The sequence below is a fragment of the Desulfopila inferna genome (assembly GCF_016919005.1).
Classification (GTDB): Bacteria; Desulfobacterota; Desulfobulbia; order Desulfobulbales; family Desulfocapsaceae; genus Desulfopila_A; species Desulfopila_A inferna.
This window is the reverse complement of record NZ_JAFFQE010000004.1, coordinates 402,984-460,654: the sequence shown is the minus strand read 5'-3', so window position 1 is coordinate 460,654 and position 57,671 is coordinate 402,984. Positions and strand designations below refer to the sequence as shown.

The window sequence follows — 57,671 nt, the reverse complement described above, 5'->3', positions numbered from 1 at the left end:
AAGCGGAGATAAGCTTTTTTCAGTCAACCGGCCCTGAACCTTTCAGTGATACCTGTACGGCTGCGTATCTGCATCATAAAGCCTGCGGCAGTTCCCAGGCCGTCAAGACATTCCTCATGAATGGCAGGATCATCGCCGGGATTGGAAATATCTACGCCAATGAAAGCTTATTTGCAGCCGGAATTCACCCCGCAACCCCTGCCGGAAAGCTGAGTAAAAAACAGTGGCAGCTGCTCCTTAATAAGGTACGCGAAATTCTCAATTGGGCCATCGAATGCGGCGGATCGACCATCAGCGATTTTCTCAATGCCGGCGGCGGCAGCGGTTATTTTCAAGCGAACTTCAGGGTATATGGCCGCGACGGAAAATCCTGCGTGGCCTGCTCGACAACATTGGTCAGACAGGTGATAAGCGGCAGAGCCAGTGTCTTCTGCCCCAGGTGCCAGATGATACGATAACATCATTGCAGCTCAGCTGGAGAGAAAAGACGGCGGAGTCAAGGGCAGGACGGTCGCCAGCTCATCTTTTTTGAGGCGCTTTCTGGCAGCCGGGCAGAAGAGGTAGCAGTTGCCCGTCTCCTTTCCGCCGGCAGGCCTGACCATGACGACTCCTCTCTCTTCGGACAGCACGGCTTCCTGAAGCTTTAATACCCCGGGCTTGCGTACCATCATCTCTTCCTTGAGATAGGCACGTGCCGCAGTCTTCCATTGCACCAGACCCTGCATCGCTAACAGAGCAGGACGTATGAGGACATGGAATAAGGCCTGAACGGCCTGAGGAGGGCCCGGCAGCCCGAAATACAGGCTGTTGCCGATAATGCCGAAAAGCACGGACTTCCCAGGCCGCAGTTTCAGTGAGCTGAAAATTATTTTGCCGCCGCACCGGGTAAAGGTCTCCTCCATCAGATCGTATCGGCCTGGTCCCATTCCCCCCGTACTGATGATGATATCACTGTTGCCATCTTCAACTCTGGTAAGGTGTTTCTCCAGCGCCTCGCGTTGATCCCGCACTGCCCCACAGTCATCACCTCGGCCGCCAAATCCGTGGATAAGAGCGGCCAGCAGATACCTGTTCGATGATATCTTCTGCCCTCTGCTCTGCCTGGCCGGGTTGTCGACAAGCTCGCTGCCGGTGCAAAAAAAAGCTACTTTGGGCCGCTGATAGACCTGCAGTTGGACATACCCTGAATCAGCCAGTCGAGCCAGATGGGCTGGACCAAGACACGCACCGTCACGAAGCAAAAGGGCTCCCCGGCGCAGTGAAGAACCTCTCTTCTGTATGTGAGAGGCAGCCGCCAGTAATGTCTGTTCAGCTATAAAAACACCCCCTTTTCTTTCCCTGCACATCTCTTGAGGGATAACCTTCCAGACACCACGAGGAACCGGGGCACCCGTCATTATCCGGTGGGCGAACCCCGGCCTGTTCCTTCTTATTTGTATATCGCCTGCTGCTATTTCAGCATCGAGACGATACTCCAGGCCGTCCTTTGTTTTCCCAAAAGGAGTTTTGCCAACGGCATAGCCGTCTCGATTGGATTGGCTGAAGGAGGGATAAGATTCGGAAGCGTAAAGAGATGCCGAACAAACACGGCCCAGCGCCTGATTGAGCAATATGTTTTCTGAACGGAGAACGGGGAGATGGTCCCGTATTACTTTCAGGGCCATTTCAAGGCTGGGATTGTTTTTCATGATAATCAAGCACGATGGTGTCACGATAAACACTCTTGCGGACCAAAACTCCGACTTTTAAAAAGCCCGATCTTCCGCGTCGCAGGTTCATCAAGCTCAGCAATATCAGACGATATAGCCCTGCTGCTGCAGGTACAAAAGAATCTCCTGAACCGCCTCCATAGGCGTTATCTCAGAGGTGTCGATTTCAATATCCGGGTTTTTGGGCGGATCGTAGGGATCCGTTATTCCGGTCACACCCTTGACGATACCGGCGCGTGCCCTGGCGTAAAGTCCTTTGCGGTCACGGGCCTCACATACTTCCAGAGGTGTGGAAACATAGACCTCGATATAACCGCCACGGCGCGAGATCAAGTCCCTGTTCGCCTGGCGGGATCCTTCATAGGGCGCAATAGGAGCACAAAGGGCGATGCCTCCGTTTTTCGTGATTTCGCTGGCAACGAATCCGATGCGGGTAATATTCAGATTACGATGCTCCTTGGTAAAGGTAAGCTCTGACGAGAGATTTTTCCTGACAATATCACCGTCAAGGAGGGTAACAGGCCGATCCCGCATTTCCAGAAATTTGACAAGAAGCACCCTGGCAATGGTCGATTTTCCCGAGCCCGACAGTCCGGTCATAAATACCGTGAATCCCTGCTTCGATCTGGGCGGAAAGGTGCGCTGCAGTTCTTGCACGACCTCCGGATACGAGAACCACTCAGGAATATATATCCCCGATGTTAAGCGCCGCTGCAGTTCTTTTGAGGAAATCGTTTCGACCTGCTCCTTTTGATCCGCGGAGATCTCCACATAAATCTTTTTTTCGGGAAGATAGCCGAGATCAATCTGCGGTACCATCTCTATACCTGTCTTTGGGGCCATTTCCGCCACCAGTTCCTGGGCAGCCCCTCTGGGATAAAATCTGTCGTTGCCGTTGATGAAGGGATCGGCATGATCTTCAGCGACCATAAAGTGGCTGCATCCGAAATTTTTCCTGATCACCGCCTGCGACAGTGCCGCCCTGGGACCGGATTTTCTGCCGGCCAGGGGCATCAGCCCCAGCAGAATCATGTTTGGCGGAAATTTGTCGACGAAATGCTGATAACAGCGCACCTGTGTGTAGTAGTCGAGATCGCCTGGGTGAGATAGATCGGCCACCGGGTGCAGGAGGATAGCGGCACCGGCCCGGCGGGCAGCAGTCAATACCATCTCCCGGTGAGCACAATGAAGATAATCATCGGTATGGAAACCGAGAACCTTGCGCCAACCATTCATGGTAAAGCGGCGAACCGTCTCCGACGGGGTGAAACGCAGATCCTGAAAATCATAATGTACAGGCAGACTTACCCCCTCCATGGTACCGCCGACATACCAGTCGGTCTCTCTTTCAAGAAGAGACTGGACCTCCGGATGGAGTGAAGCATCCCTGGTACCATAGACTGCCTCCGCCTCACGGTCTTTGTCCATCGGCCAGATGTCACTGATCGTTAAGACGGCCAGCAACACGCCTTCCTGGTCATTCAAAGCCACCCGCTGGCCAATCTCCAGTGTGTGGGCAGTTTTTTCAGTGACATCGAGGCTGATCGGCATCGGGAAAACGGTGCCGTCCACCAGGCGCATGGTATCAAGAACTGCTTCGTAATTTTCCCTGTTCATATAGCCGTCAAGAGGATACATCCCCCGATTGAGCAGCAGTTCTATATCGGCCAGCTGACGCCCGTAAAGATCGATATTCTGCAGCGTCAGGGCTTCTTGCCGCAGTATCTCGGCCCTGCGGAAGTGGACAATCAAGCTTTCCGAATATTCGATAGTCGACATTTTTTGTACCGTATAATTGATGAGTGTAACAGCTTAGAAATGGTTGATATATCAGTATACAATTACTATAGCCGTTTCTCCGTTCCCCGGCCAGGCAGAAAATCTATCACCCCACTTGTCCACAAGCGTTTGGGGAACACAATATGTGTGAAAATACGAGATTATTTCCCGAGACAGAACTGCTCAAAAATGACATCAAGAATATCTTCGGTAGTGGTTTCACCGACAATATCACCGAGTTGATCGAGACACTCCTGCAGGTCGACGGCGAGAAGATCATTGGTTATTCCCATCTCCAAACCGTCAACTATTCCATCGGCGGCGGCTTTGGCCTTGGTCAGGTTCTGCTTATGACGAAGATTGGGGGCGCAGGCGTCCTCCTGCCATTGATCTTTCGCTCCGGTGACGGTCTCAAAGAGCAGTCGCCTCAGAGCATCCATGCCATGCTGCTCTTTAGCAGATATAAATACCCGCGGCAGATCCTTTTGAAAGGGAATAAAAGTCGCCCGGTCAGTGTCTTGCAACAAGTCGGTTTTATTAATAACCAGGATATTCTGTTTATGAGAGACGCTGGCAAAGAGCACCGTATCTTCGGCGAGAATTCCGTCGGCGCCGTCGATCATGAAGAAGACGATATCGGCCTCGTTGAGAAGCCTCCGCGCCCGTTGGATGCCGAGGGCTTCCACCTCGTCGCCCCCCTCACGGATACCTGCGGTATCGGTGATTCGGACGGGCATTCCCATGACATCGATATGCTCTTCGATACTGTCCCTGGTGGTGCCGGGAATAGCGGTCACCAGGGCACGCTCCTCCTGCAGCAGGGCATTGAGCAGGCTGGACTTGCCGACATTGGGCCGACCGACTATAACCACGGAAATGCCCTCTCGATAAATTCTTCCCTGATCGGCACAGAGCAACAGGTGATCGATAGGCGCAATGACCTCCGCTTTCAACCTGCGCACCATACTCTCACGATCGACAATTTCTACATCCTCATCGGGAAAATCGATGGAAACCTCAATCAGAGCGCGCATGCCTTTTAAGGCCTCACGTATCTTTTCGACGCGCTGATAAAGGGCGCCAGCCAGCTGCTCCTGGGCTATATCAATGCCTTTACGGGTTTTTGCAGCAAGAATATCGATCACGGCTTCGGCTTTGGTCAGATCAATCCGGCCGTTGAGAAATGCGCGTTTGGTAAACTCGCCCGGATCGGCCAGTTCCACGCCACGCTGCAGTATCAATTCAAGTATGGACTGGAGAACAAGGAAGCTGCCGTGACAATGGATCTCAACGACATCCTCGCGGGTATATGTCTTTGGAGATGCCATGTAGACGACGAGGACTTCATCGAGTATACGCTGCTGATCAGGGTCGACAATATTTCCGTGGAAAAGATGATGACTGCGGAAATCGCAGGAAGGATTACCGGGCTGAAAAAGTGACTGCAGCACTGGCAGGGCCGAGGACCCACTAATACGGATAATCCCGATACCACCGGAACCCGGCGGTGTCGAAATGGCGGCAATAGTCGTATCGGTTGTATACTCAGTCATGATGGAGTCGCTATAGAGGCCGATTCGCGGATTTAAAAACGTCAGCTTTTCCGGAGTAAGTCGCTAACTGAGTAATCGGAGAAGATTATTTTTAATCTTCGGAACTACTCGATTTTTTGCGGCTGCTCTGACCTCTCCGGCCTCGCGAATTATTGCGCTTGCGGCCGCTGCTCTTACCGCCCTTGCCCGGTTTATAAATAAGTATTTTTTTGAATAAACCATCACCTACGCTCCTGCTGCGAATTTCTTTATCTTCCTGCAGGCTCATGTGGATGACGCGTCGTTCAGACGGACTCAGCGCTGCTATCACCTGCGTTTTACCATCGACCTTGACCATCTCGGCAAGTTCGAGGGCGCGTTCCTTCAGCTCAGAGAGACGCTTTTCCCGGTAGTTGCCGATATCAACGGTCAGACGCAGTCTGTTGGGTACCTTTCTGGCGATAATTTTGCGTAGCAGATACTGGATCGAATCGAGAGTCTTTCCATCCTGCCCGGTAAGTATGTCTTCGTACTCCTCACCGACGTGACATAAAACGGAGGTTCCGGCACTACTTACCTCAACCTGCGAAGGATATCCCATGAGAGCGAGCAGCCTGCTCAACTCCTCTTTGATAAGCAGCAAAGATTCCTCCGGCAGCTCCTCTTCTTCCGGTATCTCCTGATCATCTGGCATATCGACGTCATCTTCAGACTCATCTTCGGTATCGTCTGCAATTTCAGGTTCAGAGATTATGGCGGGTTGAGGAGGGACAGGCTCTTCTGCGGTATTTTTCTCTTCAGCTACAGGTGGCGATTCCTGGGGTTCCGGGGAGGAAATCTCATTCTCCTCTTTTTCAGCTGCAACGGATGAAACAGCTTTTTCCTCGACCGTTTTGGAATTTTCCCTCTTAGGCCTCCGAGAAGGTGAACCGGACTTTTTTATCCGGGCTCTGATGTGTGCCTTTTTGCGGATCAGCCCGAAAATTCCGGATGAACCTGTTTCAACCACCTCGATTTCCAACTGTTCCTGAGGCACCTGCAGCTCTTTACATGCCTTTTGAATCGCATCGGTAACTTCTTTTCCATAAAAATCTTTATTTTGTGAAGTCATAGACATTCCCTAAGTAGTTATTTCACCGGTCGCCAATTTATGTAAGCCGGCACGAGGCAGCGACTATGCCGCCGCCTTTTCCTTTTTGGCGACTCCCCGATTTATCAGCTGCTGCTGCAGTATTGACAGAAGGTTATTGACAAACCAGTACAGTACCAGACCGGAGGCAAAATTAACGAACATAAAGGTAAAGACCACCGGCAACATCATCATGATCCGGGCCTGTGTCGGGTCGGCGGTTGTCGGAGTAAGCTTCTGTTGAATAAACATGGATGCGCCCATCAACAGGGTAAGTACAGGCAGGCCGCCTAAATAAGGGATATCAAAACCTAACCATAATCTGTCCGGTGCGGATAGATCGTTTATCCAGAGCATGAACGGAGCATGCCGCAGTTCAATACAAAGGAGAAGAACCTTGTAGAGTGCAAAAAAGACGGGAATCTGCAGAACCATCGGCAGACAGCCGCCCAGTGGGTTGACCTTGTAGGTTTTATACAGACTCATGACCTCGCGGTTCATGGCCTGAGGATCGTTTTTAAACTTTTCTTTGATCTTCACCATCTTAGGCTGAAGTTTCTGCATATTCTTCATCGACTTCAGACCCTTTTGAGTAATGGGCCAGAAAATTACCTTGAAGATGATGGTGACCAGGATGATGGCGATACCGTAGTTATGAAAATACTTATTGAAAAAGTTCAACAGTGCCAGCGTTGGCTTGGCAATAATATCAAACCATCCGAAATCTATAGACTTATCCAAGCCATAACCGGTTTCCTTAAGAAGAGAGAGCTTTTTAGGACCATAAAAAAGGCGATAGTCATACACTTTTCCCTCTCCCGGACTCAGGGTGTCCAACTCTCCGGTGAGTCTGGTATAAGCAATATCTTCAGTACCCTGCATCTGATAGGTGGATGGCTCTCTGTTCCCGGGAATGATTGCCCGCATAAAATAGGTCCCCTCATACGCTATCCATTCAAATACTCCTTGAACGGTGTTGGGACCCTCTTCAAATTGCTTGGCTTTATATTCCTGCAGCTCGCCGTTTACATAGGCCGCCGGTCCGTTGAAAAGAAACCGATTAAAGGTACTGCTCTCCTGAAATGGCACGCCAACCTGATAAAGCTGGGGACTGCCCTGCAGAGATAGTTCGGTAGGATTCGATACCTTGATTTGAAGGTCTATCAAATAACTGTCTTGATCAAAGATAAACACCTTTTCGACAGCAAGTCCGCTCGGGGCAATTGCAGACAGGTGCAGTTCACCTTTGCCATTGGAAAAGGTAATAGATTTGTCGGCAGCCTCAAATACAGTTGTAGCAGGAAAAACACTTCCCCAGGCAAATTTGAGGGGGTAGCCCATCTTTGCAGTGTTGTTTATCAGTTGTTTGCCCGGTGAATCCTCCGCATTGGTTTCCTTATGCTCCTTAAGCACAAAACTGGTTACGGTACCGCCCGCTTCCGATATAACGGCGGTGTAAAGCGAGGTTTCTACGGTGATCTTTTCCGCATCGCCATCAGCAGCGGGGGCCGGCACATCAGCGGGGGTTTCATATTCCGGCTCGACCTCGGTCCATTCAGGAGGTTTTGCTTGTTCAGTAGTGGACGGGGCTTGCGTCAGCTCACCCTCCACTACCGTCTGCTTGGTACCAAACCCTACGAAAAAGTATTGATAACCGATCAAGATGACGAACGAAATGAGTATTGCCAGAAAGGCTCTATAGGTATCCATTAATTATCCTGCTCTAGAGGAGTCCTTGGTAAAGTATTGTTAATCCGTCAAAGAAAAGTTTTTGACGCTATGGGAGAGGATCATATCCGCCACTGCAAAAGGGATGACATCGAGCTATGCGCCTGACGCTGAAAAACAGACCCCGCAGGAGTCCGTAACGTTCAATGGCTTCAAGTGCATAGCATGAACAGGTTGGGGTAAATCGACAACTCGGAGGCAAAAGAGGGGAGATAATATATCGATAAAACTTAATGAGGCCTAACGCCGTCTTTCCTGGCCACTGCAAGGGATTTATCTTAATTGTCATCTGATACGCCACCCTTATAAGCGAGAAGTGATACGGCCCGAACGACTGCCCCTGGTGAATCAGACGGAAAAGAAGGCTTTACCGCCATAACGATATCCGAATCGTCAGGGTAAACTTCCCTATGCAGGCGAAACGATTCCCGTATAATCCGCTTAATCCGGTTTCTTTTAACAGCACCCTTAACCTGACGATGTATACTTATACCCAAGCGGTTAAAACCGAGATCGTTTCTGCGATAAATCAAAGTAAAGCCATCGCCGTATAAACGTCTTCCCTGTTTATAAACCTGTTCAAACTCTTTGGTTTTACGCAACAGGCATGTTTTGGAAAGCCCGTATTTTTTCAAGCGAATCAGGCTGACAATCTCTTTCTGCCTCGTGCCCGACGGTTACTCAAAATGGCGCGCCCCGCACGGGTGCTCATACGGGCTCTAAAACCGTGGGCGCGCTTGCGCTTGATGTTGCTGGGCTGAAAAGTACGTTTACTCATTTGCTTACACCTTGGTCTGAATCCACTCGAAGGCGGAAATGTTTCATTTTTTCGATCACAACGAGGAGCTATGAAAGTTGTGTTCTCGCCACAATCCTCTCCCGTCCCGGAATTCCTGCCGGAACCTATAAACTACAAACCAGTAATATTAACCACACATGTACCCTGGTGTCAAACTTTTTCAGAGGCAAACCCATGTACCCGGCTTGTCAATAGGTCTTTCCCATGCTAGACTGGGATGATCTTACCCGTTTTTACTGGATGAGAACCTTTAGACAGATCTTTTCTCGCATTCAACAAGAAGCCCAATCTGCAAGATATTTTCCTATCATCTATGACCCCTCCCATGAAAAATAGACAAATGACAACGTATGAGGATATCGACTGGAACGAACTCTGGCGCAATGGCAGAAAACAGAAGTCATGGCACAGCAAAGGCGCAGAAGACTGGGACAGAAAGGCCGCTTCCTTCAGCGAAAGGAACAACCACTCCCCCTATATTGCACTCTTCCTTTCACGACTGCCGCTGGATCCTTCTTTCTCGATTCTCGATGTCGGTTGTGGCCCGGGAACTCTTGCCCTGCCTTTGGCGGTGCAGGTTGATAGGGTTACCGCCATCGATTATTCCGAAAAAATGCTCGATGCTTTGCGCCAACGTGCCGAGGAAAAAGGTCTTACCAATATCAGCTGCGTACACTGCTCGTGGGAGAGCGACTGGCAAAGCCATGGCATCGAACCGGCGGACATTGCCATCGCCTCTCGATCCATGAATGTTGCCGATCTCTCTGCCGCCATAGACAAGCTTAATGCTTACGGCAGCAGATACGTGTTCATATCCGATCGTATCGCGCCGAGCCCCTTTGATCCTGAGGCCTTCGCCGCCATCGGCCGTGACTTTAATTCAGGACCGGATTATATCTTCACCCTTAATCTTCTCTACAGCAAAGGCATTCATGCCAATGTCGAGATCCTCCAGCTTGACCCGGATATAGAGTTCAAAAGCATGGAGGAAGCACTGCAAACCTACCGCTGGATGTTCAAGGAAATCACCGATACCGAACTGGGAAAGCTGAAGAAATATCTTGAGAGCAGGATTATCGCCACTGCCGACTGTCTGGTACTTCGTCGCCGTTATCCTCCCCGGTGGGCGATGATCTGGTGGAAACAGGAGTCTTGAAAGAAGAGCCTAGGCGTAATATCTGAAACGGCTTGGCAGTACATGTCGTGCGGCAAATCGCCGTTTCAGATCTACAACGCCGCAGATCGGGCTTTTTACGACGCCGTCTTATTTAAAAAACTGCAGCAATGCATGCAGCGTCGTCAAGGGATGAGGTGGGCACCCTGGTATATAAAGATCCACCGGGATCAGACTATTGAGATCGCCGACAACTTCCGTACTGCCGTAAAACGGCCCCCCCGAAATGGCGCAAGCGCCACTGGCAATAACGACCTTGGGTGATGGAACCGCCTCAAAAGTATCAAAAAGGGCCTGTTTCATATTATGCGAGATCGGACCTGTAACATGGATACCATCGGCATGGCGCGGAGATGCCACGAAGTCTATGCCAAAACGGGAAAGATCAAAGAAAGGCGTATTGAGGACATTTGTATCCGCCTCGCAGGCATTACAGCCGGCAGCAGAGACCTGGCGGAGCTGGAGAGAACGGCCGAACAGCTTTTTGAAGTGCTGCTTGGCATGGTCGGCAAGGGCGGGAAGTGATCCGGCCACTATCAAATCCCGGCGGTTTGCCGCACCAAGCTCAAAATTTCGGCTGAAATGGACAAAACCCCCTTCCACGGTTTCGCAGGAACCGCAGAAAGTACAGCGTCCCAGATCAATGGTTTTGTCCTGGGCATCGATTGCCTCCTGCGGACAGATTTCGGCACAGCGTTCAACGATATCCTGGCTGCACCCGGCATCGATCTCAGGCATCCCTCGGTACCGTTTATACAGAGAAATGGTCTCTTTCGGATATTTCGAGGTTTTGCAGCCTTGTTCCTTTTTATTTTTTAATATTTTTAACATATATAGAAACCCTTATGTGTTCGGTATGAGCAACATTCATTGTAACTATTCAGGTTGATCCGTATTATTTGGCCAACCACCTGTCTGTAACTGTTTAGCACCTTACTGCTGAAAAACTGTCATAAAAAACCAGAAAACGAATAATGTATTTAATAACTGTTAATTGCCCTCTATATCTAAGGTACTTATCCCCCTCAAGGGGGTACTGTACAGAGTCCCGGCCGCTTGCGGCTTACCGGGGTTAGAGGCACCCTGACGGGCATAAACTGCGACTCCGGATGCTGCTGAATAGTTACCATTCCTCTACAGGTCAAACCCGCAATAGGAGAGGTTAAAGCTTTTGTTGCACAGCGGAAAATCTGAAATTTGCTGATTTCTCAAAGACACGGCAAGCCCCGTCCAATTGTGAAACGAGGGGTCCTTGATCTTGTAACGCTGCACCCTGCCGGCGCCATCGGTTATTAGGCAGTGAGACACTTCACCGCGCCACCCTTCATTAACAGTGACTACAAATGAATCAGGACTGAGCGTATATTCGGTCATACCCACCTCGGCCCCAGCCGTCTGATCCATATCCAGCAGAAGGTTGATGAGTTTGAGGGAATGCATGATTTCCTCCCGCCGCACCCAGGCCCTGCTGTTCACATCGCCATTGGTAACATGGTTGGAGTTGGCGGGAAGCTCTGCATAACATTCTCCGGGGAAGAAATTTCTGGCATCATAACTCAGGCCGCAAGCCCTGCCGGCATATCCTACCAGGCCAAGGTTCCCAGCCATCTCCGGCGAAACTGTTCCAGTGTGCTCAAATCTGGCCTGCACGGTGTGGGCTGTAAAAAGCAGATCGCAGACATTTTCTATTTCTGAGGTAACCTCCGCGAGTTTTTCCCTGATAAGCAGACGTTGTTCTTTTCCCATTATAAAAGCGATTCCACCGGGTCGGATCAGACCTTTGCCGAAACGGTTGCCGCTCAACACCTGAAGGAGATTGAGAAATTCTCCTCTGATCCTGCCGAAATAGGCGGCAGGTGGATTAAAGGCCACATCACCGCTCAATGCTCCCAAATCTCCTAAATGATTACTTATTCGCTCAAGCTCCAGGGCTATTGTACGCACAATGCGTGCCCCCTTGTCAACATCAAATCCGGCTAGAGCCTCAAAGGCCTGACACATGCAGAGGTTATGAGCAATGGCCGTGTCTCCGGCAATGGATTCACAGATGATCGGGTAGCGTTTATGAGGCAGCGTGGGCAGCATCTTTTCCACCCCCCGATGTTGATAGCCCAGTTGAATTTCAAGATGGAGCACTTCTTCTCCCGCGCATTGAAACCTGAAATGCCCAGGTTCGATAATACCCGCGTGCACCGGACCTACCGCCACCTCATGGATGGACTCGCCTTCCACTTTGAAGTACGGATAGTTTCCGGGGATATCTTCTTCATAATTATTGCCGAAGATATCCTCGAGGCCGCTGTAGTTCTGATGATAGCGCACCATTTTCAGCCAGGGATGGCCATCGGGCCGTATTCCGAACTGCTCGGCGATCTCCCGTTCAAACATATGAAATTTCTCACTGACAGCCCCGGTGAACGACCTATAGGAGCTATCCACATCCGTTTCCACCACATAGAGTGCACTGTTGCGAAGGACCGCCACAATTTTCCTGTCTTCCCCGTCAACGTAGGCAAAGAACTGGACTATGTAGCCATCGTCCTTGATAAATTCAGCAAGCGTCGTGAAAAAGAGTTCGAAGGGTATTTGAGGAATGGCCCGACGTGTAATCGCTTTGCCGCTTTCTATTCTGAGGAGGTTATCCATGATGGCCTCCAATTACCTTGATAGTATTGACGATAGTTGCATGCACGACATCCGGCATCCAGATACAGAGTGTAATCGAGGCAAGAAGCAGCGCATAGGAAGGCAACAGACGCAGGGGGTTCTCTCTGGCTACCACTCTTTCCGATGTTTCACCAAACGACATTGACATGAAGATACGGCCCGTCCCGGCAACCACCGGCACAAGGGCAAAGAAAAAAATTGCGATACTGACATACCGCTCTTGCTGAAAAGCCCCGATGATAATCATAATTTTGCTGATAAAGGTACCGAAGGGAGGCAGACCGGAAATGCCGATAAAACCGGCAAAAAAGGAGACAAAGGTTCTAGGGAGATAGCGGACGATACTGCCGATTCTCTGGACCCTTTTGGTGCCGAAGCTCTGCAGTATATTCCCTGCTGAGAGAAAAAGTGAGGATTTAAGCAGCGAATGATGGATGAGATGGACGAAGGCGCCATACAGAGCAAAGCCGCCGATCCCTACACCAAAGGCAATGATTCCCATATTCTTGATGCTCGAGTAGGCGAGCATACGTTTATAGTCAGGCTGAGAAATAATAAAGACAGCGCCAACCAGCATGGAGAGTAGACCGAAACCAATCAGAACATTACCGGAAAATATGCCGAGCCCGGCAATACTCATAAGCACATGCACTTTATAAATACCAAGAAAAGCGCAGTTGAGCAGCGCACCGGAGAGGAGTGCCGAAGCCGGACTGGGCGCCTGGCTATGGGCATCCGGCAGCCAGGTGTGCATCGGGGCAAGCCCCATTTTGGTGCCGAAGCCGATCACGATGAAGACAAATCCCACTTTCAGCCAGAGCGGATCCAGCTGTGAGGCCACAGTGTTGAGCGAAGAAAAGGTCAGAGGCCCCTCGATATTGCCGATATCCATGGACAGAGTAATAAAGAAACAGCCCAGCAGCGCCAGGGCAATGCCGACGGAACAGATCAATATATATTTCCAGGTTGCCTCCAGCGCTTCCTTGGAGCGATGGATAAATATCAGCGGCGCACTGACCAGGGTGGTCGCCTCGATGGCAATCCAGAGGACAATGGGATGATCGGATAAGGTGACCATGGACATGGTTCCCAGAAAAAGTAGCATACAGCAGGAAAAAACCGGCTTTTGCTCCATCTCAGTATCCCCCATATAGGAAAAGGCATAGAAGGAGATACAGACAAATACAAACGAGGTGACCAGCAGTACCAGCAACCCCTCGGGAGATGCACTGAAATAGTTGGTAAACAGCGGAGTAAGCCTGCCGGCCCAGCTCATCAGGGTAAACTGCAGATGCAGAAGGGCCGTGATCAACAGCAGTACCCTGCCCAGATTAGCCGGCAGAACCAGTGCCGCGATTCCGGTGAAGAATGGCAGCAAGAAGACATATTCAATCATAATCAATCCTTGATATTTTCCGTAAAAAGTCATTGAAGGCCGGGATCGACTTTGGGAAATGCTTGATATACTAGGCGTAGATCGAGCTTTTCACAAGTCCATCAATCCTTTAAGCGTCCAAGTAATGAGGTATCTACATCATCGAAGGCGCTGTTGATGTTGTGCAGGATGATTCCCATAATCATTACGCCGACCAGCAGGTCGAGGAGCACTCCAAACTCGACTATATACATGGTATGGCTGTGCCTGGTGAGAGCAGCACCAATCAGATAGACTCCATTTTCCAGCATCAGATAACCGATCACCTGGGTTATGGCCTTCCTCCTTGCCATCATCAGAAAAAAACCGGTGGCCAGAGTGGTGATAGCAGTTATCAAAACCATGTCCCTGCCCTCAGGCAGCGAAAGACGCAGATGATAGGTGATAAAAAGAGAGCCGAGAATAATGCCCAACCCTGCCAGCAGTGAAGCGTGGTAACCGATAAAAGGCTCTATCTCGCGCTTTATCGCCACCTTTTTCACGGCCATATACAATAAGCCGGGGATCAGCAGTCCCTTGATCAGGATCATGATCTGAAAGAAGATCAGCCCCCCGCTTCCCAGCGAACCATGGCCGGAAAGAAAGAGCGGCGCCAGTGAGACCATAACTCCCTGCAGGGCCATGATCCTGACTAGCGCCATCAGTCTGGTGGAACCCAGCGACAGCAGCACCGAAAGAAGGATGATAACCAGAATTGATTCACTCACATTTATCATTGAAATATCCCCATGGTTAAGATGGCGGCAAAAAATACCAGGGTAAACGAAGTCAGGATGAACTTGGGCACCAGATCCATCTTAAACCGCGCCATTATTGATTCCGTAACGCCCACGGCAACGTAGACCAGAGCGACGACGCCATAGAAGGTCAAAGCCCCGACAATCCCTGGAGTGAAGGGGTAAAAGAGGTGGGAGATAAAAGCTGAGTAGAAGAGCAGCTTGTAAAAAGAAGCCAGTTCGATAAGCGCAAGATCGGGACCGCTGTGATCAAGGATCATGACTTCATGAATCATGGTCAATTCCAGATGAGTGGCGGGATCATCGACCGGCACTCTCGAATTTTCGGTGAGCAGAACCATGAACATCGAGACGATGACGAAAAGCAGTAGTGCTCCCGATTCCCCCATCAGCGAGATGGGAGCAGCTCCGCTAAAATACTCGGCAAAGCTGAGGGATCCGTTGAGTCGGTAGAACAGAATGAGGACGGTGAAAATGGTGATTTCGGCAAGAGTGGAAAAAAAGACCTCCCTGGCCGCCCCCATTCCCTCGAAGGGCGAAGCGGTGTCCAGTGCTGCGATCACCGTAAAAAACCTGCCGATTCCCATGATGTAGAAAAGAACAATGACATCGCCGTGAAATGAAAACAGCGGTGCGGCGCCGCCAAAGGGGAAAAACAGGAGGACAATAATGGCCGAAGAGAAAGAAACCGTGGGCCCAAGCCTGAACACGTTACTGGTGCTGGTGGAATATACCGATCCCTTTCGCAGCAGTTTAACCAGCGTATAATATTTAATCAGCAACGGTGGACCTTTTTTTCCCGCAAAAAAGGCCTTCACCTTCAAGATGATACCTGGAAAAAGCGGTGCCGCAAGCATGGCGACGGCCAGTGATACGAAGGTTTCCATATATACCTCTATCTGAGAAATGAATCTGTAAGGTTCTAACCCAGCTGAGCTGGATAAGAACCTTTAGACAGATTGTTTCTCGCCAAAAACAAGAAAACAATCTGTAAGGTTCTAAATAAAGAAAAGAAGCACAATGATAGTGACGATTATATAGCCGATATACAGCTGAATATGACCATGCTGAATCCAGCGCAGCTTGCCGAGCAGGTAAAGAACAGGTGTGGTCAGGCGATCAACAAGGACTATCTCGGCAATATCATCCACTCGTGTCTCATAGAGGGTTCTGCCGGGAAAAATCCTGGTAATTCCCGAATACCTGGTCCGTATCCGCACAAACGGCTTGAAAAACTCCAGCACACTCATTGCATAGGAAGTACCGGTGTATTGCATACGCACCGTCGGCTGGGTAAATCCACAGCCCCAGGTTGGGCCCCGAACCACAGTTTTGCGCACATAGAGCACATTGCGCAGAAGAGTGCTGCCCAGAAAAACTACCAGAAATAATCGGGCTACGAAGGCTAGATTTCCAGTCACCATCGCAAGATATTGCGGATCCACCGGGGCGAGTGGTTCGATATTTTTCAGCCCCAGAAAGGCCGCGCCCACAAATGGTTCCGGAAAAACACCGATAACAAGGCAGGAAACTGCCAGAATTATCATGGGCACCGTCATCGCAGGACCGCTTTCCCGTGCATTTTCTGCCGCTTTGCTGCGGGGTTCACCCAAAAATACCACGCCGATTACCTTGGTGAAACAGGCTGCAGCCAGCCCGCCTATAATGGCAAGTGAGATTATGGCAAGCATGCTGAAGATAAAGGAGGAACCATGCAGGACAAGGCCATGAAAAGCTGCAAAATAGATTAAAAATTCACTGACAAAACCATTGAATGGCGGCAGGCCGGAAATGGATATGGAGCCGATCAGAAAAGTCCTGCCGGTGGTTGGCATCGTTTTTATCAATCCGCCCAGCTGATCCAGATGGCGTGTGCCGGTTTTCTGCAACACAGCGCCTGCTCCAAGAAACAGCAGGGATTTGAAAATGGAATGATTAAGGACATGGAGCAGAGAGCCGGCAAACCCGAATGCGGCCATCAGGGTGTTGTCGGAAGCGATACCAATCATGCCGATTCCGGCGCCGATCAGGATAATGCCGATATTCTCCACGCTGTGGTAGGCCAACAGTTTTTTAAGATCATGTTTACCGAGGGCATAAACGACCCCAAGCACCCCCGAAATCATACCGAAGCAAAGAACAACCTGCCCAAGGACGATATCAGTCACATTCAGCAAAGAGTAGAGCCGGATTATCCCATATATTCCCATTTTGATCATTACCCCGGACATGACCGCCGAGATATGGCTGGGTGCCGCCGGATGGGCATGGGGCAACCACATATGCAGGGGAAAGATACCCGCCTTTGATCCGAAACCGATGAGAGCGAAAAAAAAGACAATCAACTTGATATTGCCGGGTATCACCGCAAAAGCCGCGAAAGCAAAGGTATCTGTGTGGCTATAGGCCAAAGCGAAAGCAGCGAAAATAAAAATCGCCCCTGCCTGGGTGAAAATAAGATAGATGAAACCGGCCCGGCGGGTCTCCTCTTTTTGATATTCGTGCAAGACCAGAAAGAAGGAGGAGAGCGACATCAACTCCCAGACCAGGGCGAAGCTGATAATATTATCGGCCGTAGCCACCAGGGCCATGGAAATAATAAGCAGATTGAAGAATATAAAGCTGAGTGCGACCCGGCCGCTTTGCTGCGCTTTGTCCATATAATGGAAGCTGTAGAGAACAGCGAGCGGGCATATGGCAAAAATCGGGATTAGAAAAAATGCGGAAAGTGAATCAATGGAAAAAGACAGGGTAAAGATATGCAGCCACTGTATTGAAATAACAGCAACCGCTGTTCCCTGCAAGGGATCGATGGTTGAATATACTCCAATAAGACAGCCGGCGATGGTGATTGCGGTATACCCGGCTTTCATCAGGCTGAATTGTCGGCAGCTCAACAGGGAGAAGAGACCGCCGGCGAATATAACAGTAAGTGAAAGTAAAAAGGTGTCCATCATTCCTCGTTATAATATGTGGTCGTTAGTTAACTATGGCGAATGTTGCGCTGCTTGCGCCGGCCACTGGGTCAGCATTCCGTGGTCATAGTACCTCCATGTTGAGAGCGATGTGATTTTCATTGTTTCGTGGTAGAATGTAGTTGTTTATCTGGGGGTATAAATATCGTAACGGGGAGCCCGCAGCATCCGATCGATCTCATCCTTGAGACTGATCTGGTCGGCATTGATGGTGCTTTGCTGCATCAGTTTAGTGTAGAGCTGTTCCTGCTCAAGCGGGTGTATATATTCGGTCGGGCAAGCGTCCTTGAGCTGCACATGAGCAGCCCAGGGGACAAAGTAAGTGGTCTCGGGATAATTCTGATACGCCGAGATATCTATGTTGAGGCCAGCCACATACAAAAGATTCTTGCCTTCGTAATCGGTACCCCGGCGGATGGATTCGACTGTCCGGGCAAACTCCATCTGGATGTTGATTTTCGCTGCCTTCAAGGCCGGACTCTTATGAGTGACAATGACCGGCATGAATTCGATAAGATTTCTTTCAAGGAGAACCGAATCATCGGTTTCGTGGAGGTTCTCCCTGAAAAAAAACAAATCTGCACAAAGATGGCCGTTGATCGCCTCACCAACACCTCCTTTCCAGGTATATCCTGTAGAATCGATGCGCTTGCGAAAGTCTTCGGATACCTCATAGGTATGCGAGGTACAGTGTGTTGCTACCGGCACGATCCGGTTGTCCGCGGTAGTCTTGACAACTTTGTGCAACCGAAGAACGAGCCCGTCAGTGACTGGTTTTGTGTCAAAGTCGATGAACGAGTCTTTTACTGTAATCAGATGATCGCCGGTATCGGTACGATGTAGAAAAATCCGCTGTCTGGCGAATATATATTGATCAAGATAGGGTTGAATCACATGAGAGATTTTGCCGCAGCTGCTGGAGATGCAGTCGCCATGCATTTTCGGACGCCTGCAGTAGCCGAAGACGGAGGTTGCCGGGTCGTAGCCGACATGACTGGCCTGCACGATAACCGAATCCTCGCCATGACCGGCATGAGGCCCATGACGGTCTGTGGCGATGATGCCCCCTACTCTTCCGTGGTCAAAAGGAAAGGTGCCGAAATGCTTACTGATCAGAATAATAGGAAAGCCTTGGTTCTCGTCGGAGCAAAAAGCGCGGGAAGGCATTATATATCCACTTTCAAAGCCGAGGGACTTACAGAGATTATAAAGCTTCGGAACAAATTCGGCATAGGGAATCGCAAGCCCGCGCACATTGAAAGGGGCGATATCCCGTATAATACCCGGCTTTCTTTCATTCATCATCTACACCGAATCCATAAAAGAATTAGACCAACTGATGCCACACGGCTTATCAATGATCATTGCTGATCCCATTCCAGGGTGATACCATACCAGGGACTGTCTTCGGGGGACTGTTGAGGCAGGCTTAGCAGCTCACAGCCCTCGGCCCGTTCTATCATAAACTGCTCCCACCGAGAGGCTTCTTCCCGGGATAAAAAAGGACCTGTCTCCGTAGTCGATCCGGTTTCTCTGAATTCCCTGGTGATAAAATCCCGTGTTTGTTCAAGACCCTGTGTTATTCCAATGAGAACCTTCATAGCAATGTCCTTTACGACCTGAGGTATGTGCTTCTTCTGTTGTTAATGAATACAATCCTTCATGGTGATGGTAAAAAGAGCTAATACTCAACCAACGCGCTCAAAGGTAAATCCGTAATAAACAGTTTCAGAAAATGTCTGCGGTTCAACAGATACTTCCTCAATATTTTCAATTTTGCTTTTCAGGCTGTTCTGCCAGCCAAGTGCCTCTTCCCGGGAAAGGAAAGGACCGACTTCCGTTAGCGAATCTTTTTCTCCTTGATACAATTCAATGAAATCAACTATTTTTTCAGGATGTCCGGTAATTCCAATAACAATTTTCATGAGTGGTTCCTGCTGGTACCATTGATCGATTGAGAAAAATAGCTATATTTGATGACGAAACAGCACTAGCAAATTATGTGCCACAAAAAATATACACCAAATTACCGATACTTAAGGAACAAAACAGGCCTATTTACTAAAAAATCATGTACCGCATGAGGCACTATGCCCCGTATCGACCACCACTCCCCTTCTCCTTTCTCTGATACCAAATGCCGAAGTTAAGAGACAAGGAACCACTTTCACACACTAAAAAAGATAGATCATTCAGGGATGGTGCAATTTGGGGCAAATTTCCCCATGATGGCAAAATGCCTCAAGGCATGGCGAGGAATTCGGGAGGGGGAAGAGAAATGAAGAACTACAAGGTTTGCGGCTCCTCATAGCGCTGCAGTTTACGATAGAGGGTTTTCCGATCAACCTGAAGGATGCGTGCCGTCAGGGTCCTGTTGCCTCCGGTGGTTTTAAGAACATGCATGATATAGCGCCGCTCCATTTCCTCCATGGAAATGAGTTCCATGGGATCCTGCGCCCCTACGAGAATATAGTCTTTCCTGAAAAGTCGTATCTTTTCAGGAAGATCCTCCGGAACGATCTTGTCGAAATGAGTGAGCACCACAGCATGCTCAATGGCATTGCGAAGTTCGCGCACATTACCGGGCCACTCATAATCCAGCAGTTTTTCGGCGGCGCTGTTGGCAATGCCGGTCACCTCCTTATGCTGTCTGTCGGCAATGTCCTTAAGAAATTTTCCCGCCAGAAGAAGAATATCGGCTCCGCGGGAACGCAGGGGCGGCAGCTCGATATTGATGACATTGAGCCTGTAAAACAGATCTTCCCGGAACAGGCCGTCTTCGACAGCGGATTCAAGATCCCGGTTGGTGGCGGCAATAATTCTGACGTCAAAAGTGCTCTCTGTCGTCCCGCCCACCGGCCTGACGCAGCGCTCCTCAAGCGCCCTCAGCAGCTTGGGCTGCAGGTCCAGCGGTATCTCTCCTATTTCATCAAGGAACAGTGTCCCCCGGTCGGCCTCCAGGATCAGCCCCTTATTGTGCCTGCCGGCATCGGTAAAGGCCCCTTTCTTATGACCGAAAAGCTCGCTCTCCAAAAGCTGTCCCGGCATGGCTGCGCAGTTGATGGTCACCAGTGGATGATTTTTCCTGCTGCTGTTCATATGGACCGCACGGGCGGTCAATTCCTTACCGGAACCGCTTTCTCCGGTGATCAGCAGGGTGGCATCGGAATTGGCAATCCGGCTGAGTTTGGAAAAAAGTTCCTCCATTACTGGACTTTCTCCGATGAGATTGTCATAATTACGCGGTTGCTTCACGGCATGGCGAAGCTCCTTCACCGTTTCCTGAAGGTTCCTGAAGCGCTCTGCTCTTTGCAGAGACAACGCCAGAATATCCATATCAAGGGGCTTGGTTATAAAATCATAGGCCCCTGCCCTGATGGCGGCAATAGCGGTGTCCATGCTGCCGAAGGCCGTCATGATTATAACCGGAATATCCGGCTGGTTGGCGGCAATCGTCCGACAAATTTCAAGCCCGTTCATGTCGGGCAGATTAATATCGGCAAGAACGACATCCACCTGCTGCAAATGTACAGCTGCCAATCCTTTCCGACCCGACTGGTATGCAGACACCTTGAAGCCGCGGCGGCCAAGCCCCACGGAAAGCATGTCGCACATATCTCCGTCGTCTTCGATAACTATAACGTTACTCATTACTTCGCAGTCTCCTGTAGAGGAAGGTAGACGGTGAAACAGGCACCATGTTTAACTTTGCTCTCCACATCTATCCAGCCGCCATGCTCTTCCACAATCCCGTGAGCAATCGAGAGCCCTAATCCGGTCCCGGTTCCAATTGATTTTGTTGTAAAAAAAGGTGTGAAAATATTCTCCAGATTTTCCTGACAGATGCCCTCGCCTTCGTCCTGTATGCGGATTTTCAGATATTTTTCCAATGATTCGGTTCCGCCCGGTTCAAGAGAGAGTAATTCATTGGAAAGACTGACGTCGACCTTGCCACCCTGCGGCATTGCCTGAATACTGTTCATCAACAGATTGACCAGGACCTGCTGGATCTGAGAGGGATCGACATGCAGAGTGACATCGGCATCATCGGATTTATTCAGGAAGAAAATGACATGCTGTTTGCCGGCCATGGGATAGAGCAGTTGGAATACCTGTTTGACAAGAACGGCAATGTTCTGGGGAGATGCATGCTGCCTTGGGCGCCGGGTGAAGTCCAGCAGCTGCCTGATTATGCCGGTCATGCGTTCCGCCTGATTCCTGATAATAGCAGCACATTCCTTGACCTCCGACTCGCTCAAATCCTCATCGGCGATCATTTTTGCTCTTCCGTCCACGACATTGAGAGGTGTTCCTAATTCGTGGGCAATTCCTGCCGAAAGGAGCCCAAAGGAAGAAAGCCGCTCCGTATGGCGGAGTTGCTCAAGGGTTTTCAGGCGGGCATCATATTCAAATTTAATCTTTTCCTTGGCGATGACCAAACGTGAACACATATCATTCATGGTTCTCGCGGTGATCGCCAGTTCGTCATTACCGGTGATGCTTCGGTCAGCACTGAAATCACCCCGACCTATTCGTCCCGCATGGGTCATAAGTCTACGCAGCGGCCTGCCGATTTTACGCTCCATAAATACATAGAGGACGAGCCCGGAAAGCAGAGCGAGAAGAGCCGTAATAGTGAAGGCCCGGAACAGCATGCTCCGCATAAGCTCCCGCATGGAAATGAGGGTCTGCCGTAGTTCCAGAGCCCCCTTCCGGGTCTGTCCGATATCCACAGGAACATAGGTATAACGAACCAGATCGCCTTTGCGGTTATCCATCTTCAACGAAAAGGGTTTTCCTCTATTCAGGCTGTGCAGTTGTCTTTCCTGTTCATCCGACATCTCCAGTTTTTCCGCCACAGAATCCAGCCACATCCAGCGAATGCGGATATCACCATTAATACTCGCATCATCAAGAAGCTCGAGGGCTGTTTCCTCTCCGTTTTCCCGCCAGGCATGGGCAAACAGACCCGAAATACTTCTGCCGTCCTGAATGGCGGCAGCTATCATATCAGCTTCATATTGCTCAATCTCCTTCTGAAAAGAGAGATATTCATCTACTGCTATCAGGGCAATAATGCCAATAAGTAAGTAACTGAACAGATGATAAAATAATTTCATAATTCCCTGCTGACAAAGCGATATTTACCTTTTTGCAGGCTATTCAGGAAAACGCCACCCTTTACAATAAAAAATTGGCAGTATGAACTGCAACATTGCACCTAATGACTACGGCATCCTGATTTGGCACCGGGGGCGGTAAAATGATGGAATAGAGAATTAGCAGTTTTTGAATAATTTAGCAAACAGGAAGGTCCCGTACGACCACGGATGTGAGGTGGGTAGTGAATCCGAAGCCGTTATTCCGGGATTTTCTGGAATAACGGCAGCAGAAAATATCACAGCACCGTCAAATATTGTGGTATGGATTTATGTAGGTTGATTTCGAGGTTAACGGCTCCGCAATTTTAATTGAAGTGATTCCCTCAACTTCTAAGATCTGTTTTTCAATAGACTCCCGCAGAGACGAGTCGCTTTTGAGATCCTCACCCACGTTGTTGATATAGGCTGTGCCATTGGCCACCTCGACCTTATTGCGGGGAGACAGATCAACCAGCATAGCATGAATTTTTGCAGCTTTCTCCATATTACCAAGTGTTTCTTGTGATTCAGGTGTCAGCTGGAAAATCGGTTTCTGCACCGTTTCATAGAGTATCTGTACGGCGTCATCGACAGTGAGGGTATTGATGCGCAGCACCATATCGTATAGTCTGCTGTCCCAGGTATCGGTGCCGTAAACCTGGAGCCCCCATTTGCGACGCTCCTCATCATCTTTTTTTAATATGTAGAGCGCTTTTTCCGCAGAGATGTTCTCCCGTTTCATTTCTTCACGGACACGATCATCAATATCGGCGATAATGCGCACTTTAAGGACGTGAGGAATATCCTTGAGGATGTATTGTCCGGCAAGTCCATGATAGATGACATTATCTTTTTTGACATGTTTTAGCAGAGCGTAACGATGATAACTTAAATAGCGCTCTTTGCCGTTTTTGAATCTTTCAAGTACGGAAGGAGCATCGTGTAGAGCACGGATAAGCTTAATCTCCGGAATATTGAATTCCGCGCATGCCTCGAGAAGGATATCCCGCGAAACACATTCATAGTTAAGTTTTGCCGCCAGTTTTTCGGCCACTTCCTTGCCTCGACTATACGACCCTCTTGAAATAGTAATAATAGACATATGAAACTCCTTCATGTACGTTTAAAGTTTTAACCAGTGAAGAAATAAACAGACAGTGGGGAGGGTTTAGCAACTATTTCCTGACCAGAGCTGATTCAAAAATACTAACATTAATACATGCTTTTTGATTATAATACCGATTTCCTTCACCATCACCAATTTTATATATAATTCGTTATCTGCTGATACGACATCTGCCGGTAATGTTTTAAATTAGAATAACAGAAGACACATGAATGAATATGATATAGTAGTAATCGGCGCCGGTCATGCCGGCTGTGAAGCCGCTCTTGCCGCCGCCAGAATGGGATGCAAAACCCTAATCGCCGTCATCAACGCCGACACTATCGGCGCCATGTCATGCAACCCGGCAATCGGCGGACTTGCCAAAGGTCACCTGGTCCGCGAAATTGACGCGCTGGGCGGAGAGATGGCCAAAAACATCGACGCCACCTCCATCCAGTTTCGCAGGCTCAATACCAGTAAAGGTCCGGCGGTACGCTCCTCGCGGGCACAGGCAGATCGCCTGTACTACCGGATCCGCATGAAGAAGGTTCTGGAAAATCAGAAAAATCTCACCATAATCCAGACAGCGGTGGATTCAATTCTCATCGAAGACGGTAAGGTTGCCGGTATCATCACCGCCCTGGATCAGAAAATCAGATCACGGGCGGTCATAGTGGCAACCGGGACCTTTCTCAACGGCCTCATTCATATCGGCCTTAAAAATTTTCCAGCCGGCCGCCTGGGTGACTCACCCTCCCTGAAACTGGCGGAATGGTTCCACCAGGCAGGTTTTGCCATGGGCCGGATGAAAACCGGCACCGTCCCCAGAATCGACGCCAACAGCATCGATTATTCTGAACTCGAACCCCAATACAGCGATGAACCACCGGCCCATTTCTCCTTTGCCGCCCGGGGCTTGCCCTATACGCTGGAGCAGAGACCCTGCCATATTACCTACACCAACAGTACAACCCACGAGATTATTCGCCGGGGGATCGACCAGTCTCCTATGTATTCGGGAATCATAGAGGGAATCGGAGCCAGATACTGCCCTTCCATCGAAGACAAGGTGATGCGCTTTCCCGAAAAGGATCGGCACCAGATATTTCTCGAACCGGAGGGACTCGATACCGTCGAGGTCTATCCCAACGGGCTGCCCACTTCGCTGCCGCTGCATACTCAGATAGCTATGCTGCAAAGCATTAAAGGTCTGGAAAATGCTCGCATTATCCGGCCCGGTTATGCCATTGAATACGACTATGTCGATCCACTCGAGCTGCATCCATCGCTGGCCACCAAGCGCTATCAAGGGCTCTTTCTTGCCGGACAGATCAATGGCACCTCCGGATATGAAGAAGCCGCCGCTCAGGGAATCATGGCGGGAATCAACAGCGTGCATTATGTTCGAGACATAGCCCCCCTCATTCTTGACCGATCGCAAGCCTACATCGGGGTACTGATCGACGACCTGGTCACCAGGGGAACCAAGGAACCTTACCGGTTGTTTACCTCCAGAGCGGAGTACCGTCTCCTCCTCCGCGAGGACAACGCCGATACCCGGTTGTGTCGGATCGGTCACAATGTAGGCCTGCTCAGCGATGAGGCCTACCGCCTCTTTATTGAAAAGAAAAGCGGTATAGACGCCGGCGTAGAGTTTCTCTATAACACCCATGTCCGACCATCCGGCATTATCAGCGACGCCCTGGAATCTCTGGGAAGCGCCAGGATGAAGCAGAAGAGCTCACTGGCTGATATCCTCAGGAGACCGGAATTAACCATTGCACACCTGCAGAAACTTCCGCTTGACGAGGAGATCAGGAGCACCCTCAAGAGCCTTGATGATTCGGAAGTGGGAGCGGAGATTCAGCTGCAGATCAAATTCAAGGGATATATCGACCGCCAGCAGGAGCAGGTAGACAGATTCAAAAAAATGGAGGAGTTGACGCTGCCGGACGAGCTTGACTATTCCAAGATGTCAGGACTCTCCGCCGAGGTGGTGGAAAAACTCTCCAGTGTCCGTCCGCTTTCGCTGGGGCAGGCTTCGAGGATCTCGGGAATTACTCCCGCGGCGATTTCAATTCTCCAGGTTCATCTTCGAAAGAGGTAGCAGGACATGAATTTTCCAGAAATCGATCCGGTCTTATTCAGCCTGGGACCTCTGCAGGTTCGCTGGTATGGACTAATGTACGTGCTGGGCTTTGCAGCATGTTATTTTCTCGTTAAAAAGCAGATAAAGGAAACCAACAACACTGCACTGGCCCGGCACTTCGAAAACCTCAATTTTGTCCTGATACTCAGCGTTGTCCTGGGAGGGAGATTAGGTTATGTCCTTTTCTACAATCTCCCCTATTATCTCAGGAATCCCCTGGAAATAGTGGCAACCTGGCATGGTGGCATGTCATTTCACGGCGCCGTCATCGCCTTGATACTGGCCGGCTGGATTTTCTGCCGGGTCACACATCTCAATTTCTGGAAAACGGCCGACATCTACGTGGTGACCATCCCCATTGGTCTCGGGCTGGGCAGGATCGGCAATTTCATAAACGGAGAACTCTACGGCAGGGTGACCGATCTACCTTGGGGTATGGTATTCCCCGGCGGCGGACCTTTGCCGCGACATCCCTCCCAGCTCTATGAAGCATTTCTTGAGGGAATTGTTCTCTTCGTGCTGCTCTGGACACTGCGCAATAAACCCCTCAGCGCCAACAGCCACAGGTGGGCCCACGGCTTCCTACTGGCGCTGTTCCTTGGCGGTTACGGCTTCTTCCGCTTCTGCATTGAATTTTTCCGGGAACCGGATCCGCAGGTTGGCTATCTGCTCGGTTCTTTGACCATGGGACAAATCCTCTCCAGCGCCATGATTGCAGGTGGTTTTCTCATTTGGTGGTACAGAAAAGGCAGATGAGTGGCATTAATCCAGCTGAGCCGGACTCTTTACAAGTACCCACTTGGGGGTATAAGAATCTTTAGACAGATTATTTTCTTGCCAAAAAACAAGAAAATAATCTGTGAGGTACTAATCGCTACCTTCTCTTTTTGGGAGTTGATCAAGATACCAGGACATCGGATCGATCAGCTCAAAGCCTTGAGCCACAAGTTTTTCTTTAATTTTTACAACGTTGACCGTCATTAAATAAGGAAAAACCGCTCGTTTTTCCTTATCCCAGTATCGGGCCACCAGAACACTGCCCAGGGAAACATTCTCTTCGGTAACGATATCTACTATCTTTTTCATCTGACCCGGTTCCTCTTTCACCAAGATACACAACAGCGTCCCCGGCTCCCCGATGCCCATTATATTAACAAAAGCCCTGAGCAGATCTCGTGTTGACATGATGCCCTTCAGGTACCCATCTTCATCGATGACCGGCAGGGCGCCAACTTTTTTCTTCCCCATTACCAGAAGAGTGTCCTGCAGGGTATAAAACGGAGAGATGGTCAGAGGGTTTTTAATCATGATATCTGCAACCCGATGCTGCATTACCTTCTGGTAGGTTCGACTATAATCCTCTTTGGCCAGCAGTGTTGAGGGCTGAGCATCCCGCATGTCCCTGTCGGTGACGATTCCCAGGAGCTTGCCCTGGTCGTCCACTACCGGAAGATGACGTATATTTTTCTTTTCCATCAATGCTTTAGCTGCCGCCAGGGTAATTTCAGGTGTAACGGTTATCAGATCCTTGGCCATGCTTTCACTTACAAACATATGTCCCCCTTTCCCAAGTAGGTGATGATGACAGATTACAGTTCTGCCAGAATTTTTATATGATCGGCTACCAGCAGAGGCAGTACTTCCAGGTTATAGCCGCCTTCAAGGATCGAAATAAGCCGGCCGTCGGCATATCGTTTGGCCAGGTTGACAATTGTCTTACTTATAAATTTATATCCTTCCGCAGTAAGATTGATACCGGACATCAGATCCGATGAGTGTGCATCAAAACCGGCCGATACGAGAATTACCTCAGGCTTGAATTTTTTAAAGGCCGGCACCATCTCCGTTGTCAGTTTCTTGCGATAATCCATGTCACCTTTACCGGGAAGAATAGGCGTGTTCAGAGTAAAGCCGGTTCCGGCTGCCACACCTTCCTCAAATTCTCTGCCCGTTCCCGGAAAAGCAAATGATGGATGTTCATGAATGGAGTAATAAAATACAGAATCATCTTCTTCAAAAATCTGCTGTGTACCGTTTCCATGATGAACATCGAAATCAATAACGCCTACCCGTTTAATACCCCATTTCTGCTGCAGGTATCTGGCGGCAATTGCAATATTGTTGAAGTAGCAGAACCCCATAGCCCTGTCGTACCCGGCATGATGCCCAGGCGGCCGGACGGCACAAAATGCGTTATCGATGAGACCTTCCATCATTTTATCTACGGCTCGCAGCACTCCGCCTACGGCAAGCAAGGCAATCTCGTAGGTTTCACGGCATATTGAGTTGTCCTGGTGATCAAAGTCCGGCAATCCCATCAAGCAGGCCTCCTCGAAGCGTACTATATAGCGGATATTATGAACCGCTTCTATCCACCGCTGATGCACCGGCTCCGCCTCTATAGGCAGAAGCTTTTCCAGCAAACCGCTTTCCCGAAGACCGTTGACTATGGCAACCAGCCGATAATGCGACTCCGGGTGCCCTTCAAACGTGGTATGCATCAGGTACCTCTCATCATACACAAAACCGGTTCTTTTCATCATGCATTCTCCACTATTCATCGTTCTTTTCAAATCCTGACAGACTCGCAAAGAGTTCGATCTACGCCGCTGCAGATCTCAACCATCAAATCCTGAAGGCGTCTGATAATGATGCTGCCGTTAAGCTCCATTAAGAAGCTTTAGGAAATTCTTGCACAAAAAACAAGGAAACAATTATTACAGCCCACAGTATTAACTCAACTACTTGCAAAAACAGCTACATTCTCAGGTCCGAAAAAACGTACACTCGCCGCAGGCACTCTACCAGAATTCTACCTTACCATTCACTGGTTATGTTAGTTAGTGCAATAGAACCTAAATTATTCAAAACAGCATAAATGGAAACTATTATCATGCCAATAACTATACTTACCACCAACCAGTGACAGAATGTCAAGCATTTTCCCGTAACCCTACATCAATATTACTGAATTTGAATTTAAAATTAATTGCATTATAACTGCTTTTATGGTAGGTCATAAGAAATCAGGTATATCAGGAGCAGTTCGATCTTTCCACAAACCAAACATGATGATCTCGTAAAGAGTTGTCACTAAATTCTCAGGCCAGATAAATTCGATATAATTTCTTGACAGGCCTTCGGTGATATGTGGAGCAGGTACAGCGATGGGCCATCAGAAAACTGCAACACGGAATAACTGGCTAGGCATAACCGGCTATTTACGACGCCATAAAACATGTACATCAAGTTCTGCGGTATAGTCAAAAACCGATAATTACCTTGGAGGAGCAGCGGCGCCCAATGGGAATTGGATTGGAGTTTCATTCGTCAACCAGATACTTCAAAGGAGCGAAAGCATGAGTGATGAAAGAAAGGTAATGGAAACATCAGAGGCCGAAATTGCGGTGCATTGGCAGGAAGAGGGTTATTTCGTTCCCTCTCCCACCTTCATAGGTCAGGCTAATCTCACGGACGAATCTATTTTCGCTAGATTCAGTCTCGATAATTTCCCGGATTGTTATACTGAATTCGCCGAGATGTTGACCTGGTACAAATACTGGGACGAGGTTCTGGACACCAGCGACGCACCATGCTGGAAGTGGTTTAAAGGCGGCAAAATCAATGCGAGTTACAACTGTATTGACCGCCATCTGAAGAAGAACAAAAACAAGACAGCTATCCATTTTGTTCCTGAGCTGGAAGAGGAAGCCATTCAGCATATAACCTATCAGGAGTTATATGTCCGCGTTAATGAATTTGCTGCTCTGCTGCGTGATTATGCAGGGCTGAAACGTGGCGACAGGGTCACTGTTCATATGCCGATGTCAGCGGAACTGCCCATCACCATGCTGGCCTGTGCCCGTCTGGGAGTCATACATTCCGTTGTTTTCGGCGGCTTTTCCGCAAGCGCCTGCGCAGACAGAGTGGTCGATTCTAATTCCAGGGTTCTGATCACCATGGACGCCTACTATCGTGCTGGAAAACTCCTCGACCACAAATCCGTCGATGACGAAGCCTGCAAACTTGCCGAAAATTCAGGACAGAAAGTGGACAAGCTTCTTATCTGGCAGCGTTATCCCGGAAAGATGTCATCCGATGCCGCACTGCAAAAAGGACGTGACTGTATCGTCAACGAAGAACTGAAAAATTTCTATGGGGCCAGGGTCGAGCCGGAAAAGATGCTCTCCGAGGACCCGCTGTTTCTGATGTACACCAGCGGCACCACCGGCAAACCAAAAGGATGTCAGCACGGCACCGGCGGGTATCTCGCCTATGTCACCGCCATGTCAAAATACATACAGGACATCCATCCCGAGGATGTCTACTGGTGCATGGCCGACATCGGCTGGATCACCGGTCATTCCTTTATTGTCTACGGACCGCTGGCGTTGTGCGCCTCATCCGTCATCTATGAAGGGGTACCCACCTATCCGGATGCCGGCAGGTCGTGGCGAATCGCTCAGGAGCTGGATGTCAATATCTTCCATACCGCCCCAACGGCAATCAGAGCCCTGCGCAAGGTCGGACCCGACGAGCCAGCTAAATACACCTATCATTTCAAGCATATGACCACAGTTGGCGAACCGATTGAGCCGGAAGTATGGAAATGGTATCAGAAGGAAGTTGGCAAAGGCGAAGCCGTCATTGTCGACACCTACTGGCAGACCGAAACAGGAGGATTCCTGTGCAGCACTGTCCCCGGTATCACCCCGATGAAGCCGGGCAGCGCCGGTCCCGGCGTACCGGGTATTCATCCTATCATCTATGACGAGGAAGGCCAGGTCATTCCGCCAGGTTCGGGAAAGGCCGGCAATATCTGTATCCAGAACCCCTGGCCCGGTTGTTTCCAAACCATCTGGGGCGACAGGCAACGTTTTGTCGACACCTATTTCGCCAGGTACAATAAAGACCCGAATAGCAAGGATTGGCGCGACTGGCCGTATCTGACCGGCGATGCCGCCGTCGAATCACCCGATGGCTACTTCCGTATCCTTGGCCGAATTGATGATGTTATCAATGTTTCCGGTCACCGTCTTGGCACCAAGGAAATAGAATCGGCAGCACTCACTGTCCCTGAAGTAGCAGAGGCGGCCGTTGTCCCGGTCAATCACGAAATCAAAGGCAAGGAACCGGAGTTGTATGTTTCCCTCAAGCCCGGCTATGAAGCCACGGAAGAAGTTGCCCAGAAGATAGCAGACGCCATCACCACACAGATAGGCAAGATCGCTAAATGTAAAAATGTCTGGATTGTCCCCGATATGCCGAAAACCCGCTCAGGTAAAATTATGCGAAGGGTGCTCGGCGCCATTTCCAATAAGGGCGATGTCGGCAATGTCATGACTCTCGCCAATCCCGAGATAGTAGAAGAGATCCAGCGGATGGTTTCCTGATATTTCACTCAAGCAATAATTTCTAACCTGCGAAGTCCTCTTACCATCTGTTTTCTTGAAAAAGAAAACAGATGGTAAGGTATTCAATGACGCCAAAGTCCGATTTACAAAGTTGATTCATGGCAGAGTAGACATCCTGTCTACAGAACTCCTAATCCGGCCTGACAAAACCGTTGCGCACGGCAAAACTGACCAGATCGGCACTGTTTCTCAGATTGAATTTTTTCAGCAGCTTGGAGCGGTGGTGATCAATAGTGCGGGGACTGAGACAGAGCTTCTCCGCCACATCCTTGCTGGTATATCCTTCAACTACCAGTTGCAGAACTTCATACTCTCTGGCGGTCAACCCCTGGAAGGGCGTAGCCCGGTGATTACGATGGGCGCTGATCACATCTGCGGCAAAATCATCGGAAAGGATCGGGGAAATGTAGGTTTTACCGTTCTGCACCTTATTGATGGCAAGCAGCAACTCTTCGTCCGAATCGTCCTTCATCAGATAACCATCGGCACCGCTGGACATTGCATGATAAAAAAATTGCTTGTTTTTATGCATGGTCAACATCAACACCTTGACCTGCGGATATTTTTTCTTTACTTGCGAAACAGCTTCGGTCCCCGAGATTTTAGGCATGGAAATATCAAGTATGATAAGATCAGGAATGCCGGTTTTCAGGAATTCCATAAGCTCTTCGCCATTACTGACCTCGCCGATCACTTCAAGATTTTCGTTCTTCTTAATGATATTTTTAATACCATGGCGTATCAGCACATGGTCATCCGCCAATAGAACAGTGTATCTTCTTTCACTCGATTCCATATCTATGCCTTAACCATTCCTCCTGAATTATTAGCTACCCCCTCTCAGGCATCCCCATGTTGAATTATACATAACTTCATTAAAACGATTTTTTCCACCTTTTCTTTAAAGCAATAAACCCATCTTCGGCTGCAATGAAAAAATGCCACAAGTCCAAAAAAACACAGCCAGAACGACTTCGACATATCTTTATTCTTGACTTTATCGCCAAGAAAGCTTTGACTATGCTACTTAGAAAATGAATGATGATTCATTTACTGTTGATCTATACAGTCGAGAATACGTGAGTCTTTCAGTTTCTCAGGAAATTTGTTTACTTGTGTTTTTTGAAGAAAAGAACCTGAAAACCTTCCGAAAAAAAGCAAAGGACTTATCCAGCTCAACTGGGTTTGATTATTTAATTATAGGAGAAATACGATGGGACGAACACCCAAAAACCGCCCCACCGCAGATGAAGCATTACAGCTCCTGCTGGAAGGCAATAGACGTTTTGTCGCTGGAAACCTGGAACATCCAAATCATTGCAAGGAGAGCAGACGACTGTCAAGCAGCGGCCAGGAACCATTTGCTACGATCCTTACCTGTGCCGACTCCCGAGTCCCCCCTGTCGATATTTTCGACCAGGGAATCGGCGATCTTTTTGTCGTTCGGGTTGCAGGCAATATAATAGGTTTCCATACACTCGGCAGTATCGAATATGCTGTCCAGCACCTCAATACCCCCCTTGTCATGGTTATGGGTCACTCCTGCTGCGGCGCGGTAGGCGCCGTTGCCAGCGGAGTTCGACTGGACGGTCACATGTCTTCCTTTACCGCTCCGATCCAGACCGCCATAAAAAAGGTCAAAGATCTGGAAGGAGACCTTGTAGACAATGCCGCCAAGGAAGTGGCAAAAATGATAGCCTCACAGATCTCCGTATCAGAACCGATTTTGGCTGACTTTGTCAATGACAACAAAGTTAAAGTTGTCGCTGCATATTACGATATATCAACAGGAACCGTGATTTTACTCTAAAATAACCAGCTGATTCAACAACAGGTGTACACATGATTTTGAAGATTTTTCCCTTCCTTGCCTGGTTTCAAGATTATGATACCGGCAAATTCAAGATAGACTTGCTTGCGGGTATAACCGTAGCGCTTGTTCTTATACCGCAATCCATGGCCTATGCCCAGCTTGCAGGTCTGCCTGCCTATTATGGATTGTATGCCGCCTTTTTGCCGCCGATGGTTGCCGCACTGTTCGGGTCCAGCCGCCAGCTTGCCACCGGACCGGTGGCCGTAGTCTCACTGATGTCCGCTGCATCCCTGGAGCCGCTTGCCACCGCAGGCTCCCCCGAATTTATAGCCTATTCCATCGTACTCGCTTTAACGGTCGGTATATTTCAGTTTTCCCTCGGGGTCCTTCGTCTTGGCCTGGTGGTAAATTTTCTTTCACATCCGGTTGTTAACGGTTTTACCAATGCCGCCGCCATAATCATAGCCTCTTCCCAATTCTCCAAGTTTTTCGGCGTTTATGTCGACAAAGCTCCGCATCATTATGAAACCATGGTCAGAGTGGCCCAGGCGGCTATTGACTATACTCATTTCCCCACGCTGCTTTTTGGTGCGTCCGCTGTTGCCATCATGGTGATTCTCAGAAAGATCAATCCGCGGATACCAAACGTTCTTATTGCAGTTGCCATAACCACTATACTTTCCTACCTCATCAACTTTAACAAAGATGCCTACGTCCCTGTTTCAGCTATTCAGTCCTCCGGCTTTACTGAAAAAGTTGAAGAATTCAACAATGCCGTCGAAGAAATTGAAACGATCGGTACCCGGCGCGCTCAGATTGGTGCGAAGATAGATCAGGAACGGGAAAGCAGTCATGGAATGACAGCTGAACTCATCGATCTCCAAAGTCAGGTGGCCCTGCTCACCTTGAAAATGGATGAAGCCAAACACAAAGCCCATCTTCTCCGCTCTGATATCCGCAACATGAAATTTGAGGCGGTCCAGAAAGAAGATTCCTACTCTTTTTATCCGCAGAACAATGCACCTGAGGACGTCGAAACCGAAAGCGGCACCTGGAGGATATCGGTGGGCAATAAGGCATTGGATCCAAACAATCTTAAAGTAACCGGCGGTGGGGCGATAGTCGGTAAGATCCCGGAAGGCCTTCCCCAGTTTGCCGTTCCCGAATTAACTTCAAAGACCTTCTTTAAGCTGCTGCCTACCGCCATTATTATTTCGCTGCTCGGTTTCATGGAGGCAATCGCCATCGCCAAGGCCATGGCCGCCCAGACAGGCCAGAAGCTCGATCCCAACCAGGAGCTGGTCGGACAGGGGCTTGCTAATATCTTCGGATCTATTGGATCTTCCTATGCCGTTTCCGGATCCTTTTCCCGTTCCGCCGTCAATCTGCAGGCCGGCGCGGTATCCGGAATATCATCGGTGGTTACCTCCATCATGGTGGTTATCACCCTGCTCTTTTTCACTCCTCTGCTCTATCATCTGCCGCAGGCGGTACTTGCTGCAGTGATTATGATGGCCGTTATCGGGCTGATCAATATAAAAGGATTTATCCACTCCTGGAAGGCCCAGTGGTATGATGGGGCGATATCAGTTTTTTCTTTCCTGGTAACCCTGTATTTTGCGCCCCATCTGGACAAGGGCATCATGGTGGGTGTAGCACTTTCCATGGTTGTCTTCCTCTACAAATCCATGCGTCCGGTGGTGGCAAGTCTGTCGCTCCACCAGGACAAAGTTTTGAAATCTGCTGAATATTACCGGTTAAAAGGTTGTCGTCATATTTCCGTTGTTCGTTTTGACGGCGCCCTCTTCTTTGCCAATGCCAGTTATCTTGATGAACAGGTGCTCAAATTCAGAAACGAACAACCGGATCTGCGCTATGTTCTTCTTGATGCAAGAGGCATCAATGATATGGACGCTTCCGGCGAGGAAGCCCTGGAGATGCTGGTCAAGCGTATCCGCAGTGCCGGTATGGGCTTTGCGATATGCGGACTCAAAGGGCAGGTAATTAACGTTATGCAGCGCACGGGGCTGTACGACAAAATTGGAGAGCAGCATATTTTTCCCGACAGCAAAGCGGCCGTTGCTGCATTGATCGACCGCATTCATAAGGGAACCGACCTGCCCGAGGCAGGGTGCGGGGATTGCCCTCTGCAGCAATATATTCCTGCAGATCACACCAAGAATTAAGATCACCGCTGTTTTTTTTTGCAAAGACCAAAGCCTGATCCTCCAGAGGAGATCAGGCTTTTTTATTGATTGAAAGCCGAAGGCGATATATAGTTGGACACTGTAGACGTACTGACCCAGCTGAGCTGGACTCTTTACAGTAGTCCCTTGAGCGGTATGAGTACTTTGACGATATGCTTAAAGGGCCAGCTTGGGTACTGAACTGAGTAACGGAGCAAGATACTGATAAGCGGAAACACTCCTGAATATTCCTGTAAATTCAAATACATCGATGTCCCATTCCTCTGCCCGACACCTCCCCATGACTGCGGAAGAATGCCGCCTGCGCGGCTGGGATGCCGTTGATGTTGTCCTGGTCACGGGCGACGGCTATATTGACCATCCTTCCTTTGGTGTAGCCCTTATCGGCAGGCTCCTGGAAAGCAAAGGTTATCGAGTGGCAGTCCTTTCCCAACCTCATCATGATTCAGCCGTGGATTTTTACCGCTTCGGCAGACCGCGCCTCTTCTTCGGCATCACAGCCGGTAATCTTGATTCTATTGTTGCCAATTACACCGGCAACGGCAAAGTCCGCGACTTTGACGCCTATTCCAGCGCCGGTAACCCATGGAGATCGGATCTGCAGTCGAAGATCAACAGAAAGCGTCCCGATAGAGCAACAATCACCTATGCCAATCTGGCCCGGGCTGCCTATAATGACGTTCCCATTATACTGGGAGGTATCGAGGCGTCACTGCGACGTTTTATCCATTATGATTACAAGCAAAACCGACTGCGCAGCTCTGTCCTCACCGACGGCAAGGCTGATCTGCTGATCTACGGAATGGCCGAGAAGGGTATTGTAGCCGTAGCCGCCGCACTTGCTCAGGAGCGTATCCCCACCGGGATTAAGGGCTGTTGTGAACGGCTCACCGAATCCCGTTTTAGCGAGCTGCAAGGCACCCTCACCCCGGAAACGAGTATAATTCTCCCTTCCTGGAATGATATCCAAAAGGATAAGGGACTTTTTCTGGAGGCTGAACTGCTCATTGATCAACATGCCCGGAGCGGCTCTGACAAAATGCTCGTGCAGCAGCAGCAAAGCAACTGGGTTATTCAGCATCCGGCACCTGCCATCCTCAGCGAAGAGGAACTTGATGAGCTCTATGACCTGCCTTTCCAGCGCACCCCGCATCCAGGCGCCGGCGATATTCCGGCATACCGGATGATTCGCCATTCGGCAACTATTGTCCGGGGCTGCTCAGGAAACTGTTCGTTTTGCGCAATTACCCGTCATCAGGGGCCGACAATCAGCAGCCGCAGCAGAGCCTCGATCCTGAGGGAGGTTCGGAAAATCACCATTATGAGTGATTTTTTCGGGACGATCAGTGATCTTGGCGGACCGACGGCCAACCTTTATGGCAGTTCATGCACCATCGGAGGCTGCAAAAGACATGAATGCCTCTATCCCAAAGTCTGTGAACACCTCAAGGTCAATGAGGAGAAGATGATCGGACTCCTCAAAGATGTTGCCGCATTGGATGAAGTTAAACATGTCTTTATCTCCTCGGGATTACGCATGGAACTGCTCCTGAAGACCCCAAGGTTACTCGAGAAGCTGATTACTTCCCATACTCCGGGATCTCTGAAAATCGCTCCGGAGCATAGCGATGACAATATCTTAAAAATAATGCACAAGGAGTCACATGACATCCTGCGCCAATTCGTCAAGCAGTGCGGAATGATAGCACAAAAGCAGAAAAAGAAGGTACAGCTTACCCCCTATGTCATCACCGGTCATCCCGGCAGCACCGAAAAAAGCGCGTTACAGCTAGTCGATACCTTCAAGAAGCTCGAACTTCCCATCCGGCAGTTTCAGGATTTCACGCCAACACCGGGAACTCTCTCCACAGCAATGTTCGTCAGCGGTCTGGATAGAGACAGGAAAAAAATCATTATTCCCTCAGCCTCGCAAAGATCGCGACAGAGAGCACATCTGGAGACGGCTTTTCACAAACGCAGTCTCCGGCAGAGCAAGAAACGACCGGGAAAGAAATAACCGGTTCTATCCTGCTCTGCTATCCCCTGGTGAAATAGGAATTGAAGCTGCACATCTTATCCCGGGGTTTGCGCAGCTTAGGCCGCAGAGTCTCATCCGCGGAATATCCCAGTGTTATCAGAAGACCGATGCGCTTCCGCTCCGGTATCCCTACGATTTCCCTGACGGCATCTTCATCGAACCAGCCGACCATACAAGTGCCGAGGCCCAGATCAGCAGCCTGAAGACAGAAATGAGCAGCGGCGATGCCTATGTCTATAAGAGGAAATTCACGATCCTTGAGATGTCCTCCTATCTGGCTTATCATTTGAGTTCGTTCGATGGTGAGGATGGCAATAACCGGCGCCTGCACGGCGAATTTATTGAAAGAGACCAGCTTACTGTAGGTGGCCTGGGCGACAGCATTTTTTTTTTGCTGATCCTCGATAATAATCAGCTTCCACGGCTGCGAGTTGCAGGCCGACGGTGCCAGACGGACTGCTTCTATCAGAGCATCTATCTTCCAGTTCTCCACCGGGGAATCCGTATAAGAACGAACGCTCTGTCTGCGGCCTGTCAAATCGGAAAAATCCATATGCTTCTCCTGTAATCTCTTACAGATCCCGCGGAGAAAAAGACACGGCATCATCAATTTCGTCTTTACCAAGCAGCAGCATAAAAAGGCGGTCCACGCCAAAGGCTATGCCGGCACAGGTTTCGAGGTTGTTCAGATCCGCCAAAAACTTTTCGGGCATGATCGTCCTCCGACCGCTCTTTTTGTTAATTGCCTCGATTTCTGCGGCAAAGCGCAAGCGCTGTTCGCTGGAATCGGTAAGTTCTGAATAACCATTGGCCAGTTCTATGCCGGCAGCATACAATTCGAATCTTTCCGCAACTTCGGCGTTTCCTTTCTTTTTTTGAGCAAGCGAGGCCATACACGCAGGATATTCATAGAGAAAAACCGGACCGTCAATGCCTAAATTCGGCTCGATTTTTTCCACCAGAACCTCTTCAAAGGTATCTTTTGCCAAAACCTCTCGCAGAGAGTTATCACTCCAGCGATCGAAGGCCTCATTCACTGTTATTTTCTGCCAAGGATGACTTGGAGAAGAATGATCTGTGGAGAAAAGTGATTGCGCAAGAGGCAGAAGGTTGCCAAGCTGCTCGCCGATCTCGGCCAGGCAATGGTGCAGCAACTGCTGGCAGTCAGCCATCAATTCATAATAATCGGCTCCGGAACGATACCATTCCAGCATGGTGAATTCTTCGAGGTGGCGCCGCCCTCTTTCTTCCTTGCGGAAACAGCGGCAGATTTGAAAAATGGAACTGCAGCCCGAGGAAAGCAGCCGCTTCATGCAGAGTTCGGGGGATGTCTGCAAAAACCAGTTTTCTGTAGAAAGCGGTTCGATATGCGATTCAGGGATCAGCACAGGCTGCCGGATAGGAGTATCCACTTCAAGAAAGCCCCGCTGTGAAAAAAAACTCCTGATGGCACCGATAAGAGCTGCACGCAGATGCAGCTCTTTGACAGACAGCACGGTGTTACTCTTTTACGCGAGTCACGTACTGTCCACTGCGGGTGTCTATCTGAATTCTGTCACCCTCTTCTACAAATGGAGGGACCTGCAGTTCATAACCTGTCTGCACCGTCACAGGCTTGGTATCGGTTCCGGAAGTGTCGCCTTTCACCCACGGATCAGCCTTTATCACCTCGAGATTGACAAAAATAGGCAGGCTTACATCAATCGGCTTCCCATCGAAAAACAGTACCTCGACTTCCATGTTGTCCACCATGAAATTGACGCTGTCGCCCAGTTGATCAGCGGTTATGAAAATCTGATCAAAACTTTCATTGTCCATAAAATGATATTCGTCTCCCTGATTGTACAGATACTGCATCTTCCGCTCTTCCAGGGCAGCCTTTTCGAATTTGTCATTGGACCGATAGGTCTGGGTGAACTGATTTCCAGTGATCATATTACGCATCTTGGTTCGATACAGGGCCTGACCTTTGCCGGGTTTGGAAAATTCAAATTCGGTCACTATATAGGGATCACCGTCAATCTGGATTTTCAACCCCTTACGTAAATCTGAAGCGCTATACATACTTTCTCCATATTAGTCCGGCAGCACCGGAGATTATTCTTCAATAGATATATTCCGGGATCGCTACCGGAAAATTTTTCCGCTATCAATATACCTATGTCGCCGGTCGTTCTGCAACGTTTAATCCGTCAAGCCAAAAGAATGGCTTGAAAAAAGATTGTTCACTGCCTGATTCATTTTTCCGCTGCTGTATTTTTTTCAATGCTTCCCGTTTATACAATATGTATAATAGTTTTGTTCCAGTAAACAAGAGGAGCTTCATGATTCGAGCAGGGATTTTATCCGACACGCACCTGGTGGCGGCAACGGAGCAGTTTAAAGAAATTGCCGCAAGAGCATTTGACGATTGCGATATGATCTTTCATGCCGGAGATATTACCGCTATGGAAATACTGGAGCAGTTTCGCCCGAAACCCGTTCATGCCGTACATGGCAATATGTGCGGATACGCCGCACGCTTGGCTCTGCCGCAAAGCAAGATCATCGTGGTGGGAGGATTCACAATCGCTCTTTGCCACGGTGCCGGTCCCCGTCACAATATAGAAGAAAGGATGTGGGCGCAATTTCCCGAGGCGGACTGTATCATCTATGGGCACACACATCAGCCGGTATGTGAAAGGAAGGGCGAAATTCTCTTTATTAATCCGGGCAGCTTTCAGTGCACATCAGCTTACAGCAGCCCGGCATCCTATGCGATACTTACCATTGACGGCCACAGCCTCAATGCGAAGCTCCACACCATAAGGACACTGCGATGAAAACGCTCCGGGCAGCATGGAGAATGGATTGTAGGAGCGGCGACCATCACCCAATCTCTGTAATAGCCGAAACCACACAATTCCCGGGCATCTTCAACAAACCTTCGACCGGCTGCTTCCCGAGTTCCAAAATATTTCTTTCTAAATAGTTACAGATTATGACACGATCAGTAAAGCTTACCCCTATGATGCAGCAGTATCTGGAAATCAAGGAAAATAATCCTGATTCCATCCTCTTTTACCGTATGGGGGATTTTTATGAAATGTTCATGGATGATGCCGAAATTGCCTCAAAAATCCTAGGCATCACCCTGACATCCAGAAACAATAAGGGTGATGCAGCCAGGGTACCGATGTGCGGCATTCCCTATCATGCATCCCAATCCTACATTGCCAAACTGGTCAGGGCAGGACACCGGGTGGCTATCTGCGAACAGACCGAAGATCCCGCTCAGGCCAAAGGCATCGTCCGCCGGGAAGTCATTCAGACCATATCACCAGGGGTTGTTACCGATAATCAGCTCCTGGATGACAGGTCCAACAACTACGTTGCCGCAATCAAGAGAAAGAGCGGAACTGAAGTGGAGGTCTTCGGTCTGAGCCTGCTCGATCTCAGCACGGGAAAATTTCTTGTGGGCGAATTCGAGAACCAAACCGGCAATTATGAAATAATCCTGGATCAACTGTCGCGCCTCTGTCCTGCCGAATTGCTGATTGACACCAGTGATAAAGAAAATCTTTCAGGTTTTCTAGCCGTTACACAAACAGTGCTGCCTGGTCTATGTATAACAGAGAGAGACGAAGGTCTCTTTCATCTTTCCTCCTGCAGGGAAATTCTCCTCGAACACTTCAACGTCATCAACCTTCGCGGATTCGGCTGCGACTCCATGCGATACGGATTGACGGCGGCCGGGGTTCTGCTCGATTATGTCCGGGAAATGCAGAAAACCGCCATTAATCATATAGAGGCACTGACCCCCATCGATCTGGAATCCATCCTGTTGATCGACGACTCTTCGCGCAGGAACCTGGAGCTTACCCAGACCATCATCGGTACCAGCCGTGAGGGTTCACTGCTCTCGGTCATCGATAAAACCTCGACACCGATGGGAGCGCGTCTGCTCAAGGACAGCCTGCTTTTTCCTCTTCAGGATGCCGGCAGAATCAACGACAGACTGGACAGCGTCAATCATCTCTACAAGAACAACCGGCTGCGTCAGGAGATACGGCAGTCTCTCAGTACTATTCTCGACATCGAAAGGCTCAACAGCAGAATGGTACTCGGCAACGGCAATGGCCGTGATATGCTGGCCCTGAAACATTCACTTGCCGGATTGCCCACACTCAAAGATCTCCTCACCCAGTGCAATACCAGAAAGTTTCGGGAAATAGACGATCAATTTGAGACCCTTGCAGAGCTTCACGCCCTTCTTGAAAACGCGATTCACGAAGATCCCCCGGTGACCCTGCGGGACGGCAGGCTGATCAAGGAGGGCTATAATAGTGAGCTCGACGAGTTGGTACACCTGCTGCGCCACGGCAAACAGCTTATTCTCGACCTGGAGGCCAAGGAACGCAGGGACACCGGGATCGCCAAGCTGAAGGTCGGTTATAATAAGGTTTTCGGTTACTATATCGAAATCAGCAAGATCAATGTCGACAAGGTTCCGGAACACTACATCCGCAAGCAGACCCTGGTGAATGCCGAACGCTTCATTACCCCGGAACTAAAGGAATTCGAAAGCAAGGTAGCCAGTGCCCATGATCGCAGGCTCGACCTTGAGTATACTCTGTTTATCGAGATACGCTCTCTCCTGGCCGCACAAAGCTCAAGACTGCTGAAGATCGCCGCCCTGCTGGCTCGAATCGACTTCTTTGCTTCACTAGCCGAGGTGGCCCATCTGCACAATTACCGGCGTCCCACCGTCGATCAGAGCGATGAGATCGTCATAACCGAAGGGAGGCATCCGGTAATTGAACAGGCACTGCCCAGCGGAAAGTTCGTTCCCAACGATGTCTCGCTCAACCAAAAATCAGATGAAGTCATAATCATTACCGGCCCGAATATGGCCGGTAAATCGACCGTGCTGCGGCAAACCGCACTGATTGTACTGATGGCCCAAATGGGCAGCTTTGTCCCCGCCGATCAGGCTAGAATCGGTATCGTCGATAAGATCTTTACTCGGGTCGGGGCCATGGATGATCTGCGTCGCGGCCAGTCCACCTTCATGGTGGAAATGAACGAGACCGCCAATATTTTAAACAATGCAACCACCAGAAGCCTGGTGATACTGGATGAAATCGGCAGAGGGACATCCACATTCGACGGCCTCTCGATTGCCTGGGCTGTCGCCGAACATCTTGTCAAGAAAGACGACAAGGGCATAAAGACTCTTTTCGCCACTCATTACCATGAACTTACCGAACTGGCCAGGAAGCAGGAACGAGTCCAGAATTTCTCTATCGCCGTAAAGGAATGGAACGATACCATTATCTTTCTCCACAAGCTGGTGCGGGGCGGCACCAATCGGAGTTATGGCATTCAGGTGGCAGGGCTTGCCGGTGTTCCGGACAGCGTCGTTGGCAGGGCCAAGGACATCCTGCATGCCATTGAAACCGGCGAGATGGCCGGTGGTGGAACCAGGAACCTCACAACAGCCACGGCGCAAAACAAGAAAAAGCATCCCAACCAGCTGTCACTCTTTGAGACTTCAATCGACCCATTGCGCAGTTATTTACAGAAGATCACTATCGACGATCTCAGCCCCAGACAGGCCCTGGAAGTACTTTATGAACTCGACAGAATCGCCAATACATAAAATATCTCCCCATAAACATTTCCCTGTTAAGAAAAAAGACAACGCTAGCGCCGGTCCATGTGACCGGCGCTCCAGCCTTTTTACTATCGATAGGCCGCTATTCCGGTAACCTCCTGGCCTATTATCAGGGTGTGCATATCGTGCGTTCCCTCATAGGTATAGACGGATTCCAGATTGTTCATGTGACGCATGACCGGATACTCGCCCATAATGCCGTTTGCCCCCAGCATTGTTCGCGCTGTCCTGGCAATATCACGCGCGATATTGACATTGTTCATTTTGGCCATTGATACCTGCGCCGGAGTATAGGTGCCCTGATCTTTGAGCCGCCCAAGCTGAAACGCCAGGAGCTGCCCCTTGGTGAGTTCCGTCACCATCTCCGCCAGCTTTTTCTGCTGCAGCTGAAATGCCGCGATTGGTTTGTCAAACTGGATCCGTGATTGGGCATATTCAAGTGCCGTCTGGTAACAGTTATCAGCGGCGCCCAACGCTCCCCAGGCAATGCCATAGCGGGCCTGGGTAAGACAACTCAAAGGCCCTTTCAGTCCTTTAACACCAGGGAGCAGACTTTTTTCCTCCTCGACAATGACATTGTCGAAAACCAACTCGGAGGTAATCGAGGCACGAAGGCTCCATTTTCCTTTCATGCGCGGAGCCTCAAAACCGTTCGTACCTTTTTCCACGAGGAAGCCGCGTACCCCTTCATCGGTCTGCGCCCAAACCACGGCAACATCGGCAATACTGCCGTTGGTTATCCACATCTTTGCCCCGTTGAGACACCAGGTTCCATCCGCATTCCGTACCGCGCGTGTTTTCATTCCGGAAGGGTTCGAGCCGAAATCCGGCTCGGTGAGCCCAAAGCAGCCGACAGCACTTCCGGCCGCCATTTTGGGGAGCCAGTACTTTTTCTGCTCTTCCGAACCAAAGGCAAATATGGGGTACATCACAAGTGACCCCTGCACCGAGGCAAAACTGCGTATCCCGGAATCACCTCGCTCCAGTTCATACATCAGCAGGCCGTAGGCCACATTGGAAAGCTCCGCACAGCCATATTCCTCCGGCAGCGTCGGTCCAAGAAAACCAAGCTCTCCCATCTGGGCTATAAGCTCTTCTGGAAATTTTTCTTTCTGGGCATAATCATCAATGACCGGCATCACCTTCTCATTGACAAAATTCCTGGCTGTTTCCCGAACCAGTTTTTCTTCATCCGTCAACAGTCCCTGCAGCCCCATATAATCCGTGATATCTCTGGTATAGCTCATTTATGACTCCTTCCTTTTTGGAATTTAGCACCCGGGAAAATGCAGCTAAAACATGATGAAAATCAGCATCAACCGCAGTGTTGCAGGATATCTGACAGCGGCAGAAATAACCAATTTTCCATTTCTCACCGGAGAGTTATCTTTTCTGTTTGTTATTTTTATCCCAAACAATTACTTTAGCAGGTGATAACATTATATGCAGAAAATCACATTATTTTCATTTTTTCCAGCAGATTCAGTCATCATGAATATGACAAAATGATCCGATATTGCCCACTATTTCTTCTTCTCATTTTTTATGCTCTTATTTCTTCGCCGGTATTTTGCGCAGAAAATGATAGAGCCACTCATTCATCTGTTCAGGCTCGTTATAATGCATCGAAATTTTACTATAAACAGCTGGAAACAAATGCAGAGCTTGGAGAGAAGAGAACTTCATGGTTGAAAAGCAGCCGTAATTTTAGAAGGGTATACCTTGCCAATCCCAAATCCGAACTGGCTCCTGCTTCTTTGTTTATGCTCGGTGAAAATTATCGGCGCATGTTTGAGAGATTTTCCCTGAAAAATGACCTTAAGGAATCAATAGGATATTATCGGGACTGCGCTTCGCTCTTTCCTCATCATCGACTTGCCGACGACGCTCTGTTTGCCCTGGGGTCGATCTTTTCCGATAAACTTGACGATAACAACAGAGCAGCAAAATACTTCAGCGATATTGTTACACGCTATCCTCAAGGAGATATGTATAGCCGGGCTGCAGAGGAGATGAAAAAACTGTCCAGCGCTTACGATATAGCCTTGCCGCAGAGCATGATTAGTGAGACCAACCACAAAAAACTCACCAACGTACTCCCGGTCAAGTACTGGTCATCAGAAGATTATAGCCGTGTCATCATAAAAGCCTCAGGGCCTGTGACCTATTCTGCCCAGCTTCTCGAAAAGACAGGTGATGCGCCTCGGCGACTCTATATCGATTTTCAGAACAGCTATATAGAACCGCTGTACCGCCGCCCCGTCCCCGTCTCTGACGGTCTTTTACAACAAATCCGTACCGGCCAGAATACCCAGGAGACAGTCAGGGTTGTCCTTGATATAGAGTCAATCTCATCGTATAAAATTTTCAGCCTTCCTGATCCCTTCCGTGTTGTCGTAGACATCCGGGGAGTTGCACGCCGCAGTACACCCTCAAACAGCAAATCCATCAAGGAACTGCTCAAGCCGAACATCAACCATGAACAAATAATTATCTTCAAGGACCAGAAAAAGCGCAGCATAGTCAGTTCTGCAAAAGCTGGTAATACCCTGGACTCAGGAATACCATCCGGTCCTGAACTTTCCCTGGCTCAGCAGCTCGGTCTTGGAGTAGGCAAGATTGTCATTGACCCCGGTCATGGCGGCAAGGATCCCGGGGCGATAGCCAACGGGCTGAAGGAAAAGGATATCGTGCTCAAGCTTGCCAAAAGACTGGCCCACAATCTGGAGGCCTCACTTGGCTGTGAAGTGGTACTGACCCGAACCAAGGACGTTTATCTTTCTTTGGAAGAACGTACGGCCATTGCCAATGGCAATAATGCCGATCTCTTCCTGTCGCTCCATGTCAATGCCCATTCACAATCCTCAGTGCATGGCCTCGAAACTTATTTTCTCAATCTTTCCAACAATCCAGAGGCAATGCGGGTGGCAGCCTATGAGAACGCCACTTCTGAATTGCAGATGAGCGATCTCCAGGATGTTCTGGCGCACATCATGAAGAATTCTAAAATAAACGAATCCTCCCGTCTCGCTCATACAGTGCACACCACTCTGGTTAGAGGGCTGAACAATAACGACCTCGCCCTCAAGGATCTAGGAGTAAAGCAGGCTCCCTTCTACGTTCTTATCGGAGCCGAAATGCCTGCTATCCTTCTGGAAGCAGCCTTCATTAGTAATCCATTGGAAGCAAAAAAACTAAGCAGCGACCTGTTCCTCGACTCCTTTGCAGTCAATATCTCCCAAGGAGTCAAAAATTATATCGAATCAAACAGTGCACGTCTCAACCTTCAGGCCCTGCAATGAGCCATAAAGTCGGCGGCAGTCATTTTTGCTGATTATCAATCGTATTGAGTTGGTTTGTCTATTGCAGGATTGCAGGATTTGAAGATCTTGAGAAGTCCATTTCTACTGTCATTCCGACCTTCAGGGTACGGAATGAAGAAAAAGTCTTATCATAATCGGGCAGGAAAATATCAAAAAAAAAGGACTATCCCATAACAGGATAGTCCTTCACAAAATAATACTTCGAGTGTTACATAGCTTTTGAGGCCTTTATCCGGGCCATAGCCCTCTGCAAGGCCGCTTCAGCGCGGGCACGATTGATACTTTCACTCTTCTGGGCCGCCTGAGCAAGTCGTTTCTCGGCTCGTTCCTTGGCTTTCATGGCCCGATCAACATCAATCTTTGTTCCGAATTCCGCACTCTCGACGAGAAAGGTGATTTTATTATTGGACACCTCACAGAATCCCCCGCTTATCATCAGGTTTTCTCTCTTTTTCCCCTGTTCATAGGAGAGTAGGCCTATCTTGATGGTCGAGAGGAAAGGCGCATGATTAGCGAGCACACCAAAATCACCTCCATATCCGGGAGCATTGACGATATCCACATCGTCATTTACCACTGCTCCGGTCGGAGTGACTACTTCTAAACGTATCTGTTGTGCCATTGGTATGACTCCTCTGATTTGTGATTATGCCACTTTCTTCGATTTTTCAATGGCCTCATCAATGGAACCGACCATATAGAAGGCATTTTCAGACATATCGTCATGTTTGCCTTCCAGAATTTCCTTGAATCCCTGAACTGTATCGGCAACCTTGACGAATTTGCCGGCCATGCCGGTGAAAACTTCTGCAACTGTAAACGGCTGGGAGAGATAGCGCTGGATCTTCCGGGCTCGTGATACCAGCAGCTGATCTTCTTCGGAAAGCTCATCCATTCCGAGAATTGCGATGATATCCTGCAGATCCTTATACTTCTGCAGGGAAACCTGGACACCACGAGCGACGTTATAGTGCTCTTCGCCAATAACGTTAGGATCGAGAATCCTGGAAGTCGAATCCAGAGGGTCAACAGCGGGGTAGATGCCCAGCTCGGCAATCTGACGGGAAAGAACAACCGTTCCGTCAAGATGCGCGAAGGTAGTAGCGGGTGCAGGATCGGTCAAGTCGTCTGCAGGTACGTAAACACATTGCACGGCGGTGATCGAACCTTTAGTGGTGGAGGTGATACGTTCCTGAAGGGCACCAAGATCCGTTGCAAGTGTTGGCTGATAACCAACAGCAGACGGGATACGTCCCAGAAGCGCGGAAACCTCGGAGCCAGCCTGGGTAAACCGGAAGATGTTGTCAACAAAGAAAAGCACGTCCTGTCCCTGTTCATCGCGAAAATACTCAGCAGCGGTCAGGCCGGTAAGAGCGACTCGGGCACGCGCTCCAGGAGGCTCAGTCATCTGTCCATATACCAGGGCAGCCTTAGGGAGAACGCCTGATTCCTTCATCTCATGATACAGATCGTTTCCTTCACGGGTACGCTCGCCGACACCGCAGAAAACAGAGATACCACCATGATGCATGGCGATGTTGTTGACCATTTCCATCATAATAACTGTCTTACCACAACCGGCGCCGCCGAACAGTCCCATTTTTCCACCAAGCGGGAACGGTACCAGCAGGTCGATAACTTTGATGCCTGTCTCGAGTACACGTACTTCGGTGTCCTGCTCGGTAAACAGCGGAGCAGGTCGATGGATTTTTGACATATTTGTGGAAGCGATCGGGCCAAGACCATCAACCGGACGACCGACAACATTCATGATCCGGCCGAGTGCGGCCTCGCCTACGGGTATGGTGATGGGTTCACCTGAATCACGAACCTCCATTCCTCTGACCAGACCGTCGGTCTGGTCCATGGCGATACAGCGGCAAGCGTTATTGCCAAGGTGCTGGGCAACCTCTATAACCAGATTATCTTCCACATCGGAGATACTGGGGTTGCTTACCATCAGTGCACTCATGATGTTCGGCAGATTTCCGGCATCAAATTCAACGTCTACGACAGGTCCAATAACCTGTAATACTTTTCCTTTTCTCTGCTCACTCATAGGGCCTTACCCCTCCTTAAAAGGTCTAAAATTTATTCGATTTTTTAATATGCTATTTAAGGGCTTCGGCACCGCCAACAATATCCATGAGTTCTGCTGTGATGGCGGCCTGGCGAGCCTTATTATACACAATCGTCAGATTATCCACGATATCCTTACATGCATTCGTCGCATTATCCATGGCGGTCATACGTGCAGCATGTTCACTGGCACCCACCTCAAGCATGGAGTGATACACCATAACATTGAGATAAAGGGGTTGCAGGACATCCATAATCTCTTCTGTGGATGGTTCATAGATATATTCACCGGAAATTTTCTTCTCGCTCTCGCCGCTCTCGATGGGCTGGACCGGAAGGAAATTCTTTGAAGCCGGCTTCTGTTGCGCCACAGACCGAAATTCTCCGTAGATGATTTCTACCTTATCCGAATTTCCATCAAGGAAGTTCTGAGAAACATCACTGGCAATTTCACGGGCATTGAACATCTGGAAGGATCCCATGATATCCAGAAACTGTTTTCTTACCTTGCCTGTTTTTCTGAGAATCTGGTATCCCTTCTTCCCAACGCAGACAAGGCTGACCGTTTTCCCTTCGGCCTCATATTGCCGAATTTTTTGCTCGGCCATGCGAATAATGTTCGAGTTGAAGGATCCGCACAGTCCACGATCGGAAGTTATCACGACAAGTTCAACCTGTTTGACCTCACGAACTTCCATGAGCGGAAAACTTGTGGTATTGGCACCTCCGGACAGATTGGACATAGCCTCGTTGAACTTCGAGGTGTATGGCCGGAAGGCTTCCATTTTCTCTTGGGCACCCCGCAGTTTTGCCGAGGCGACCATATTCATGGCTTTGGTGATCTGGGCGGTCTTTTTAACTCCCTGGATCTTTGTTTGCACGTCTTTTAAACTGGGCATAGCTGGACCTATCTTTGATTAGTTAAGACCTTTGGTTGCCTTGAATGTTTCACCAAAGCTGGTCAGTGCTTTATTCAGTTTCTCTTTGATTGGATCAGTGAACTCTTCCTGCGCTTTCAAATCGGCAAAGATTGATGGATCGTTTGATTCGATATAGTTATAGAGTTCCTGCTCATAGTCGGCCAATGTGTTGACAGGCAGCTTATCCAGGTAACCATTGGCACCGGCATAAATTATGGTAACCTGCTTTTCCATAGGCAGTGGTTGGTACTGGGGCTGCTTGAGTATTTCAACAAGTCTCTCGCCTCTGGTGAGCTGCGCCTGGGTTTTGGCATCAAGATCGGATCCGAAGGCGGCAAAGGCTGCCAGCTCACGGAACTGAGCAAGATCAAGACGGAGCGTACCGGCTACCTGCTTCATGGCTTTTACCTGGGCGGCTCCACCAACACGCGATACGGAGAGTCCAACGTTAATTGCAGGACGCACACCGGAGAAGAACAGGTTTGGCTCGAGATAGACCTGGCCGTCGGTAATGGAGATAACGTTTGTCGGAATGAAGGCCGAAACGTCACCGGCCTGGGTCTCGATGATCGGCAGTGCGGTAAGCGATCCGGCACCGAGTTCGTCATTCAATTTGGAAGCACGTTCGAGGAGCCTGGAATGGTTAAAGAAAATATCGCCAGGATAGGCTTCACGTCCGGGAGGACGACGAAGCAGCAGGGAAAGCTCACGATAAGCAACGGCCTGTTTGGAGAGATCGTCATAAATGATCAGGGCGTGTTGGCCGTTGTCTCTGTAATACTCACCCATGGCGCAACCGGCAAAAGGTGCGATGTACTGCATAGGCGCGGGATCGGAAGCACAGGCGGCAACGACTGTGGTATATTCCATGGCACCATGCTTTCTCAGTGCTTCAACCACCAGGGCAACAGTGGATTTCTTCTGACCGACGGCAACGTAAATACAATGAATATCAGTATCCTTCTGGGCGATAATGGCATCGACGCAAAGAGAGGTTTTACCGATCTGGCGATCGCCGATGATCAGTTCACGCTGACCACGTCCGACAGGAGTCATGGCGTCAACTGCTTTGGCGCCGGTATAGCAGGGCTCGTGTACCCCTTTACGGGCGATAACACCAGGGGCGAGAACTTCGATCTTGGAGGTAAGCTTGGTATCGATCGGGCCCAGACCGTCTATAGGGAAACCGATGCCGTCAACAACACGGCCGTCCATTTCAGGTCCAACGGGAACCTCGGCAATACGGCCGGTCCGCTTGACGATGTCGCCTTCCTTGATCATATCGACACTGCCCAATACGGCACAGCCGACATTGTCCTGCTCAAGGTTGAGCGCCAGTCCCATAATACCTCCCGGGAACTCAAGGAGTTCCAGGGCCATACAGTTCTGCACTCCGTAGACACGGGCAATACCATCACCGACAGAGATTACGGTCCCCGTCTCGTTCAGGTCAATGCTTGTCTCGTACTCCCCAATCTGGTCTTTGATAATCTGACTAATTTCTTCGGCTTTGATCTGCATCTATTCTCTCCCCTTAATGGAATCTTTTAAACCTGCAAGCTGTGTTTTAATACTGCCGTCCAGAACTAAATCTCCTACCTTAGCTACAATTCCACCAATAAGGGATGGATCAACACTGGTAGACAGTTCCACCTTCTTGCCTGTTAATTTTTCTAGTGCCGCCTGAATCTTGGCCTGCAATTCATCACTCAACTCAACTGCTGAAGTCACCGAACCATGACTGATGTTCTTCTCTTCATCAACCATGATTTTATATTCCTCTGCAATCTCGGGCAGAATTTCAGCACGTCTCTTTTCTACCAGCAGATTGAGGAAATTAGCTGACACCTTATCAACTCCGATGGAGTTGATTAAACCTGCCATTACCTTCTCTCTGACATCAATTGGATAGAGGGGATTAGTCAGAGCATCAGCAACTTCCGGAGTAGATGTATAAAGCCCGGCAACTCCCTGAAGAGTTTCGTTATAGGCTTCATACGCATCGTTTTCTTTGCCAACGGCAAACAAGGCCTTGGCGTATCGTCGCGCTAGTATTGTATGTTTCACTGTACGGCCCCTACTTTATCTAGGTAATCTTCGATAATCTTCACCTGATCCTCAGATGTAAGATTCTTAACGATTAATTGCTCAGCCATGGCAGCAGCCTGATCGGCGATATCGTTTTTCAGTTGACGACGTCCAATCATGATTTCATTCTGGACTGACATTTCAGCCTGGCGCTTGATATCTTTAGCGGCCTGTTCGGCTTTCTCAATGATTTTTGCTTTTTCAATTTCAGCCTGGGCAATCGCCTTATCGACTATGGTATCGATTTCCCGTTCCATCCCGGCAAGTTTGGCCTCAAAGTCACGATAGGTCTTTTCCGCCTCGACTTTCCTGGCTTCCAGATCTTCGATGTCGTCCTTTATTTTTTGCTGACGACCAGCCAGGCCGGATGCAATCGGTTTGGCACCGAATTTAACAAGTATGAATACCAACACGGCGAAGTTGAGAATTCGGAAAAACAAATCCCAAAGTTTATCCGGGGCCAGACTGCCTCCGCCATGGGCTTCAGTTGTTGCGCCTTCGGCCGCATGTCCATCTTCAACTGCTAGGGCTGTACTGGCGACGCCATGACCTGCACTCTCCACCGCAGCATGACTATCCCCGCTTACTGCCCATACGTTACCGACAGATAGGGAGAAACAAAGTGCCACTGCAACCAGGAACAATCCGCTGGTAATGTGCTTTACTCCTCTCATTTTTAGAGACTCCTTCCAAGAATTTTTCCGGCCATGTCGGATGCAAAACCCGCGAGATTCTCCTGGAGATTCTTTCCAGCAGTATCTATCTGGGTTTTCATATCCGTCATCTTCTTCTGCTTCTCCGCCTCGACTTCCGCTTTTATGGCAGAAAGCTTTTCATTTCCTGCCGCGGCAGCCTCTGCCCGTGCAGAATCCAACGCCGCCTTTGCCTTACCGGATGCAAGGGCCATTTTTTTATCTACTTCCTCCTGGCGGAGACCTGCGTCTTTCTTAAATCTTTCGATTTCCTGCTGTGTTCCTCTCATTTTTTCAGATCTTTGGCGCAAGATCCCAAGTACGGGTTTGTACAGAACTTTGTTCAGAAGAAACATCAGGATAATGATGTTTATCATCTGAAAAACTAAGGTGATGTCCATCGTAATCATGTTTACACGCTCCCGATCGGCTTAGATAAAAACATTTAACATCCGGTTTCCCGAATGACGACATATTGAAGAAGACGTACTTGTACAAGTAAAAAAAGTGGAGAATGAATCGCCATTCAGTATTAAAAATGAATGGTCATTCACAACGTGAAAAATCTTTACTGCAAATATTCTCAGGTGTCAACCAATTTATATATGACTTGAACTTAGCACTGAAAATCTTGTTTTTTTTGGTAGACCTGTGCAAACTATCACATTTGGGGAAACCTGGAACCTAACCTTTGAGAATATCGCTTACATTTTGTGGGACAGCGCGGATCGCTTCGCCGATCTTATCGGTAAAATTCCCCCCCGCCTGAGCCATATCCGGCCTGCCGCCGCCCTTGCCGCCGACAATTTTGGCTGTTCGGTTGACCAGCTCACCCGCGGTGATTTTTCCTGTGAGATCTTGAGTGACGATTGCCAGCAGGGCAACCTTGCCTTTAATTACGCCTCCCAGGACAGCAACACCACTATCAAGGCGGTCTCTGACTTTGTCTCCTACTTCGCGCAGGGTCTGCGGACTGTCGAGGACTATCTCGGCCGCAACTACTTTAATGCCTTCAACCTCGATGGCCTGATCGAGCAGAGTGTCAAGATCGGAACCGGCAATTTCCCGGGAAAGCTCAGTCACCTTTTTTTCCAGTTTCTTATGTTCCTCAAGAAGGCTACCCACTCTTTCCACCAGATCCTCGGGACGGCTGCCCAGCAACCTGGCAATCTGCTCCTGCCTCTGATAGACAACAGAGAGAAAGTCAAAGGCAGACCGGCCTGTAATTGCCTCTATCCTCCGCACTCCCGAGGCGATGCCGTTTTCCGCCAGAATTTTGAAGACACCGATTTCCCCGGTTGCGGAAACATGTGTACCACCGCAGAGCTCCTTGCTGAAGTCTTTGAGGTTGACCACCCGGACCTGTTCTGCATATTTTTCACCGAAAAGCGCTGTCGCCCCTTCGGCAATAGCGTCTTCCCGACTCAGCAACCTGGTACGCACCACGATATTTTCACGAATCTTGGCATTGACGGCCTTTTCAATGCTCTCTATTTCAGCTGCACTCAGGGGTGAAAAATGGGTGAAATCGAAGCGAAGTCGCTGCGGTCCCACCAGAGAACCTGCCTGTTTGACATGATCCCCCAATATCTCCCGCAGTGCGGCCTGCAGCAAATGGGTTGCTGTATGATTGGCGGCGGTTTCCTTCCTGCCGGCAATCTCGACCTTCATTTCGACCGGCTGTCCGGCTTTGAGTTCTCCCTTAATTACCTTGATCCTATGAAGAATGAGATTTCCTTCGGAGTAGGTGGTCAGCACCTTCGCCGATCCTCCCGACCAGGTAACCTCTCCGATATCTCCTGTCTGCCCGCCTGACTCCGCATAAAACGGAGTCTCGGGAACAAAGAGCTGCCCGGCCACGTTCCCGGAGATTGACTCAATCATAGAGCCTGATTCATCCAGCAGTGCCTGTGCGACAGTATTGACGCTGAGCTGGTCATAACCCAGAAAACGAGCCTTGCGGCCCTCCTCGAGCAATTGTTTCACTCCCGCTCCACGAAGCCTGATGCCCTCTCCCTTGCGACCCGCTCTGGATTTGGCACGCTGACTTTCCATAGCAGCGCTGAATCCCGGCTCATCGAAACCGATGCCCCGCTCCAGGGAAATATCCCTGACGATATCCACAGGGAAGCCATAGGTGTCATACAGCTTAAAAATAAAATCACCGGGAATGACTTTCTCTTGGCTTTTCTGCAGGCGGCTAACCTCTTCATCGAGCAGTACCAGACCGTTTTCCAGGGTTTCAAGGAAACGCTCCTCTTCCTTTCGAACCACTTTTTTCAGAAGTTCCGTGGCATCTTTGAGATGCGGATAGGCATGCTCCATAGAGGATGAGACCACTGCGGTAACCTCATCCATGAAGGGCTTCTTAAGACCGAGATTTTTACCAAACCGGATAGCCCTTCGCATGATGCGACGCAATACATAGCCCCGGCCTTCATTTCCCGGCAGGACGCCATCGGCGACAAGAAAGGTGGCGGCCCGGGCGTGGTCGGCAATGACGCGCATGGCCACATTGGTTTCTTCATTCTCTCCATAGCTCCTGCCGGAGAGCTTTTCCAGTGCATTCATGAGCGGAGCAAAGAGATCCGAATCGTAGTTGTTGAGCTTATTCTGCAGCACCGCGGCAACACGCTCAAGTCCCATGCCCGTATCGATGCTTGGTTTCGGCAGAGGCGTCATTTTACCGTCAGGCGAGCGGTTAAACTGCATGAAGACCAGATTCCACAATTCCAGAAAGCGATCGCAGTCGCAGCCCAGCTGACACTCCGGGCGGCCGCAGCCGGCCTCTGCACCCTGGTCGATATGAATTTCCGAACACGGCCCACAGGGACCGGTGTCTCCCATCGCCCAGAAATTATCCTCTTCGCCCATCCGCACGATTCTGCCCGCCGGCAAACCCTCAATCTTTTCCCATAACTGCTGAGCCTCGTCATCATCCTCAAAGATCGACACCCATAGTTTTTCAGGAGGCAGACCAAGCTCCCTGGTGAGAAATTCCCAAGCAAAATCAATAGCCTCTTTTTTGAAATAGTCTCCAAAACTGAAATTTCCGAGCATTTCAAAAAAGGTGTGGTGTCTGGCGGTATAGCCGACATTTTCCAGGTCATTATGTTTTCCACCGGCCCTGACACAACGCTGGCTGGTCGTAGCTCTGAGATAATCCCTTTTTTCCTCACCCATGAATACCGTCTTGAACTGCACCATGCCGGCATTGGTAAAGAGTAGAGTAGGATCATCCGCCGGCACCAGCGATGAGCTGTCGACGATGGTATGACCCTTTTTTCTGAAATATTCTAAAAACCTGGAGCGAATCTCATTTCCTGTCATATGTTTTCTACTATTGTTTGGTTATGTTTATTGATGGACTCGACAACTTCGATGTCTTTTTAAAACCATCTTTATTTGATTTCTTCATTGTCCTGCTTTAATAAAGGCGATGATGTACGGAAGCATCTCTTTGAACTCCGCGGTTCCAGCTTTGCCGAGCAGCTCATAAATGATCATTTCTGCGGGGCCCACAACCGCACCTGCCTGTCGTAATCTCGCCAGGCCAAGCTCGTGGTCCGCAAGGTTTCGCGAAGACACGCCATCTGCCACTATCCAGGGCGTAAGGCCCCTCGCCAACACCCCCATAGCACTCTGGTAGATGCATATGTGGGTCTCAACCCCAACCATTATAACCGTTGAAATGCCCTCGCTGAGAGAATCGAAGAGCTGCATAGTCTCTTTGTTCCTATAAGCGCTGAATTCAACTTTATCACGGCGGGGAATGTTGGTGACCAGCTTCTCAAGGTCGTCGACATAGGGTCCTAGTCCCTTGATGTACTGTGTATTGGCCAGAGTCCGTATTTTCAAAATTTCGGCACACTGTATCAGCAGCCCGATAACTCTTGAGACCCGTTGAGCCTCGGTTATCTGGCTCATCAGGCTTTTCTGCGGGTCAATTATATGGAGACAGCATTCGGTGGGCTTTACAAGTGTATATGTGCTCATCAATCTCCTCCCCGGTAAAAAATGTAATACACGTTAAGATCTGTTGTGTTATCAATCTCACAGCGAGATTGAACACCAGATTGCAAGGACAGTAAACCTTTTTCTAGCCGTCGAATCAAGTATTTCCTCAATTTTCAAGAGAAAGAGGACATGTCGATATCTCCACCCTGCACACTCCGCCGTCCCAACCGGCCACCCTGCGATCACGGCAAGATGCACAGTTCGTTTGATTACGAAGCATTGGCAATGTTTAAAGATCAGACAAAAAAAACTTTACAAAATATTTCCGAGCATTAAACTATTTGCTAAAATAAACATTAGGTGCAACCATATGAAAGCTGAACAGATGAAAGATGAACAGATAGAGGCTGTCGCCAAAATTCTGAAATCGATGTCCCACCCTATCCGACTGAAGATTCTCTGCCTCCTGCAGGATCGCGAATTGTCTGTGGGTGATATCCGCAATGAGGTCAAGACCACCAATGCCAATGTTTCGCAGCATCTTAATATTCTGCGCAATCAGGGTATTATCGACTTCAGAAAGGATGCCAACTTTATCTATAATCGTATTACCGACAAACGCATTCTCGATCTGATCCTGAATATGCAGGAAGTTTTTTGTCCTGACTTCAAGTAATAATGCAGCCGCCGAGGTAAACACCATGATTGTAACGGACTGGGTACATGCCATAGCCGGCTCAATGATTCTTCTGAGCCTGGCCTTCGGCGTCCCCGTAAGCCCTCTTTTTCACAGCAGCTATTGGCTTTTTCTCACCGCCTTTGTCGGTGCTAATCTTCTGCAGTACGGTATCACCAAATTCTGTCCTCTGGCCTTGATTCTTAAGGCCCTGGGTGTCCCGGAAACCAGGTAACAGAAAGAGAGACAGTCACTTTATTTTTTGACCATGTCCGCACCACAGGCCGCCTGCCAGCAGCATGAGGTTTCAGAACACTTCGCCTGTTTGCGGAAACAGCAAGGGTTGCCCTCCCGCTCCTGTATCTGCCATATCAAATCCGTCATACTCTTGGTTCCGGGAACCATTTCCAGACTTTGGGCTTTCTTTCTCACAGCACTGTACAGCTTTAAACCTTTTTCAAATTGCGACATTATTTTGGCCTCCTTTTACTCTTTGCCAATATATTTGTTCGAATTCACTTCTCTTTGTTCCAGCAGGAGAGGTAAACTGAAGACAATTTACTGTTCCAGGAAAATGTTTATGTGAAGGCGATATCACCGTCAGAATCAACATCAGAAAACCAGTGAGGCTCTGGATAAGTAGCGTGATGGTATGCGCTGGTCTAAATCGGCAATATATGCATTTCTTCCCGAATTTCGTGATTGCCCCGCAACAACAAACCATTGCGGCCATCTATAGCCACCGG

General features: G+C 49.4%; 51 protein-coding genes (2 of these 51 cut by a window edge). 13 read left to right on the top strand and 38 right to left on the bottom strand.

What is annotated here, in order from left to right; genetic code table 11:
• Nucleotides 1–458 carry the 3' portion of a bifunctional DNA-formamidopyrimidine glycosylase/DNA-(apurinic or apyrimidinic site) lyase gene (gene mutM, locus JWG88_RS12940; protein WP_205234191.1) on the top strand. The gene continues 379 nt to the left of window position 1, outside the view, so only the last 458 of its 837 coding nucleotides appear in the window; the start codon falls outside the window, past its left edge; it ends in the stop codon at nt 456–458.
• 12 nt (nt 459–470) lie between these two features.
• Here mutM and JWG88_RS12935 read toward each other — a convergent pair whose 3' ends face one another.
• From JWG88_RS12935 to rpmH, 8 genes are all read right to left on the bottom strand, one after another.
• Nucleotides 471–1,712: a molybdopterin-binding protein gene (locus tag JWG88_RS12935; protein ID WP_205234190.1), complete on the bottom strand. Its 1,242-nt coding sequence runs from the start codon at nt 1,710–1,712 to the stop codon at nt 471–473.
• An 81-nt stretch (nt 1,713–1,793) separates the two neighbouring features.
• Complete coding sequence (locus JWG88_RS12930) at nt 1,794–3,488, bottom strand: bifunctional sulfate adenylyltransferase/adenylylsulfate kinase (protein ID WP_205234189.1); 1,695 nt, start codon at nt 3,486–3,488, stop codon at nt 1,794–1,796.
• Between the two features lie 161 nt (nt 3,489–3,649).
• Nucleotides 3,650–5,041 (bottom strand): tRNA uridine-5-carboxymethylaminomethyl(34) synthesis GTPase MnmE, encoded by a 1,392-nt coding sequence (gene mnmE, locus JWG88_RS12925; RefSeq protein WP_205234188.1) that lies wholly within the window; start codon nt 5,039–5,041, stop codon nt 3,650–3,652.
• A gap of 91 nt (nt 5,042–5,132) precedes the next feature.
• On the bottom strand, nt 5,133–6,131 hold the full coding sequence (locus JWG88_RS12920) for a Jag family protein (RefSeq protein WP_205234187.1): 999 nt from the start codon (nt 6,129–6,131) through the stop codon (nt 5,133–5,135).
• A 63-nt stretch (nt 6,132–6,194) separates the two neighbouring features.
• Nucleotides 6,195–7,859 carry a membrane protein insertase YidC gene (gene yidC, locus JWG88_RS12915; RefSeq protein WP_205234186.1) on the bottom strand — a complete coding sequence of 555 codons (1,665 nt, stop codon included), beginning with the start codon at nt 7,857–7,859 and terminating at the stop codon, nt 6,195–6,197.
• A gap of 67 nt (nt 7,860–7,926) precedes the next feature.
• Entirely contained in the window at nt 7,927–8,166 is a 240-nt protein-coding gene (yidD, locus tag JWG88_RS12910) for a membrane protein insertion efficiency factor YidD (protein ID WP_205234185.1), read from the bottom strand.
• Nucleotides 8,156–8,512, bottom strand: a complete 357-nt coding sequence (rnpA, locus tag JWG88_RS12905) for a ribonuclease P protein component (protein WP_205234184.1) — start codon at nt 8,510–8,512, stop codon at nt 8,156–8,158. Before rnpA ends, yidD begins: the two co-directional genes overlap by 11 nt.
• Nucleotides 8,513–8,517: 5 nt before the next feature.
• Nucleotides 8,518–8,655: a 50S ribosomal protein L34 gene (gene rpmH, locus JWG88_RS12900; protein WP_205234183.1), complete on the bottom strand. Its 138-nt coding sequence runs from the start codon at nt 8,653–8,655 to the stop codon at nt 8,518–8,520.
• 346 nt (nt 8,656–9,001) lie between these two features.
• Between rpmH and JWG88_RS12895 the strand changes: the two genes are divergently transcribed.
• Complete coding sequence (locus tag JWG88_RS12895) at nt 9,002–9,832, top strand: class I SAM-dependent methyltransferase (RefSeq protein WP_205234182.1); 831 nt, start codon at nt 9,002–9,004, stop codon at nt 9,830–9,832.
• A gap of 108 nt (nt 9,833–9,940) precedes the next feature.
• Here the strand turns inward: JWG88_RS12895 and JWG88_RS12890 are convergent, their stop codons facing one another.
• From JWG88_RS12890 to JWG88_RS12835, 12 genes are all read right to left on the bottom strand, one after another.
• Nucleotides 9,941–10,681 (bottom strand): NADH-quinone oxidoreductase subunit B family protein, encoded by a 741-nt coding sequence (locus tag JWG88_RS12890; protein WP_205234181.1) that lies wholly within the window; start codon nt 10,679–10,681, stop codon nt 9,941–9,943.
• A 303-nt stretch (nt 10,682–10,984) separates the two neighbouring features.
• Nucleotides 10,985–12,496, bottom strand: a complete 1,512-nt coding sequence (locus tag JWG88_RS12885) for a hydrogenase large subunit (RefSeq protein ID WP_205234180.1) — start codon at nt 12,494–12,496, stop codon at nt 10,985–10,987.
• A complete protein-coding gene (locus JWG88_RS12880; protein WP_205234179.1) occupies nt 12,489–13,913 on the bottom strand; it encodes a proton-conducting transporter transmembrane domain-containing protein in 1,425 nt (474 codons plus the stop codon). The genes JWG88_RS12885 and JWG88_RS12880 overlap by 8 nt, the downstream gene beginning before the upstream one ends.
• A 101-nt stretch (nt 13,914–14,014) precedes the next feature.
• Nucleotides 14,015–14,668 carry a hydrogenase gene (locus JWG88_RS12875; protein WP_205234178.1) on the bottom strand — a complete coding sequence of 218 codons (654 nt, stop codon included), beginning with the start codon at nt 14,666–14,668 and terminating at the stop codon, nt 14,015–14,017.
• The gene (locus tag JWG88_RS12870; protein WP_205234177.1) at nt 14,665–15,576 is read right to left on the bottom strand and encodes a respiratory chain complex I subunit 1 family protein; all 912 of its coding nucleotides are present in this window, start codon (nt 15,574–15,576) and stop codon (nt 14,665–14,667) included. Before JWG88_RS12870 ends, JWG88_RS12875 begins: the two co-directional genes overlap by 4 nt.
• Before the next feature lie 111 nt (nt 15,577–15,687).
• The gene (locus tag JWG88_RS12865; protein ID WP_205234176.1) at nt 15,688–17,643 is read right to left on the bottom strand and encodes a proton-conducting transporter transmembrane domain-containing protein; all 1,956 of its coding nucleotides are present in this window, start codon (nt 17,641–17,643) and stop codon (nt 15,688–15,690) included.
• A gap of 147 nt (nt 17,644–17,790) precedes the next feature.
• On the bottom strand, nt 17,791–18,969 hold the full coding sequence (locus JWG88_RS12860) for a hypothetical protein (protein ID WP_205234175.1): 1,179 nt from the start codon (nt 18,967–18,969) through the stop codon (nt 17,791–17,793).
• A 56-nt stretch (nt 18,970–19,025) separates the two neighbouring features.
• The gene (locus JWG88_RS12855; protein ID WP_205234174.1) at nt 19,026–19,265 is read right to left on the bottom strand and encodes a hypothetical protein; all 240 of its coding nucleotides are present in this window, start codon (nt 19,263–19,265) and stop codon (nt 19,026–19,028) included.
• 87 nt (nt 19,266–19,352) lie between these two features.
• The gene (locus JWG88_RS12850) at nt 19,353–19,589 is read right to left on the bottom strand and encodes a hypothetical protein (RefSeq protein ID WP_205234173.1); all 237 of its coding nucleotides are present in this window, start codon (nt 19,587–19,589) and stop codon (nt 19,353–19,355) included.
• A 361-nt stretch (nt 19,590–19,950) separates the two neighbouring features.
• Entirely contained in the window at nt 19,951–21,315 is a 1,365-nt protein-coding gene (locus JWG88_RS12845) for a sigma-54-dependent transcriptional regulator (protein ID WP_205234172.1), read from the bottom strand.
• Nucleotides 21,315–22,784, bottom strand: coding sequence for a sensor histidine kinase (locus tag JWG88_RS12840; protein ID WP_205234171.1), 1,470 nt, complete (start codon nt 22,782–22,784; stop codon nt 21,315–21,317). Before JWG88_RS12840 ends, JWG88_RS12845 begins: the two co-directional genes overlap by 1 nt.
• Before the next feature lie 289 nt (nt 22,785–23,073).
• Nucleotides 23,074–23,907, bottom strand: coding sequence for a cytidylate kinase-like family protein (locus JWG88_RS12835; protein WP_205234170.1), 834 nt, complete (start codon nt 23,905–23,907; stop codon nt 23,074–23,076).
• A 232-nt stretch (nt 23,908–24,139) separates the two neighbouring features.
• Here JWG88_RS12835 and mnmG point away from each other — a divergent pair, with 232 nt between their 5' ends.
• Nucleotides 24,140–26,020 (top strand): tRNA uridine-5-carboxymethylaminomethyl(34) synthesis enzyme MnmG, encoded by a 1,881-nt coding sequence (gene mnmG, locus JWG88_RS12830; RefSeq protein WP_205234169.1) that lies wholly within the window; start codon nt 24,140–24,142, stop codon nt 26,018–26,020.
• Nucleotides 26,021–26,026: 6 nt separating this feature from the next.
• A complete protein-coding gene (gene lgt / locus JWG88_RS12825; protein ID WP_205234168.1) occupies nt 26,027–26,818 on the top strand; it encodes a prolipoprotein diacylglyceryl transferase in 792 nt (263 codons plus the stop codon).
• Between the two features lie 111 nt (nt 26,819–26,929).
• On the opposite strand, the gene JWG88_RS12820 is transcribed toward lgt, so the two are convergent.
• The gene (locus tag JWG88_RS12820) at nt 26,930–27,616 is read right to left on the bottom strand and encodes a CBS and ACT domain-containing protein (protein WP_205234167.1); all 687 of its coding nucleotides are present in this window, start codon (nt 27,614–27,616) and stop codon (nt 26,930–26,932) included.
• 35 nt (nt 27,617–27,651) lie between these two features.
• Entirely contained in the window at nt 27,652–28,605 is a 954-nt protein-coding gene (locus tag JWG88_RS12815) for a histone deacetylase family protein (protein WP_240194426.1), read from the bottom strand.
• Between the two features lie 816 nt (nt 28,606–29,421).
• On the opposite strand from JWG88_RS12815, the gene acs reads away from it, so the two are divergent.
• Nucleotides 29,422–31,455 carry an acetate--CoA ligase gene (gene acs / locus JWG88_RS12810; RefSeq protein WP_205234166.1) on the top strand — a complete coding sequence of 678 codons (2,034 nt, stop codon included), beginning with the start codon at nt 29,422–29,424 and terminating at the stop codon, nt 31,453–31,455.
• 151 nt (nt 31,456–31,606) lie between these two features.
• Here acs and JWG88_RS12805 read toward each other — a convergent pair whose 3' ends face one another.
• A complete protein-coding gene (locus JWG88_RS12805; RefSeq protein ID WP_205234165.1) occupies nt 31,607–32,272 on the bottom strand; it encodes a response regulator in 666 nt (221 codons plus the stop codon).
• 417 nt (nt 32,273–32,689) lie between these two features.
• Between JWG88_RS12805 and JWG88_RS12800 the strand changes: the two genes are divergently transcribed.
• From JWG88_RS12800 to JWG88_RS12790, 3 genes are all read left to right on the top strand, one after another.
• Nucleotides 32,690–33,286 carry a carbonic anhydrase gene (locus JWG88_RS12800; RefSeq protein WP_205234164.1) on the top strand — a complete coding sequence of 199 codons (597 nt, stop codon included), beginning with the start codon at nt 32,690–32,692 and terminating at the stop codon, nt 33,284–33,286.
• A gap of 32 nt (nt 33,287–33,318) precedes the next feature.
• Nucleotides 33,319–35,475: a SulP family inorganic anion transporter gene (locus JWG88_RS12795; RefSeq protein WP_205234163.1), complete on the top strand. Its 2,157-nt coding sequence runs from the start codon at nt 33,319–33,321 to the stop codon at nt 35,473–35,475.
• A gap of 301 nt (nt 35,476–35,776) precedes the next feature.
• The gene (locus tag JWG88_RS12790; RefSeq protein ID WP_205234162.1) at nt 35,777–37,513 is read left to right on the top strand and encodes a YgiQ family radical SAM protein; all 1,737 of its coding nucleotides are present in this window, start codon (nt 35,777–35,779) and stop codon (nt 37,511–37,513) included.
• Between the two features lie 19 nt (nt 37,514–37,532).
• Here the strand turns inward: JWG88_RS12790 and JWG88_RS12785 are convergent, their stop codons facing one another.
• The 3 genes from JWG88_RS12785 to efp are packed head-to-tail and all read right to left on the bottom strand — an operon-like array spanning nt 37,533 to nt 39,598.
• Complete coding sequence (locus JWG88_RS12785; protein WP_205234161.1) at nt 37,533–38,087, bottom strand: nitroreductase family protein; 555 nt, start codon at nt 38,085–38,087, stop codon at nt 37,533–37,535.
• Between the two features lie 19 nt (nt 38,088–38,106).
• Complete coding sequence (gene epmA, locus JWG88_RS12780; RefSeq protein WP_205234160.1) at nt 38,107–39,030, bottom strand: EF-P lysine aminoacylase EpmA; 924 nt, start codon at nt 39,028–39,030, stop codon at nt 38,107–38,109.
• A 4-nt stretch (nt 39,031–39,034) separates the two neighbouring features.
• Nucleotides 39,035–39,598 carry an elongation factor P gene (gene efp, locus JWG88_RS12775; RefSeq protein WP_205234159.1) on the bottom strand — a complete coding sequence of 188 codons (564 nt, stop codon included), beginning with the start codon at nt 39,596–39,598 and terminating at the stop codon, nt 39,035–39,037.
• 260 nt (nt 39,599–39,858) lie between these two features.
• Here efp and JWG88_RS12770 point away from each other — a divergent pair, with 260 nt between their 5' ends.
• Both JWG88_RS12770 and mutS read left to right on the top strand, forming a co-directional pair.
• A complete protein-coding gene (locus JWG88_RS12770) occupies nt 39,859–40,356 on the top strand; it encodes a metallophosphoesterase family protein (RefSeq protein WP_205234158.1) in 498 nt (165 codons plus the stop codon).
• 158 nt (nt 40,357–40,514) lie between these two features.
• Nucleotides 40,515–43,175 carry a DNA mismatch repair protein MutS gene (gene mutS / locus JWG88_RS12765; RefSeq protein WP_205234157.1) on the top strand — a complete coding sequence of 887 codons (2,661 nt, stop codon included), beginning with the start codon at nt 40,515–40,517 and terminating at the stop codon, nt 43,173–43,175.
• An 83-nt stretch (nt 43,176–43,258) separates the two neighbouring features.
• Here mutS and JWG88_RS12760 read toward each other — a convergent pair whose 3' ends face one another.
• On the bottom strand, nt 43,259–44,437 hold the full coding sequence (locus JWG88_RS12760; protein WP_205234156.1) for an acyl-CoA dehydrogenase family protein: 1,179 nt from the start codon (nt 44,435–44,437) through the stop codon (nt 43,259–43,261).
• A 540-nt stretch (nt 44,438–44,977) separates the two neighbouring features.
• Here JWG88_RS12760 and JWG88_RS12755 point away from each other — a divergent pair.
• Nucleotides 44,978–46,492, top strand: coding sequence for an N-acetylmuramoyl-L-alanine amidase (locus JWG88_RS12755; protein WP_205234155.1), 1,515 nt, complete (start codon nt 44,978–44,980; stop codon nt 46,490–46,492).
• A 229-nt stretch (nt 46,493–46,721) separates the two neighbouring features.
• Here the strand turns inward: JWG88_RS12755 and JWG88_RS12750 are convergent, their stop codons facing one another.
• The 9 genes from JWG88_RS12750 to JWG88_RS12710 form a co-directional block, all read right to left on the bottom strand.
• Entirely contained in the window at nt 46,722–47,135 is a 414-nt protein-coding gene (locus JWG88_RS12750; protein ID WP_205234154.1) for a F0F1 ATP synthase subunit epsilon, read from the bottom strand.
• 24 nt (nt 47,136–47,159) lie between these two features.
• Nucleotides 47,160–48,572: a F0F1 ATP synthase subunit beta gene (gene atpD, locus JWG88_RS12745; protein WP_205234153.1), complete on the bottom strand. Its 1,413-nt coding sequence runs from the start codon at nt 48,570–48,572 to the stop codon at nt 47,160–47,162.
• A 52-nt stretch (nt 48,573–48,624) separates the two neighbouring features.
• Complete coding sequence (gene atpG / locus JWG88_RS12740) at nt 48,625–49,491, bottom strand: ATP synthase F1 subunit gamma (protein ID WP_205234152.1); 867 nt, start codon at nt 49,489–49,491, stop codon at nt 48,625–48,627.
• Nucleotides 49,492–49,509: 18 nt separating this feature from the next.
• Nucleotides 49,510–51,033 (bottom strand): F0F1 ATP synthase subunit alpha, encoded by a 1,524-nt coding sequence (gene atpA, locus JWG88_RS12735; RefSeq protein ID WP_205234151.1) that lies wholly within the window; start codon nt 51,031–51,033, stop codon nt 49,510–49,512.
• The gene (gene atpH / locus JWG88_RS12730) at nt 51,034–51,579 is read right to left on the bottom strand and encodes an ATP synthase F1 subunit delta (RefSeq protein ID WP_205234150.1); all 546 of its coding nucleotides are present in this window, start codon (nt 51,577–51,579) and stop codon (nt 51,034–51,036) included.
• A complete protein-coding gene (locus tag JWG88_RS12725; protein ID WP_205234149.1) occupies nt 51,576–52,274 on the bottom strand; it encodes a F0F1 ATP synthase subunit B in 699 nt (232 codons plus the stop codon). Before JWG88_RS12725 ends, atpH begins: the two co-directional genes overlap by 4 nt.
• 2 nt (nt 52,275–52,276) lie before the next feature.
• Entirely contained in the window at nt 52,277–52,693 is a 417-nt protein-coding gene (locus tag JWG88_RS12720; protein WP_306793102.1) for a F0F1 ATP synthase subunit B, read from the bottom strand.
• A 283-nt stretch (nt 52,694–52,976) separates the two neighbouring features.
• Complete coding sequence (gene alaS / locus JWG88_RS12715) at nt 52,977–55,622, bottom strand: alanine--tRNA ligase (RefSeq protein ID WP_205234147.1); 2,646 nt, start codon at nt 55,620–55,622, stop codon at nt 52,977–52,979.
• 84 nt (nt 55,623–55,706) lie between these two features.
• The gene (locus JWG88_RS12710; protein ID WP_205234146.1) at nt 55,707–56,288 is read right to left on the bottom strand and encodes an isochorismatase family protein; all 582 of its coding nucleotides are present in this window, start codon (nt 56,286–56,288) and stop codon (nt 55,707–55,709) included.
• Between the two features lie 331 nt (nt 56,289–56,619).
• Between JWG88_RS12710 and JWG88_RS12705 the strand changes: the two genes are divergently transcribed.
• Together JWG88_RS12705 and JWG88_RS12700 are read left to right on the top strand one after the other, a co-directional pair.
• Complete coding sequence (locus JWG88_RS12705; RefSeq protein ID WP_240194425.1) at nt 56,620–56,925, top strand: ArsR/SmtB family transcription factor; 306 nt, start codon at nt 56,620–56,622, stop codon at nt 56,923–56,925.
• 25 nt (nt 56,926–56,950) lie between these two features.
• The gene (locus tag JWG88_RS12700) at nt 56,951–57,160 is read left to right on the top strand and encodes a YgaP family membrane protein (RefSeq protein WP_205234145.1); all 210 of its coding nucleotides are present in this window, start codon (nt 56,951–56,953) and stop codon (nt 57,158–57,160) included.
• A 20-nt stretch (nt 57,161–57,180) separates the two neighbouring features.
• Here the strand turns inward: JWG88_RS12700 and JWG88_RS12695 are convergent, their stop codons facing one another.
• Nucleotides 57,181–57,396, bottom strand: a complete 216-nt coding sequence (locus tag JWG88_RS12695) for a hypothetical protein (protein ID WP_205234144.1) — start codon at nt 57,394–57,396, stop codon at nt 57,181–57,183.
• Between the two features lie 191 nt (nt 57,397–57,587).
• Nucleotides 57,588–57,671, bottom strand: the 3' portion of a protein-coding gene (locus tag JWG88_RS12690; RefSeq protein ID WP_240194424.1) for a PEP/pyruvate-binding domain-containing protein. Its footprint extends 4,206 nt past the window's final position; 84 of the gene's 4,290 nt are visible here — the last part of the coding sequence; its start codon lies off the right edge, out of view — the gene reads right to left on this strand; it ends in the stop codon at nt 57,588–57,590.

Coding starts and splice junctions, on each gene's coding strand:
- JWG88_RS12930 (WP_205234189.1), bottom strand. CDS start 3,488: ATGTCGACTATCGAATATTCGGAAAGCTTGATTGTCCACTTCCGCAGG.
- mnmE (WP_205234188.1), bottom strand. CDS start 5,041: ATGACTGAGTATACAACCGATACGACTATTGCCGCCATTTCGACACCG.
- JWG88_RS12920 (WP_205234187.1), bottom strand. CDS start 6,131: ATGACTTCACAAAATAAAGATTTTTATGGAAAAGAAGTTACCGATGCG.
- yidC (WP_205234186.1), bottom strand. CDS start 7,859: ATGGATACCTATAGAGCCTTTCTGGCAATACTCATTTCGTTCGTCATC.
- yidD (WP_205234185.1), bottom strand. CDS start 8,166: ATGACAATTAAGATAAATCCCTTGCAGTGGCCAGGAAAGACGGCGTTA.
- rpmH (WP_205234183.1), bottom strand. CDS start 8,655: ATGAGTAAACGTACTTTTCAGCCCAGCAACATCAAGCGCAAGCGCGCC.
- JWG88_RS12895 (WP_205234182.1), top strand. CDS start 9,002: ATGAAAAATAGACAAATGACAACGTATGAGGATATCGACTGGAACGAA.
- JWG88_RS12890 (WP_205234181.1), bottom strand. CDS start 10,681: ATGTTAAAAATATTAAAAAATAAAAAGGAACAAGGCTGCAAAACCTCG.
- JWG88_RS12885 (WP_205234180.1), bottom strand. CDS start 12,496: ATGGATAACCTCCTCAGAATAGAAAGCGGCAAAGCGATTACACGTCGG.
- JWG88_RS12880 (WP_205234179.1), bottom strand. CDS start 13,913: ATGATTGAATATGTCTTCTTGCTGCCATTCTTCACCGGAATCGCGGCA.
- JWG88_RS12875 (WP_205234178.1), bottom strand. CDS start 14,668: ATGATAAATGTGAGTGAATCAATTCTGGTTATCATCCTTCTTTCGGTG.
- JWG88_RS12870 (WP_205234177.1), bottom strand. CDS start 15,576: ATGGAAACCTTCGTATCACTGGCCGTCGCCATGCTTGCGGCACCGCTT.
- JWG88_RS12865 (WP_205234176.1), bottom strand. CDS start 17,643: ATGGACACCTTTTTACTTTCACTTACTGTTATATTCGCCGGCGGTCTC.
- JWG88_RS12860 (WP_205234175.1), bottom strand. CDS start 18,969: ATGATGAATGAAAGAAAGCCGGGTATTATACGGGATATCGCCCCTTTC.
- JWG88_RS12855 (WP_205234174.1), bottom strand. CDS start 19,265: ATGAAGGTTCTCATTGGAATAACACAGGGTCTTGAACAAACACGGGAT.
- JWG88_RS12850 (WP_205234173.1), bottom strand. CDS start 19,589: ATGAAAATTGTTATTGGAATTACCGGACATCCTGAAAAAATAGTTGAT.
- JWG88_RS12845 (WP_205234172.1), bottom strand. CDS start 21,315: ATGAGTAACGTTATAGTTATCGAAGACGACGGAGATATGTGCGACATG.
- JWG88_RS12840 (WP_205234171.1), bottom strand. CDS start 22,784: ATGAAATTATTTTATCATCTGTTCAGTTACTTACTTATTGGCATTATT.
- JWG88_RS12835 (WP_205234170.1), bottom strand. CDS start 23,907: ATGTCTATTATTACTATTTCAAGAGGGTCGTATAGTCGAGGCAAGGAA.
- mnmG (WP_205234169.1), top strand. CDS start 24,140: ATGAATGAATATGATATAGTAGTAATCGGCGCCGGTCATGCCGGCTGT.
- lgt (WP_205234168.1), top strand. CDS start 26,027: ATGAATTTTCCAGAAATCGATCCGGTCTTATTCAGCCTGGGACCTCTG.
- JWG88_RS12820 (WP_205234167.1), bottom strand. CDS start 27,616: ATGTTTGTAAGTGAAAGCATGGCCAAGGATCTGATAACCGTTACACCT.
- JWG88_RS12815 (WP_240194426.1), bottom strand. CDS start 28,605: ATGATGAAAAGAACCGGTTTTGTGTATGATGAGAGGTACCTGATGCAT.
- acs (WP_205234166.1), top strand. CDS start 29,422: ATGAGTGATGAAAGAAAGGTAATGGAAACATCAGAGGCCGAAATTGCG.
- JWG88_RS12805 (WP_205234165.1), bottom strand. CDS start 32,272: ATGGAATCGAGTGAAAGAAGATACACTGTTCTATTGGCGGATGACCAT.
- JWG88_RS12800 (WP_205234164.1), top strand. CDS start 32,690: ATGGGACGAACACCCAAAAACCGCCCCACCGCAGATGAAGCATTACAG.
- JWG88_RS12795 (WP_205234163.1), top strand. CDS start 33,319: ATGATTTTGAAGATTTTTCCCTTCCTTGCCTGGTTTCAAGATTATGAT.
- JWG88_RS12790 (WP_205234162.1), top strand. CDS start 35,777: ATGACTGCGGAAGAATGCCGCCTGCGCGGCTGGGATGCCGTTGATGTT.
- JWG88_RS12785 (WP_205234161.1), bottom strand. CDS start 38,087: ATGGATTTTTCCGATTTGACAGGCCGCAGACAGAGCGTTCGTTCTTAT.
- efp (WP_205234159.1), bottom strand. CDS start 39,598: ATGTATAGCGCTTCAGATTTACGTAAGGGGTTGAAAATCCAGATTGAC.
- JWG88_RS12770 (WP_205234158.1), top strand. CDS start 39,859: ATGATTCGAGCAGGGATTTTATCCGACACGCACCTGGTGGCGGCAACG.
- mutS (WP_205234157.1), top strand. CDS start 40,515: ATGACACGATCAGTAAAGCTTACCCCTATGATGCAGCAGTATCTGGAA.
- JWG88_RS12760 (WP_205234156.1), bottom strand. CDS start 44,437: ATGAGCTATACCAGAGATATCACGGATTATATGGGGCTGCAGGGACTG.
- JWG88_RS12755 (WP_205234155.1), top strand. CDS start 44,978: ATGTTTGAGAGATTTTCCCTGAAAAATGACCTTAAGGAATCAATAGGA.
- JWG88_RS12750 (WP_205234154.1), bottom strand. CDS start 47,135: ATGGCACAACAGATACGTTTAGAAGTAGTCACTCCGACCGGAGCAGTG.
- atpD (WP_205234153.1), bottom strand. CDS start 48,572: ATGAGTGAGCAGAGAAAAGGAAAAGTATTACAGGTTATTGGACCTGTC.
- atpG (WP_205234152.1), bottom strand. CDS start 49,491: ATGCCCAGTTTAAAAGACGTGCAAACAAAGATCCAGGGAGTTAAAAAG.
- atpA (WP_205234151.1), bottom strand. CDS start 51,033: ATGCAGATCAAAGCCGAAGAAATTAGTCAGATTATCAAAGACCAGATT.
- JWG88_RS12725 (WP_205234149.1), bottom strand. CDS start 52,274: ATGAGAGGAGTAAAGCACATTACCAGCGGATTGTTCCTGGTTGCAGTG.
- JWG88_RS12720 (WP_306793102.1), bottom strand. CDS start 52,693: ATGGACATCACCTTAGTTTTTCAGATGATAAACATCATTATCCTGATG.
- alaS (WP_205234147.1), bottom strand. CDS start 55,622: ATGACAGGAAATGAGATTCGCTCCAGGTTTTTAGAATATTTCAGAAAA.
- JWG88_RS12710 (WP_205234146.1), bottom strand. CDS start 56,288: ATGAGCACATATACACTTGTAAAGCCCACCGAATGCTGTCTCCATATA.
- JWG88_RS12705 (WP_240194425.1), top strand. CDS start 56,620: ATGAAAGCTGAACAGATGAAAGATGAACAGATAGAGGCTGTCGCCAAA.
- JWG88_RS12700 (WP_205234145.1), top strand. CDS start 56,951: ATGATTGTAACGGACTGGGTACATGCCATAGCCGGCTCAATGATTCTT.
- JWG88_RS12695 (WP_205234144.1), bottom strand. CDS start 57,396: ATGTCGCAATTTGAAAAAGGTTTAAAGCTGTACAGTGCTGTGAGAAAG.